This is a genomic window from Enterobacter cloacae complex sp. SYL003 (genome assembly GCF_049236925.1).
GTDB lineage: Bacteria > Pseudomonadota > Gammaproteobacteria > Enterobacterales > Enterobacteriaceae > Enterobacter > Enterobacter intestinihominis.
The window spans coordinates 403,701-459,032 of record NZ_JBMKJK010000001.1; the positions used below are offsets into that span (position 1 = coordinate 403,701).

Genomic DNA, 55,332 nt, shown 5'->3' on the forward strand with positions numbered 1-55,332 from the left:
AAGCCTGCGTATTCCGGTTCAGTATCTGGCCAACCTGCTCACCGCAGGGGATACCCAGCCGGTGCTGCTGGCGCTGAAACGTATGCTGGCGATGCGTCACTTCAAACGTGCGGAAACCGTTGACGGCGTTAACGATACCCGCGCGCTGGAAGAGGTCGGCCTGACCGAAGCGCAGGCGCAGGAGATGTACCGCTATCTGGCAATCGCTAACTACGAAGATCGTTTCGTGGTGCCGAGCAGTCACCGCGAGCTGGCTCGCGAGGCCTTCCCGGAGAAAAGTGGGTGTGGCTTTACCTTTGGCGACGGTTGCCACGGGTCAGACAGCAAATTCAACCTGTTCAACAGCCGCCGCATCGACGCGATGGATGTGACCAGCAAAACGGAGCCGCACCAATGATTGAACTCGTCATTGTTTCGCGTCTGCTCGAGTACCCTGATGCTGCGCTTGTGCAGCATCAACAGGAACTCTTTGATGCACTCGCGTCATCTGAAAACCTGGATAAAGAGGATGCCCAGACGCTGGGCATTTTCCTCCGCGACCTGCTGGCGCGCGATCTTCTTGATGCGCAGGCGGACTACAGCCAGCTGTTTGACCGTGGTCGTGCCACGTCTCTATTGCTGTTCGAACACGTTCACGGTGAATCCCGCGACCGTGGTCAGGCGATGGTGGATCTGATGGCCCAGTACGAGCAGCACGGTTTGCAACTCGACAGCCGCGAGCTGCCGGATCACCTGCCTCTGTACCTGGAATATCTGGCGCAGCTGCCGAAAGAGGAAGCGCTGGGCGGGTTGCAGGACATCGCTCCCATTCTGGCGTTGCTCGGCGCACGTCTCCAGCAACGTGAGAGCAATTATGCAGTCCTGTTCGATTTGCTGGTGAAACTGGCTAACGCCTCGGTTGACAGTCAAAAAGTGGCGGAAAAAATTGCGGATGAAGCCCGTGACGACACCCCACAAGCACTGGATGCCGTCTGGGAAGAAGAACAGGTGAAATTCTTTGCTGACCAGAGCTGTGGCGAATCTGAAATCTCCGCGCATCAGCGTCGTTTTGCCGGAGCGGTGGCTCCGCAATATTTGAATATCTCTAACGGAGGACAGCACTAATGCACTTCCTGAATATGTTCTTCTTTGACATTTACCCGTATATCGCGGGCACCGTGTTCCTGGTGGGAAGCTGGCTGCGTTATGACTATGGCCAGTACACCTGGCGTGCTGCCTCCAGCCAGATGCTGGATCGTAAAGGGATGAACCTGGCGTCAAACCTGTTCCACATCGGGATTTTGGGTATTTTCGCCGGTCATTTCCTGGGGATGCTGACGCCGCACTGGATGTACGAAGCGTGGCTGCCGATTGAAGTGAAGCAGAAGATGGCGATGCTCGCCGGTGGTGCCTGCGGCGTGATGACCCTGGTGGGTGGGCTGCTGCTGCTGAAACGCCGTCTGTTCAGCCCACGCGTGCGGGCTACCACGACCGGAGCGGACATCCTGATCCTCTCCCTGCTGATGGTGCAGTGTGCGCTGGGTCTGCTGACCATTCCATTCTCTGCGCAGCATATGGACGGCAGCGAGATGATGAAGCTGGTGGGATGGGCGCAGTCTGTCGTGACCTTCCGCGGTGGTGCCTCTGAGCATCTGGACGGCGTGGCGTTCATCTTCCGCGTTCACCTGGTGCTGGGTATGACCCTGTTTGTGCTGTTCCCGTTCTCTCGCCTGGTGCACATCTGGAGTGCGCCGGTGGAGTACCTGACGCGCAAATATCAGATCGTGCGTGCTCGTCGCTGATTCGCTGTATTGATACAACCCCGCATTTGCGGGGTTTTTTTTGTCCTGGAACCAGGGTTTCGTGCGGATGCCGGGTGGCGGCTGCGCCTTACCCGGCCTACGGAATTCACTATGCTCGGATCGAACCCTGGTCGAAGCTTCTCATCTTTCCCCGCATGGGAGAACCATGGAGCATTGTGCTTTTGGAGAGTGCTAAAGAATCTGGAAGTGATGGTGGTGGGGGAAGGATTCGAACCTTCGAAGTCGATGACGGCAGATTTACAGTCTGCTCCCTTTGGCCGCTCGGGAACCCCACCAGGGGTAATTCATATTTTGAAGTAAAGCTGGAGATGGTGGTGGGGGAAGGATTCGAACCTTCGAAGTCGATGACGGCAGATTTACAGTCTGCTCCCTTTGGCCGCTCGGGAACCCCACCACGGGGTAATGCTTTTAACTGGCCTGCTTCCTGCTGGAAGCGGGGCGCATCATATCAAATGAGACGCCCCTGTAAAGCATTCCTTTAGGAAAATGAAGCTGTTTGCCTGCTTTTTATCCGTAAAGGCGTAAAGCTAATCAATTCATTTTCCGAAGGATTAAAGAATAATCGTTCTGTTGCCGTACACAAAGACGCGCTGAGCAAGTACCTGATAAAGCGCACGGCTCAGTACGTTCTTCTCAACGTCACGGCCAGCTCGCATCATATCTTCTGCCGTGTAGGTGTGATCCACGTGGATCACGTCCTGCATGATGATTGGGCCTTCGTCCAGATTATCATTCACGTAGTGCGCGGTTGCGCCAATAATCTTCACCCCACGCTCGTATGCCTGGTGATACGGACGCGCGCCAATAAAGGCTGGCAGGAAGGAGTGGTGGATGTTGATAATTTTGTTCGGGAAGCGCGCCACGAAGGATGGCGTCAGCACGCGCATGTATTTTGCCAGCACCACGTAGTCCGGGTTATGCGCTTCAATCGCAGCAGCCATCAGGTTGTCATGCTCTTCGCGGGTATGACCTTCATGGCTGACCAGTTCAAACGGAATGTCGAAACGTTCAACCAGCGTACGCAGCGTCTCGTGGTTGCCAATGACGGCGGCAATTTCGACGTCCAGGCCACCGTAGTTGGCTTTCATCAGCAGATCGCCCAGGCAGTGCGCCTCTTTGGTGACCAGAATGACAATGCGGCGACGACCCGCCGGGTTTAGCTCGCGCACCGAGCCTTCCGGCAGGGCGCTGTCCAGATCGGCAAGCAGGGTTGTGTCGTTGAAAATACCTTCCAGCTCGGTACGCATAAAGAAGCGACCGGTACGGTGGTCAACGAACTCGTTGTTCTGCACGATATTCAGTTCATGCTTGTAGCAAATGTTGGTAATTCGTGCGATCAGTCCTTTTTGATCGGGACAGATAGTGCGCAGAACTTTACGTTGTAATGATTGCATCGCCGGGAAATCCTGTTTATGTATTTGCGAAGTCTGAGTTGTCAGGCATTACTGCCGCAACACTTTTTAAATTTTTTTCCTGAACCACAGGGGCAGGGATCGTTACGACCGAATTGCGGACGTGTGCCGTCAATATAATACCATTGCCCGCTGTCCTTTAAGAACCGTGAGCGTTCAATGATGGCGCCGGGTTTGTTTTGTTCGCTAAAGCGGGCGACAAAACTGACATAGCCCTCGTTGGCATCGCGGCCGGGAGCGGCATCAAAGACGGTAAGGCCCAGCCAGACGGTGTTGGCAAATCCGGCTTCAATCTCTTGCCGAAAATCGGCAGCATCACAGGACGGATGCCAGGTTTTAATCAGGTAGTCTGCGTTTTTGATCACAAAAGCAGTATACCGCGAGCGCATAAGGTGTGACGGGTCTGGTGCAACCTGCTCGCCAGAAAGATATCGCTGGCAACATAGGCTATACTCCAGAGCGCTACCACAGGGGCAGAGTTGAGACACGATTCTCTTCCTGGAACAAAAAATAAGGCGTTAAACGCTTAAGGTAGCAATATGTTAACTGAGCAGGTGCGTTGACGCTATGTCGGGAATCCAGGGGAAGTAAAACAGGGCTAATGAGAAAGGTAAAAATTGGACTGGCGTTGGGCTCAGGTGCAGCCCGGGGTTGGTCACATATTGGCGTTATCAATACCTTAAACCAGATGGGGATTGACGTTGATATTGTCGCAGGATGTTCTATCGGGTCGCTGGTCGGATCCGCGTACGCCTGCGGTAAGCTCCCGCAGCTTGAAAGCTGGGTGCGCTCCTTTAGTTACTGGGATGTACTGCGCCTGATGGATCTCTCCTGGCAGCGTGGCGGCCTGCTGCGCGGCGAACGCGTATTCAATCAGTTTCGTAAGATAATGCCCCTCGCTGACTTCAGCCACTGCCAAATGCCTTTCGGTGCCGTTGCAACCAACCTCAGTACGGGCAGGGAGTTATGGCTCACCGAAGGGGATATTCATCTCGCCGTTCGCGCATCCTGTAGCATGCCTGGGTTAATGGCCCCTGTGCCTCATAATGGCTACTGGCTCGTTGATGGTGGCGTGGTGAATCCTGTCCCCATCTCTCTGACGCGCGCCATGGGGGCAGATATCGTCATTGCAGTGGATTTACAGCACGACGCTCACCTTATGCAGCAGGATTTGATGCCGGTTAATCTTCAGAGCGATGATGCGGAAGAAGAGAAACTTGCCTGGCATGCGCGTTTACGCGGCAGAATAGGGCGCCTGACTGCCCGTCGCACGGTGACCGCGCCGAACGCCATTGAAATCATGACGACCTCCATTCAAATTCTTGAGAATCGCCTGAAGCGAAACCGTATGGCTGGCGATCCTCCGGATATTCTTATTCAGCCCTATTGTCCACAAATCTCTACCCTTGATTTCCACCGGGCTGAGGCCGCCATAGCAGCGGGCTCGTTAGCCGTCGAAAAGAAAATAGATGAACTGTTGCCTTTTGTGCGTACAGCACGTTAAGCACTTTTTTGATTACTTCAGCAAAATCTGACAGGCGATAGTACCAATAGCATGCCACTATTGAGTAACTGTCAGCCAGGGGAGGAACCATGACACAGCCATTGGCCGGAAAACATATTTTGATAGTAGAAGACGAGCCCGTTTTCCGATCGCTACTGGATTCGTGGTTATCCTCACTGGGTGCAACCACGTCCCTTGCCGAAGATGGCGTCGAGGCACTGGAAAAAATGGCCAGCATGGCGCCTGATCTGATGATCTGCGATCTCGAGATGCCGCGCATGGACGGATTAATGCTGGTGGAAAACCTGCGTAACGAAGGTTATCAGACACCGATACTGGTGATCTCGGCAACCGAAAATATGGCGGATATTGCTAAGGCGTTGCGTTTGGGTGTGCAGGATATCCTGCTCAAACCGGTTAAAGATTTAAACCGACTGCGTGAAACGGTGTTGGCCTGCCTGTATCCCAATATGTTTAATTCCCGGGTGGAAGAAGAAGAACGTCTTTTCCAGGACTGGGATGCTTTAGTCAGTAATCCGCTCGCGGCAGCGAAGCTGCTTCAGGAACTTCAGCCGCCGGTGCAGCAAAATATCTCTCATTGCAGAGTAAATTATCGCCAGCTGGTAGCGGCTGACCAGCCTGGACTGGTGCTGGATATTGCGCCGCTATCAGATTCCGACCTCGCTTTTTATTGCCTGGATGTTACCCGAGCGGGAGATAACGGCGTTCTGGCGGCCTTATTACTCCGTGCGCTGTTTAATGGATTGCTACAGGAACAATTATCCCATCAGGGGCAACGACTTCCTGAGTTAGGCAGTTTACTAAAACAGGTCAACCAACTTTTTCGCCAGGCCAATTTGCCGGGGCAGTTCCCGCTTCTGGTTGGCTATTATCACAGCGGGTTGAATAACCTTATTCTGGTCTCTGCTGGATTAAATGCCACGCTGAATACCGGCGAACACCATATACAGGTGAGTAACGGTGTGCCGTTGGGAACGTTGGGTAATACTTACCTTAATCAAATTAGCCATCGCTGCACCTCCTGGCAGTGCCAAATTTGGGGTGCCGGTGGGCGGTTACGCTTAATGTTGTCCACGGAGTAAGCAGTCAGATTTTATTTTTCAGATTGCTTTACCTGTGTTTTTGCTGGCAGTGCTACTATCGCTGCAAGTTTCATGCGTATTTGTCTTAATTGATCGGCAACGCGTTCTTTTCAGACCCGTATTAGTGGCTGAGACTGTATACTCAACGCGTTATTCAATGCATAAAAGTTCAAAACTTGAACAGTTCAGGAGAATTTCAATGGCTGCCCTAAATTCGAAAGTCAGAAAGGCCGTTATCCCGGTGGCGGGATTGGGTACCAGGATGTTGCCAGCGACGAAGGCAATCCCAAAAGAGATGCTGCCTCTGGTTGATAAGCCATTAATCCAGTATGTCGTGAATGAGTGTATTGCGGCAGGTATCACCGAAATTGTGCTGGTGACGCATTCATCTAAAAACTCTATCGAAAACCATTTCGATACCAGTTTCGAACTCGAAGCAATGCTGGAAAAACGCGTAAAGCGCCAGCTGCTGGAGGAAGTGCAGTCTATTTGCCCTCCACACGTTACCATTATGCAGGTTCGTCAGGGCCTGGCGAAGGGCCTGGGACACGCAGTATTGTGTGCACATCCGGTAGTGGGTGATGAGCCGGTCGCGGTTATTCTGCCAGACGTGATCCTTGATGAGTATGAGTCCGATCTTTCCCAGGAAAACCTGGCGGAAATGATTAAACGCTTCGACGAAACCGGCAGCAGCCAGATTATGGTTGAGCCAGTCGACGATGTGACTGCTTACGGTGTGGTTGACTGCAAAGGTGTTGCCCTGCAACCTGGTGAAAGCGTACCAATGGTTGGCGTTGTTGAAAAACCTAAAGCGGACGTCGCGCCGTCTAACCTTGCTGTCGTTGGCCGTTACGTACTGAGTGCTGAAATCTGGGCGCTGCTGGCCAAAACGCCTCCGGGTGCGGGCGATGAAATCCAGCTGACGGATGCTATCGATATGCTGATCGAGAAAGAGACCGTGGAAGCCTACCACATGAAAGGTAAGAGCCATGACTGCGGTAATAAGCTCGGTTATATGCAGGCATTCGTCGAATATGGCATTCGCCATAACAGCCTGGGTGAAGAATTTAAAGCCTGGCTCAAAGGTAGCGTCGGTATTAAGTAATAAACTCACGGACCAGTGAACAAGACCGGTGTGGCGATGCCCACCGGTTTTTTTATGCCTGTCGATCCGTAATTGGCTGGAGATTGTCAAGGACGTTAAATAGTGAGCCTGGCAATATGACAGAATGTAAGGAGATGTTCGGGGTATATTATGGGCATAAAAAATCCCGCATTAAGCGGGATTTTTCAGAATCTTTCCAGATTAATCCTTGATCAGGAAGTCATCCAGTTGTTTACCTTGTTCGTCCATAGCTTTCTTGATTACAGCAGGAGTACGACCCTGGCCGGTCCAGGTTTTCTCTTCGCCGTTCTCGTCGATGTAGCTATATTTCGCAGGACGTGCTGCGCGTTTTGCTTTGGTACCGGTTTTAGCCGCAGCCATGCTGTTCAGCAATTCGTTTGGATCGATACCATCGGCAATCAGCATTTCGCGATACTGTTGCAGTTTACGTGTACGTTCTTCGATTTCAGCCGCTGCTGCGCTTTCTTCTTCACGACGTTCGTTAACGACAACTTCTAATTTTTCGAGCATCTCTTCAAGCGTTTCAAGGGTACATTCTCTTGCCTGCGCACGAAGAGTACGGATGTTGTTCAGAATTTTAAGTGCTTCGCTCATTGTAGTAATCTCAAACTTATAATGGGGGTGGGTTTGTTGTCCTAATAATAGAGCGTTAATTTCACTTGTGCAATAGGTTGGAATGTAAGGAATTCAAAAAATACAAAATTAATGACGCTATTATTAATTACGCTAACTTAAATTTCATTGTTTGCTGGGGCGATGAGATATCGTTTCAAACGGCAAAAGCGCGTCATTTGCATGTTTGTTTTGTGACTTTTACCTCAGGAATTATAGTTGCGGTTGATAAATATCAGCCTTTCGTATTACTCCGGCTAAGCGCAGCGAACAGAAGAATAGTTAATAAATAGTGAATTTTAAAGATTGCAGAAGCCACTATAAAAAGAAGTGTTATCTCCGGTGTCGAGCTCGCCTTATTGTCCGTGCTAAAAGCCTTTACTGTCTGTTTTAACGCATTATTTTGCGCTATCAACGAAGAGTTTATTGGTGCAGAACAGCCTGGAGCACGCAGCCCGCCGCTGATGACAATACAAAATATGGTACAATGATCCATCGGGAATATTACACATTGATTAGGGTTCTTCGGCCAATGGCACAACTTTATTTCTACTATTCGGCAATGAATGCAGGGAAATCGACGGCGTTACTGCAATCCTCATACAATTATCAGGAGCGGGGGATGCGTACCGTTGTTTATACCGCCGAAATCGACGATCGCTTTGGGGCAGGGAAGGTAAGCTCAAGAATAGGGCTCTCGTCGCCTGCAAGGCTGTTTAACCCTGAAACGGACCTGCTTGAGGACATTCGTGCCCAGCATGCCTCTAAGCCTGTCCATTGCGTGCTGGTAGATGAAAGCCAGTTCCTGACCCGCGAGCAGGTCCATGCGCTTTCAGAGGTCGTTGATGAGCTGGATATTCCCGTTCTTTGCTATGGATTACGCACTGACTTTCGCGGTGAGTTATTTGCCGGTAGCCAGTATCTGCTCGCCTGGTCGGATAAGCTGGTTGAGCTGAAAACTATCTGCTTTTGTGGCCGCAAGGCAAGTATGGTTCTTCGCCTGGACCAGTCGGGCAAGCCTTATGCTGATGGCGAGCAGGTGGTGATAGGGGGCAATGAACGTTATGTCTCGGTCTGCCGCAAGCATTATAAAGAGGCGCTGGCTGTAGGCTCGCTGACGGCGTTACAGGGCGACAATCGCAAATAAAAAAAATGTCTTACGGATCCTCAGATATAAAAAAACCCGCCAGCGGCGGGTTTTTTTTCACACTGTCAATCAAGCATTTTTCTTCGCTTTCTTGTCAGCCTTTACAACTGCGGGGATGTCAACTTTTACGGCAGCGACATCGCTTTCAGTGAAGTTACGACCGTAATAGGTATCCAGCAGGATCTGTTTCAGTTCGGAAATCAGTGGGTAGCGCGGGTTAGCACCAGTACACTGGTCATCGAATGCATCTTCAGACAGCTTATCTACGTGAGCGAGGAAGTCAGCTTCCTGAACGCCTGCTTCGCGGATAGATTTAGGAATACCCAGTTCAGCCTTCAGGCTTTCCAGCCATGCCAGCAGTTTCTCGATCTTCGCTGCAGTACGGTCGCCCGGTGCGCTCAGACCCAGGTGGTCTGCGATTTCAGCGTAGCGACGACGAGCTTGCGGACGGTCGTACTGGCTGAATGCAGTCTGCTTGGTTGGGTTGTCGTTGGCGTTATAGCGGATAACGTTGCTGATCAACAGGGCGTTCGCCAGACCGTGAGGAATGTGGAACTGTGAACCCAGCTTGTGCGCCATGGAGTGACAGACACCCAGGAAGGCGTTAGCAAATGCAATGCCCGCGATGGTTGCCGCACTGTGTACACGTTCACGAGCTACAGGGTTTTTCGAACCTTCGTTGTAAGAAGCTGGCAGGTTTTCTTTCAGCAGTTTCAGTGCCTGTAAAGCCTGACCGTCAGAGAACTCAGAAGCCAGTACGGAAACGTAAGCTTCCAGGGCGTGAGTTACCGCATCCAGACCACCGAACGCACACAGTGATTTCGGCATTTCCATGACCAGGTTGGCGTCAACGATAGCCATATCTGGCGTCAGTGCGTAGTCAGCCAGCGGATATTTCTGACCCGTTGCGTCATCAGTCACAACAGCAAATGGCGTCACTTCTGAACCGGTACCGGAAGTGGTGGTGACGGCGATCATTTTCGCTTTCACGCCCATTTTCGGGAACTTGTAGATACGTTTACGGATATCCATAAAGCGCAGCGCCAGTTCTTCGAAGTGGGTTTCCGGATGCTCGTACATGACCCACATAATTTTCGCGGCGTCCATTGGGGAACCGCCACCCAGTGCGATGATCACATCAGGTTTGAAGGAGTTAGCCAGTTCAGCGCCTTTACGTACAACGCTCAGGGTTGGGTCAGCTTCAACTTCAAAGAAGACTTCAGTTTCGACGCCAGAAGCTTTCAGAACAGAGGTGATCTGGTCTGCATAGCCATTGTTGAACAGGAAACGGTCAGTCACGATGAGCGCACGTTTGTGGCCATCAGTAATCACTTCGTCCAGCGCGATTGGCAGAGAGCCGCGGCGGAAGTAGATAGATTTCGGAAGTTTGTGCCACAACATGTTTTCAGCTCGCTTAGCAACGGTTTTCTTGTTGATCAGGTGTTTTGGACCAACGTTTTCAGAGATGGAGTTACCACCCCAGGAACCACAACCCAGAGTCAGGGAAGGTGCGAGTTTGAAGTTATACAGGTCACCGATACCACCCTGAGAAGCAGGGGTGTTGATCAGGATACGTGCCGTCTTCATCTTCTGACCGAAGTAAGCAACACGCTCTGGCTGGTTATCCTGGTCGGTGTACAGGCAAGAGGTGTGGCCGATACCGCCCATCGCCACCAGCTTCTCTGCTTTTTCTACCGCGTCATCGAAATCTTTCGCACGGTACATTGCCAGTGTCGGGGACAGTTTTTCGTGAGCAAACGGCTCACTTTCATCAACGACTTTCACTTCACCAATCAGAATCTTGGTGGTAGCAGGGACGCTAAAGCCGGCGAGTTCAGCGATTTTATACGCTGGCTGACCTACGATAGCTGCGTTCAGTGCACCATTTTTCAGAATCACGTCCTGAACGGCTTTCAGTTCTTTACCTTGCAACAGGTAGCCGCCGTGGCTGGCGAAACGTTCACGAACGGCGTCGTATACCGAATCAACCACGACAACAGACTGTTCAGATGCACAGATAACGCCGTTATCGAAGGTTTTTGACATCAGCACAGAGGCAACTGCACGCTTGATATCTGCCGTTTCGTCGATCACAACAGGGGTATTACCTGCGCCTACGCCGATGGCTGGTTTACCGGAGCTGTATGCTGCTTTAACCATACCAGGACCGCCGGTCGCCAGGATTAGGTTAATGTCCGGGTGATGCATCAGGGCATTGGACAGTTCAACAGAAGGCTGGTCGATCCAACCGATCAGATCTTTTGGCGCACCCGCAGCAATGGCAGCCTGAAGCACGATATCCGCTGCTTTGTTGGTGGCGTCTTTCGCACGTGGATGCGGGGAGAAAATGATTGCGTTACGTGTTTTCAGACTGATAAGAGATTTGAAGATGGCGGTAGAGGTTGGGTTAGTGGTTGGAACGATACCGCAAATAATGCCGATGGGTTCAGCGATAGTGATGGTGCCAAAAGTGTCGTCTTCTGACAGCACACCGCAGGTTTTCTCATCTTTATAGGCGTTGTAGATATACTCTGAAGCAAAGTGGTTTTTGATCACTTTATCTTCAACGATACCCATACCGGATTCGGCAACGGCCATTTTAGCGAGAGGGATTCGAGCATCTGCAGCAGCCAGAGCGGCCGCGCGGAAGATTTTATCAACCTGTTCTTGGGTGAAATTGGCATATTCACGCTGGGCTTTTTTCACGCGCTCGACGAGGGCGTTCAGTTCAGCGATATTGGTAACAGCCATAATGCTCTCCTGATAATGTTTAAACTCTTTTAGTAAACCAGCGCTCGATACGTCTGACAGTATAGTCAGAGCCGATCCCACTTGCGTAACACACAGTAAAACAAAGGATTACTCACTGCTTCCGCTCACTAATTTACTAAAAGAGCCTTACCTTAGCATCATACCTTTTTGATAGGTGATCTCCCTGGCGGCGTAACCAAGATTACTCACTTCTGAGTACGAAAATTATGATCAAGATCAATTTTGTCCTAAGCTGATACCTTTCAGCAGGGTTATTTTGTGCTAATTATTCCAGTGTTAAATAATTAAGTAACTATTGGAAGTGGCGCTATCATTGAGTATACAAATGTTTAACATCATGAATTGATAACGTTTTAGAACAGATTTCTGGTGAAGTGTGCGGCTAAAAAGCGTATCTTCAGCGCGGATTTATCATTACACGCTGTCTCTCCCTGACCATGCTCAATTGCGGAGCTTAATGTGATTCAAACGCTCTTTGATTTCCCTACATATTTCAAGTTTTTTATTGGCTTGTTTGCCCTGGTCAACCCGGTAGGGATTATCCCTGTCTTCATCAGTATGACCAGTTATCAGACAGCTGCCGCGCGAAATAAAACCAACCTGACGGCAAACCTGTCGGTGGCGATTATCTTGCTTACGTCTCTTTATCTGGGGGACGCCATTCTTCAGGTCTTCGGCATCTCGATTGATTCGTTCCGAATAGCAGGCGGGATCCTGGTGGTGACGATTGCCATGTCGATGATCAGCGGCAAGCTGGGGGAGGATAAACAGAACAAGCAGGAAAAATCAGAGACAGCTATCCGCGAGAGCATCGGCGTGGTGCCACTGGCACTGCCGCTGATGGCGGGCCCGGGGGCAATCAGCTCTACCATTGTATGGGGAACACGCTATCACAGCCTGATGCACCTGATTGGCTTCTCTGTCGCCATTGCCCTGTTCGCACTTTGCTGCTGGGGCGTATTTCGTATGGCACCATGGCTGGTTCGCTTGCTGGGACAAACGGGCATCAACGTGATTACCCGTATCATGGGTCTGTTGTTAATGGCGTTAGGCATCGAATTTATCGTTACCGGTATAAAAAGTATATTCCCCGGATTAGTACACTGACTTTCGTTTGAAAGAGCGGAGCCAGCGGCTCCGTTTTTTTACGTGAATATCAGCAAATCATATAAATAAAGTTGAAATACGCACCAGCCATAATAAGTTCTACTAATAACCCTCTTTTGTTGATTTTCAAGAGGTTGTTTATTTTCAGTTTGCTTCTCTGCCCATAAATCCTTCAAACGCTCTGTTATTTTACTCACATGATACTCTGGGGCTTGCTGACAGATAACCGAAATGATATTAGTAATTTCGACGCTGACCCAGACGAATGTGCTAAATAATAACCAGATGTTAAATTTTCGTGAAAAATCGTTCGAATTTGTCATGTCATCGCACCAGTCACGAGAGAACTCTACAACTGAATGTATTGTAAGGGTTTTACTTGTTTTTGGCGTGAAAGGTGGTCGGCGGCATAGCTACGCCTGACTCCGTAAAAGAGAAATGCTTAACAAATTTGCAAAATGTATTGGCGAGAGTTGGCACCATTTGGTACTTTCCGGCCTTATATTTTGCGGCATTAAACAAGTTGATGAGAACTATTTTCATATAGACATCACTTAAGCTTTCCAGCACACCTCACTGACAGGGGAGAGGTGTAAAGAATCGACGCAAGATCGCCGTACGAGCGGTCAGTAATAATGAAGTCGATGATAGCAAGAAGTAAAAAAAGAACCTGACAGCAGCAAAAAAAACTCCTGCGCTGTACAGGCCCCAACAGGGGATTACACAACTGGCGAAGGCCAGTCATAATAATGAGTGGAGTATCAACACAATGTCCATCATCACAAAAAAAAGTCTGGTAGCGGCGGGGATTTTAACTGCGCTAATCGCGGGCAACGCTGCAATGGCTGCGGACGTTCCTGCTGGTGTTCAGCTGGCTGAGAAGCAAACGCTGGTACGTAATAACGGTGCGGAAGTGCAGTCTATTGATCCGCACAAAATTGAAGGTGTTCCAGAGTCTAACGTTAACCGCGATCTGTTTGAAGGTCTGCTGGTGACTGACGTAGACGGCCACCCGGCTCCGGGCGTGGCGGAAAAATGGGACAACAAAGATTTTAAAGTCTGGACCTTCCATCTGCGTAAAGATGCCAAATGGTCTGACGGTACGCCGGTTACCGCCGAAGATTTCGTCTATAGCTGGCAGCGTCTGGCGGATCCGAATACCGCCTCCCCGTACGCGAGTTACCTCCAGTATGGCCATATCGCCAATATTGATGACATCATCACGGGTAAAAAGCCAGTAACCGACCTGGGCGTAAAAGCCATCGATGCCAACACTTTTGAAGTGACGTTGAGCGAACCTGTTCCGTACTTCTATAAGTTGCTGGTTCACCCGTCCGTTTCTCCGGTACCAAAATCCGCGGTAGAAAAATTTGGTGAAAAATGGACGCAGCCTGCGAATATCGTGACCAACGGTGCATATAAGCTGAAGGACTGGGTCGTTAACGAGCGTATGGTGCTGGAGCGCAACCCGCAGTATTGGGATAATGCCAAGACGGTTATCAATCAGGTCACCTACCTGCCAATCTCTTCTGAGGTAACGGACGTAAACCGCTACCGCAGCGGCGAAATCGACATGACCTATAACAACATGCCGATTGAACTGTTCCAGAAGCTGAAAAAAGAGATCCCGAAAGAAGTTCACGTCGATCCGTATCTGTGCACCTACTATTATGAAATTAACAACCAGAAAGCACCGTTCACCGACGTACGTGTTCGTACCGCACTGAAGCTGGCTCTGGATCGCGACATTATCGTGAATAAAGTGAAGAATCAGGGCGACCTGCCGGCTTACAGCTACACCCCGCCTTACACCGACGGTATGAAGCTTGTTGAACCTGAATGGTTCAAATGGTCCCAGGAAAAACGTAATGAAGAAGCGAAAAAGCTGCTGGCTGAAGCGGGCTATACCGCCGACAAGCCGCTGACGTTTAGTCTGCTGTACAACACCTCCGATCTGCATAAAAAACTGGCTATTGCCGTCGCGTCAATCTGGAAGAAAAATCTCGGCGTGAACGTGAAGCTGGAAAATCAGGAATGGAAAACCTTCCTCGATACGCGCCATCAGGGAACCTTTGACGTGGCACGTGCAGGATGGTGTGCGGACTATAACGAACCGACCTCATTCCTGAACACCATGCTCAGCGACAGTTCGAACAATACCGCACACTATAAGAGCCCGGCGTTTGATAAGCTGATTGGCGATACCCTGAAAGTGGCAGATGACGCCCAGCGCGCCGATCTGTACGCGAAATCAGAACAACAGCTCGATAAAGACTCTGCGATCGTTCCGGTTTACTACTACGTTAACGCCCGCCTCGTGAAACCATGGGTAGGGGGTTATACCGGTAAAGACCCGTTAGATAATATTTCCGTTAAGAATCTTTATATTATCAAGCATTAATGGCAATACGTGGGGCGAGCGAGCTTGCCCCACTGTGTCTATTTTGTAACATTCATCAGGCACACGCCAGAAGGTACGGGCAATGTTGAAATTTATCCTGCGTCGCTGTCTTGAAGTGATTCCAACGTTATTTATTCTAATTACAATTTCCTTCTTTATGATGCGTCTTGCGCCGGGCAGTCCTTTTACCGGTGAACGCACGCTTCCGCCAGAAGTTATGGCCAACATCGAAGCGAAATACCATTTAAACGATCCTATCACCACGCAGTACTTCAACTATCTGAAGCAACTTGCACACGGTGATTTTGGTCCGTCATTCAAATATAAAGACTATTCCGTTAACGACCTGGTGGCGTCCAGCTTCCCGGTATCGGCTAAATTAGGGGCTGCTGCATTTATCCTGGCCGTTGTTCTCGGTGTCACTGCGGGCGTTATCGCCGCACTAAAACAAAATACCCGATGGGATTACGCCGTAATGGGGGTCGCAATGACCGGGGTGGTTATCCCCAGCTTCGTTGTCGCGCCGTTGCTGGTCATGATATTCGCGATAACCCTTAAATGGCTGCCCGGGGGCGGCTGGAATGGCGGGGCGCTGAAGTTCATGATATTGCCGATGGTGGCATTATCTCTGGCCTACATTGCCAGTATCGCCCGTATTACGCGTGGTTCAATGATTGAAGTCCTGCATTCGAACTTTATCCGTACCGCCCGTGCGAAAGGGTTGCCGATGCGCCGGATTATTTTCCGGCACGCTCTCAAGCCTGCACTGTTACCGGTGCTCTCCTATATGGGTCCTGCTTTCGTCGGCATTATTACGGGTTCAATGGTGATTGAAACCATTTATGGCCTGCCGGGCATCGGGCAGCTGTTTGTTAACGGGGCGCTTAACCGTGACTATTCGCTGGTGCTGAGCCTGACGATCCTCGTGGGCGCGCTGACCATTCTGTTTAATGCCGTTGTCGATGTGCTGTATGCCGTTATCGACCCGAAAATCCGTTACTAACTGGAGCACGCCATGATGTTGAGTAAGAAAAACAGCGAGGCGCTGGAAAACTTCAGTGAAAAGCTGGAGGTCGAAGGTCGTAGCCTTTGGCAGGACGCCCGCCGTCGTTTTATGCATAACCGTGCCGCCGTTGCCAGCCTGGTCGTGCTGGTGCTTATCGCGCTGTTCGTAACCCTGGCACCAATGCTCTCTCAGTTCACCTATTTCGATACGGACTGGGGCATGATGTCCAGCGCGCCGGATATGGAATCCGGGCACTATTTCGGTACCGACTCCTCCGGGCGTGATTTGCTGGTGCGTGTGGCGATTGGCGGCCGTATCTCCCTGATGGTTGGCATCGCGGCGGCGCTGGTGGCGGTGATCGTCGGCACGCTTTACGGTTCGCTTTCCGGTTACCTCGGCGGGAAAGTGGACTCCGTGATGATGCGTCTGCTAGAAATCCTGAACTCCTTCCCGTTCATGTTCTTCGTCATTCTGCTGGTGACCTTCTTTGGTCAAAATATCCTGCTGATCTTCGTGGCGATCGGGATGGTGTCCTGGCTGGATATGGCGCGTATTGTGCGCGGCCAGACGCTGAGCCTCAAACGTAAGGAGTTTATCGAAGCCGCACAGGTTGGCGGCGTTTCTACCGCCAATATTGTGGTGCGTCATATCGTTCCTAACGTGCTGGGCGTGGTGGTGGTGTACGCCTCCCTGCTGGTGCCAAGTATGATCCTGTTTGAATCTTTCCTGAGCTTCCTGGGATTAGGTACGCAAGAGCCGTTGAGTAGCTGGGGCGCTCTGTTAAGTGATGGCGCAAACTCCATGGAAGTGTCACCGTGGTTACTGCTGTATCCGGCGGGCTTCCTGGTCGTCACCCTGTTCTGTTTCAACTTTATCGGCGATGGCCTGCGTGATGCCCTCGACCCGAAAGACCGTTAAGGAGCGCCGTCATGACCATTATTGAAACGGCAACCGCGCCACAGGCGCAACAGCGGACCAGCGCACTGCTGGACGTTAAAGACCTCCGCGTGACGTTTAAAACCCCCGACGGTGATGTGACTGCCGTTAACGATCTCAACTTCGACCTGCGTGCCGGTGAAACGCTGGGCATTGTGGGCGAATCCGGTTCCGGTAAATCCCAGACCGCATTCGCGCTGATGGGCCTGCTGGCATCAAACGGCGTGATCGGCGGTTCGGCGACGTTTAACGGGAAAGAGATCCTGAACTTGCCGGAACATGAGCTGAACAAGCTGCGCGCCGAGCAGATTTCAATGATTTTCCAGGATCCGATGACCTCCCTGAACCCCTATATGCGGGTGGGTGAACAGCTGATGGAAGTGCTGATGCTCCACAAGGGGCTGGGCAAAGCCGAAGCGTTTGAAGAGTCCGTCAAAATGCTGGATGCGGTGAAAATGCCTGAGGCACGCAAGCGCATGCGCATGTATCCGCACGAATTCTCCGGCGGTATGCGCCAGCGCGTCATGATCGCGATGGCATTGCTTTGCCGGCCAAAACTGCTGATCGCTGATGAACCAACCACCGCTCTCGACGTGACCGTCCAGGCGCAGATCATGACGCTGCTGAACGAGCTGAAGCGTGAGTTCAACACCGCCATCATCATGATCACCCACGATTTAGGCGTCGTTGCCGGGATCTGCGACAAAGTGTTAGTCATGTATGCAGGCCGCACGATGGAATACGGTAATGCCCGCGATGTGTTCTACCAGCCAGCCCACCCGTACTCTATCGGGCTGCTGAATGCCGTACCGCGCCTCGATGCGGAAGGGGAGTCGCTGCTGACTATCCCGGGCAACCCGCCAAACCTGCTGCGTTTGCCAAAAGGCTGCCCGTTCCAGCCACGCTGTCCGCATGCGATGGAAATCTGTAACAGCGCACCGCCGCTGGAAGCGTTTGCCCCAGGCCGTCTACGCGCCTGCTTTAAGCCGCTGGAGGAGCTGGTATGAACGCAATCGACGAAAAAAGAAATGTGCTGCTCGAAATCGCTGACCTGAAGGTCCATTTCGATATCAAAGACGGTAAACAGTGGTTCTGGCAGCCAGCCAAAACCCTGAAAGCGGTGGATGGCGTCACGCTACGCCTGTACGAAGGGGAGACCCTGGGCGTGGTGGGCGAATCCGGCTGCGGCAAGTCGACGTTTGCGCGTGCGATCATCGGCCTGGTGAAAGCCACCGACGGGAAAGTGGCCTGGCTTGGCAAAGATCTGCTGGGGATGAAGCCGGATGAATGGCGCAATGTGCGCAGTGATATCCAGATGATTTTCCAGGATCCTCTGGCGTCCCTGAACCCGCGTATGACCATTGGCGAAATCATTGCCGAGCCGCTGCGCACCTATCATCCGAAGATGCCGCGCCAGGAAGTTCGCGATCGGGTGAAAGCGATGATGCTGAAGGTGGGTCTGTTGCCTAACCTCATCAACCGCTACCCTCACGAGTTTTCCGGCGGTCAGTGCCAGCGTATCGGTATCGCACGCGCGTTGATCCTTGAACCGAAACTGATTATCTGTGATGAGCCGGTTTCGGCGCTGGACGTTTCCATCCAGGCCCAGGTGGTTAACCTGCTACAGAAATTGCAACGGGAAATGGGGCTGTCGCTGATCTTCATCGCCCACGATCTGGCGGTGGTAAAACACATTTCAGACCGTGTGCTGGTCATGTATCTGGGCCACGCCGTGGAACTGGGCACGTATGATGAGGTGTACCATAATCCGCTGCACCCTTATACCAAAGCGCTGATGTCTGCGGTTCCCGTTCCGGATCCCGATCTGGAAAAAAATAAAACCATTCAGCTTCTGGAAGGTGAACTGCCTTCGCCAATCAACCCGCCTTCAGGCTGCGTATTCCGTACGCGATGCCCAATAGCCGGGCCGGAATGTGCAAAAACACGGCCGGTTCTGGAGGGCAGTTTCCGACATGCGGTTTCCTGCCTGAAAGTAGACCCGTTATAATCGCAAGGGCTGACATGATGTCAGCCCTTATTTTTTAGAGGTTAATGTGTCGCGATTATTCACGTCGGCCCGTCAGCGGCTTTATCACCTTTTATTTGATCCAGAAACGGTTTCCGGTCGCCGTTTCGAGGGTCTGTGTGGCTTATTTGCGCTGATTAGCGTCATTATTATCTTTATCGAATCCGGTGCCGGAACGCAGTACCACATGACGTATGAGGAGTGGCACGTATTTGTCTGGCTGGAATTGATCGTCACGCTGGTGTTTACCGCAGAGTATGTGCTGAGGGTCATTAGCTGGCCAAATCCGGCGAAATACGTTTTCAGCTTCTGGGGATTTATTGATTTAGCCACTATCCTGCCGCTGTATGTCATGTGGCTGTGGCCTGAGATCAGCCTGAATTATGTGTTTGCCTGGCGCGCAATGCGGGCGATTCGTGTGTTACGAATTCTGAAGCTGCTGCGCTTTATGCCGTCGCTGAGGGTTTTTTGGGTCGCCATTGTCAGCGCCCGCCACCAGCTTATTCTCTTCTATTCGTTTATTGCTATCGTGATGATCGTTTTTGGCTCCCTGATGTATTTAATCGAAGGGCCAAAATACGGGTTTACCACGCTTAATGCGTCGGTTTACTGGGCTATCGTCACGGTGACCACCGTGGGCTATGGCGATATTACACCGCATACGCCGCTCGGACGTATTGTGGCATCGATTCTTATTCTGATCGGTTATTCGGTAATAGCGATACCGACGGGGCTAATTACCACCCATATGAGCAGCGCCTTCCAGAACAGCAAGCAGCAACGCAAATGTCCGAATTGTCAGCAGGGAAATCATGAACCCGGGGCGCGGTTTTGTCACCGCTGTGGAAATGCCTTGCCGGATTAAATAAAAAAGGCTGCGCGGGCAGCCTTTTTTATTATTCACGCCAGAGAATATGGCACAGCTTGTGGTCTTTCTCGCGGCACAGCAGGACGCGGGCAAAGATGTCGTTAATTTCTCCGCCGTCTTCATCTGCCAGGCCAATTACCACCTCAGCGAAGAAGTCCGGGTTGAGATCAAAATCGACGTGTTCGGCCCAGTCTTCAGACGGATCGAACAGCTCAGCACCGCCACGCTCTTCAAATTGCAGGTTGAAAAGAATGACGTCAGCAGGGTCGAGATTATCGACCGCCAGCTCGAGAAAAATATCGTAGGCCTGTTCGAGCGTTTCGTCTTCGGTCAGGCGATTGTTCAGATCCATTTCCATGATGACTACCTGTTAAACATCGTTGGGCACGTTTTACAGCAACGGACTAAAGAAGTAAAACAGTCGTTCGGCAATTCGCTGCCACAGCGGACGTTTCGCCCACAGTCTGGCGTCCAGCAGGCGTGAGCGGGAGATATAATCATCCTGAACCGCCGCCAGATCGCCGCCGAAACCGGCGTCATCAATGACCAGCGTAATTTCAAAATTCAGCCACAGACTGCGCATATCGAGGTTGACGGTACCCACCAGGCTCAGCTCTCCGTCTACCAGCACGCTCTTGGTGTGTAACAGACCGCCTTCGAACTGATAGATTTTAACGCCCGCGGCCAGCAGCTCACTAAAGAACGCGCGACTTGCCCACCCGACCAGCAGCGAATCGTTCTTGCGCGGCATAATAATGCTCACATCCACTCCGCGCTGTGCCGCTGTACAGATGGCGTGCAGAAGGTCGTCGCTGGGGACGAAATAGGGCGTGGTCATGATCAGATATTCCCGCGCTGAGTACGCGGCGGTAAGCAGTGCCTGATGGATCAGATCTTCCGGGAAGCCTGGACCGGAGGCGATAGTGTGGATAGTGTGCCCGCTGGCTTCCTCAAACGGCATGATATTGCCATCCGGCGGCGGGGGAAGAATGCGTTTACCGGTTTCAATTTCCCAGTCGCACGAATAGACGATGCCCATAGAGGTTGCCACCGGGCCTTCCATGCGAGCCATCAAATCGATCCATTGCCCCACGCCGGAATCCTGTTTAAAGAAGCGGGGGTCGACCATGTTCATGCTGCCGGTGTAGGCGATATAGTTATCGATCAGAACCATTTTCCGGTGCTGACGAAGATCCATGCGGCGCAGAAAGACGCGCATAAGATTCACTTTCAGCGCCTCGACCACCTCGATACCGGCGTTGCGCATCATGCCTGCCCACGGGCTACGGAAAAAGGCCACGCTGCCGGCGGAGTCCAGCATCAGGCGGCAGTGGATACCGCGACGTGCAGCGGCCATCAGCGATTCGGCGACCTGGTCCGCCATGCCGCCCGGCTGCCAGATATAAAACACCATCTCGATATTATGCCGGGCGAGCTGGATATCACGGATCAGCGCCTGCATCACGTCATCGGAAGAGGTCATCAGTTGCAGCTGATTGCCTTTTACCCCAGCAATGCCCTGGCGGCGTTCGCACAGCTTGAACAAAGATGCGGCCACGCTGCTGTTCTCTTCGGCGAAGATATGCTTGCAGGCTTTAAGGTCGGCAAGCCATTTTGCCGTGGAGGGCCACATGGCACGGGCGCGTTCGGCCCGGCGTTTACCCAGATGAAGTTCACCGAAAGAGAGATAGGCGATGATGCCCACCAGCGGCAGAATGTAGATAATCAGAAGCCAGGCCATGGCGGAAGGTACCGCTCTGCGTTTCATCAGAATGCGCAACGTCACCCCGGCAATTAACAGCCAGTATCCTAAAATGACCAGCCAACTCACCACGGTGTAGAAGGTTGTCATAAATAAAAAATCCTTTTGAAAGCGTATTGTTATGAGTTTACGCATCAGGATTCATCTGGCAAATAAAAACGGCAGATAAAAGCGCTGGTTTGCCGCCTGCTTAGGCATATAATGGCATCTCTGTTAGAGAAAGAGTTGTAGACATGAAGCGCAGTAGAACTGAAGTAGGGCGCTGGCGCATGTTGCGACAGGTGAGTCGTCGTAAGGCTCGTTGGCTGGAAGCACAATCCCGCCGCAATATGCGTATCCACGCCATCAGAAAATGTGGCCTGAACAGACACCGTAACGCGCTGCTGTTCGCGGTCCAGGATATCTGAAAAGCATGAGGGGCACCGTAAAGGTGCCCATTAAACATCCAGACTATCAATCTTTGCAGTCTCCTCCCGTCTGCTTTCCACGATATACTACGTCCCCATAACGTCATGATATTAAAAGATGAATCCTTATCTCTGGATTTTTATTGCACTTTTGGCGCTGGATGCGCTCAGGGAAGGTTTAGGACTTTCGTCATTTTCCTCATTGGCAGATTATGTTTTTGCGTGGGGAATACATTGGCTTTATTAAAGCAAAAAAGGATGAACGTAAAAGTGATGGCAGCACTCTTCGGGATTGCAGTATTAAGCGGTTGTGCCAGTAGCAAAACCTCACCCGAACGGCACGCGTTTTATTTCGTGTCGCATCAGTCCAGCTTTACTGGCGGCAATTACACCTCCAGCGTGCAGAAAAATTATCACCTGAACGTAGCGCAGTTCCGCGAGCTTTATGCCCGGGGCAAAGCTGACCGTGCGGAAGGGCGGACTCAGGCTGAAGCCAGTGAATACGCGCAAAGCATTCGCGATCAGCTGAAAGAAAATGCGAAGTCGCAGGAATTGTACGCAGGCAACGCGAAGGATAAATGGTCTTCGGACATGGACAGTAAAGACGCCATATTATTTGGTAACGAACTGGCCGCGACTTATCTTGATGGTTATAACGGCGTACAATAGCGCAACTGATTCAGGGGATACCGTAATTGCCGGTATCCCCGCTGTTTTTGAGCAAAAGGAGTGAGACGTGTTTGCGGAGTTTGGTGTACTGAATTTCTGGACCTATGTTGTCGGCGCATTTTTTATCGTGCTGGTTCCAGGACCGAACACCTTGTTTGTGCTGAAAACAGGGATTGGCCACGGCGTTAAGAAAGGCTATCTGGCAGCCACCGGTGTGTTTATTGGTGATGCCGTGCTGATGTTTCTGGCCTGGGCGGGCGTCGCCGCGTTGATCCAGACCACTCCGGTATTATTTAATATTGTCCGCTATCTTGGGGCGTTTTATCTGCTGTGGCTCGGCGGAAAAATGCTCTGGTCCGTTATGACACGTCAAAAAAATGCGCACGAAAGTAGCGCCGAACCGGCAAGCGCGATCCTTAAGCGTTCGCTGGTGCTGAGCCTGACGAACCCGAAAGCGATTCTCTTTTACGTATCGTTCTTCGTGCAGTTCATTGATGTCAATGCGAAGAATACCGGCACGTCGTTCCTGATCCTCGCCACAACGCTTGAGCTGATCAGCTTCATGTACATGAGCTTCCTGATTTTCTCAGGCGCGTTTGTCACGCGTTATCTGAAAACCAAAAAGAAACTGGCGAAGCTGGGGAATGGGTTGATAGGCCTGCTGTTTGTTGGATTTGCGGCGAGGCTGGCGTCGCTGCACTGAATGAAGAAAAGGCTCCCGAGGGAGCCTTTTTAATGTCTGACGTAACTGGAAAGCCGCGCCAGACAAGGCTTCACGTTTTACTACTAGCAGTCAAAAGCCATAAAAAGCGGCTAGGGTGTGGACACATTGTGGACACTCTGACCACCATTAGCACCCTTCAGCGGGTTAAGCGAAATCGCGTCCTGCAGGTACTGAGGAGCGAAGTGCGCATAGACCATTGTCTGCGCAATTTTCGTATGACCTAAGATCCTCTGCAGTGTGATGATATTGCCCCCGTTAATCATAAAGTGCGTGGCGAAAGAGTGTCGTAGCGCATGTGTTGCTTGCCCCGCCGGTAAGTCGGGCTTAACTTCTTTGAGGATTCGCCTGAATTCAGCATAACTGGCCTCAGGAAACAGAAAGCCTCGTGCTTTGCCGACTACGTAAGCCGCAACGTCATCAGAGATCGGGACCGTGCGCGGTGTGTTGGTTTTCGTCTTAACGAAAGACACCCGGTTATGAATCACATTCTCCGCCTTCAATCGCGCAGCTTCTCCCCATCTTGCCCCGGTACTCAAACACAAAACCGCAATTTTACGATTATCACCTGAGAGCGCAGCTAGTAAGGCGTCAATTTCCTCAAGAGTGAGATAGCCCGTTTCGGCTGTCTGCTCTTTCAGTTTTTTGAATCCCCTGAATGGATGTTCACCGTTATACAGTTCTGACTCAATCAGGGTTGTGAACATCCCACCTAGCGTGATCAGGTCGCGGTTGATGGTAGTTGGCTTAATACCTTCACCCCGGCGTTGAGCACAATATTGCGTTATCAGGCTCTTGGTGATTTGGAAAGCGCATGGGTTACCGGTCATCGTTTCGAAACGCTCAATTTTCCTGAGATACGATTGACCGTGTTCCTCGTGTTTACCTTTCAGCTTCCACCATAACTCTTTCAGTTCTGACAGTTGGCGTTTGTCCGTGGGTTTTGAAAGCCATTCCTTTGAGTGATGGTTATATTGAGTATGCTTTTCAAAAGCCATCGCCTCGCTTTTCTTGTCGAACTTCCGACGGATGCGTTTTCCGTTACGCCCAGCCGGTCTAATGTCCACTTCATATCGACCATCATCGAGCTTTTTAACAGACATAAAGCCTCCCGATGATGTTACTTCGTACTTCAATTTCCTGATTTAAATAGCAAAAACTCACTGTGCATTTACTGCACAAATAAGCACCATAAATAGTTAGCCAGTTTTCTGGTCTGAGTGGGCTGACGTTGTTGTTTGCTGCCCAAAGTGCGCGAGAGCCGGTGCAATCTGCCCAGCTTCAGGTGATATCGTCTCTGTCATGAACCACATCGTATATTTTTTGAACTGAGGATGATTCAAAATCTTCATCACCGCCTGTATGCCCATATCTTTTACACCCTTCTCGTAACTCGAAAGAGAGCTGTATGGAACGCCTGTTAAGTCACTGAATTCTTTCCTATTCATACGTTCCGACTCACGCATGATCGCTAGCTTTTCATTTACGGGTATCATCGTAATTAACACTCCACTATTGATAGAAAAACGATAACGGAGTAATCTTCAATTCGTTATCGCAAACTAATGGCTCCAATATGGCAATTAATAGCCATTAGGAGCAATTAAAACACTAACGAGGAATACTCACAAATGAATAGGGTCATTGATAGTGTGAGCGACGCCGTTCCATACCAGGAATTCGCGCGCCTTATTGGTAAAACACCTGCGGCCGTTAAAGGCATGATTGAGAAGGGCAAGCTGCCTGTAGTCGAGATGACTGATCCGCAGTCAACAAGTGGGCGCGCTGGGGAATATTGGGTTTATCTGCCAGCGTGGAACAAGGGCATGAAGATGGCCTATGACAGCCGTCCGAAGGAAATTAGAGACGGTTGGCTGATGTGGCTCGGATTAGGGGGGCCAGTATGAAGAATGAACCTCGTTGCATTGCACAGTTGCTTAGAAGAGAAAGCCCTAATCCGTTCAACTTCACTATCACACACGGTCGCGGACGCAAGGGCATCATCATCCGAACCCGTAAGACGGGTGTTATCGAGAAGCTTCGTCGCTTGGTCAAAAAGAGAGGACTGTGGTTATGACGGTAATGACACTTGATGTGATCCAGAAACAACCAACGGCGCTTCGTGGTCTGGTCTGCAAGTATCTGGCTCAGCCTCGCTGGCAGGACACTTGTGATTTTTACAATCAGATGATGGAGCGGGAGCGTCTTACGGTTTGTTTCCATGCTCAATTAAAACAGCGTCACTCTGTGATGCGCTTAGAGGAAATGGCTGAAGCTGATCGTGAGCGTCTTGTTTGTGCGCTTGATGAATTGAGAAATGCATTCACCCGGTATCGTCAACTTGGCGCGTCAAAATCAACTTTCATCAGCCGCCTGACCGTCAGCCAAAGGCGTTCATTGTTTCTTCATGCTGGACTGACAGAGCAGGAATTTATGATGCCGCACTGGCGTTTGAATGAAGAGGACTGTTACTGGCGTGACAAACTTTTCCGCGCTCTGCGAGAGCTGTTCAGCCTTTTTGAATACGCACCAACTATTTTAACCTCGGTAAAACCTGAGCAGTATTTACATTAATTAATCTGGATTCGACTAATTACGCGCCTTACAGCGTGGGGACTCCTTTTGCCCGGAGATAGGCAAATGCAAGAACAAAATACAGCGCAGCGGGGGATGTATTCGGCACATCTGGCGCAGGCAGTAAGTGAGGCACAGCGCGATACGGCGACCCGTTTCTCTTCTCAGTTTGACGGGCTTATCGCGCACATCAGTAAGTCAGAACTTAATCGTACCGAGATTATCGAGTTATTAGGTCAGGAGTCGGAAAAGTTACACAACTCAATTTTTGGTAAGGCTGGCTAACCACTTTTAACAGGAAGCAAAAATGAGCATACGCATCGAGATTAATAACCAGTACGTCATCACCAGTGACCGCTATCAATTCATATTGCAGGAAAAAAAGACCGCTACATCCGGGAAGAATGAAGGTAAGGAATGGTTGGACGTTGTGGGTTACTACCCGACCATTTCTAAGCTCGTTTCGGGTCTGTTACTGCATAAAATTTTAACAGGTGAGTCCCGTCAGTTTTCGGATTTAGAAAAGCAGGTTGAGCGGCTGGCAGAAAAATGTCAGCAAGCTTTCAGTTCAAAGGCTAAGAGCTAGGCTGTGCTAATGATGACGGATTCGATTATCCATTATCACGGCACGCCAGTATGGGGAGACGCCGGTAACGTTCATCGTGTTGCAGTGAATGGTGCTGGCGCTTTTGTTTCTTTTGCCAGACCTGACCAGCTCGCCGCCTCGATTAAATATGCTTGCGCCATTGCTATTGATAATGGGGCTTTTTCCGCGTGGAAACGTGGTCTTGTTATCAATTGGCAGGAGTTTTATCGGTGGTTATTGCCCCACTATCATCACCCAAAGGTGTCTTTCTTTGTTATTCCTGATGTGGTTGAGGGTGGAGAAGCTGACAATGATGCCCTTATCGATTCAATGCCTCGCTGTTTCCGGGATAAAGCCGCGCCTGTCTGGCATCTTCATGAGTCATTAGACCGACTGGTTGAGCTTTGTAATGAATGGCCTCGGGTGTGCTTTGGCTCATCTGGTGAATATGCCAGCATCAGGACTGAGCGCTGGCATCGCAGGATGCGTGAAGCATTCGATGCAATTTATCTGAAACATAGCTTTAAAACTAAAATTCATGGCCTTCGTATGCTGGATGGCCGTGTCCTTGGAAACTATCCGCTTGCTACTGCAGATAGCACAAATCTCGCCTGTAATATTCCAAAATTTACAAGCAAATACCCTGAGATAACTCGATTCATTCAGGAGGCGGATTACAACCAGAAACTGAGTGAGCGTGAACTTAAAGCCGCCATTCTTATTGGTCGCTGCGCTATTCTGAAAAACGCGATCGAGAGTGTCACGCCTCCTGCAATTCAATGCTGGTCTGAAATGCCAAAGCATCCGCAACAGTTGGAGCTTTTGGTGGCATGACTGATTTCACATACCCTTGGAATAAATCCCGCGAGGCCATTGGCCGCGACAGACCCCTTACACGTGCCGAACTCCGTCAGGTGCAAGGTGTTTTAAACCGTATTGACCGTCTGCCATTTTTCCTGCAAACCCTGTTTACATCGCGTTATAACTTCATCCGCCGTCAAAAGAGCCCTTTGGGTGGGCTGTATTTCCTTAAAAACACATTTGAGCGCAAGCTGCTGCCGCGTCTTGAGCGTGTTAATGAGCTGTGCGGGATGAATGAATCCGCCTCGATTGGTTTTCTGTCCGAGCGCGACCAGTATGCGCGCTTACCAGATATGAATGACAAAGAACTCAGGAAATTTGCGGCCAGAATTGCCTCTCAGCTCTGGAGCAAATACGAGGAGTTAAGCGACGCCTGGGCGGAGGCGCACGGCGGGAAAGAGACACTTTTCACCGATGAAGCTCAGTCGCACCTATACGGGCAAGTGGCCGGTGTTGCTCGCGTATTTAACATCACCCCGATGTACTGGAAAAAATACCATAAGGGTCAGATGACGATCCGCATGGCATTTTCCGCTATTTCACGACTGATTAAAGACGAGTGGTGGGTCAACCAGCTCAAGGCGCAGAGGATGCGCTGGCGCGAGGCGCTGCTCATCGCAGCAGGTGAGGTCAACAAAGACCGTTCACCTTACGCAAGCAAAATAGCGATCCGCGATGTTCACGCGCGCCGCTTGGCTAATCTCGAATACCTGAAATCCTGCGAACTGGAAAACAAAATCACTGGCGAACGTATTGACCTCATAAGCAAGGTCATGGGGAGTATTTCGAACCCTGAAATACGTCGTATGGAGCTGATGAATACTATCGCCGGGATTGAACGCTACGCGACCAGCGTTGGTGACGTGGGGATGTTTATCACGCTGACCACGCCATCGAAGTATCACCCGACCCGTCAGGTTGGCAAAGGTGAAAGCAAAACGGTGCAGCTTAATCACGGCTGGAACGAAACAGCATTCACACCCAAAGACGGCCAGCGCTATCTATGCCGAATCTGGAGCCTGATGCGTACAGCTTTCAAAGATAACGATTTAGATGTTTATGGGATGCGCGTTGTCGAACCGCACCACGACGGCACGCCACACTGGCACATGATGCTTTTTTGCAAACCCGGTCAGCGTAAAGCCATTAACGAAATTATGCGTCGTTATGCCCTCAAAGAGGACGGACACGAAAAGGGCGCGTCAAAACAGCGCTTTGAGTCACGCCACCTTAATCAGGGCGGAGCGGCGGGTTATATCGCTAAATACATTGCAAAAAATATCGACGGTTACGCGCTCGACGGCCAGCTCGATCACGACACCGGCAAGCCTCTGAAAGATACGGCCGAAGCCGTCACCGCATGGGCGTCAACATGGCGTATCCCTCAGTTTAAACCGATTGGACTCCCGACGATGGGCGCTTACCGTGAACTGCGCAAACTGCCGCGTGGGGTGAGTATTGCCTGCGAGTTTGACGACAGGGTCGAGGCCGCGCGAGCTGCTGCAGATGAGGGGGACTTTGAGCGGTACATCATCGCGCAGGGTGGGGCAAACATGCCGCGTGATGCTCAGGCCGTCAGGGTCGCCCGTAAGGTGACTGATGAGGTCAACGAATACGAGGAAGATATCGAGAGGGTTGTCGGGATTTATGCCCCTCATCTCGGGGCTCATCGTGTCCATGTAACCCGTAAAGCCGAATGGCGCATAGTTCCAAAGGTTTTGGCCGTTGAGCCTTTGACCTTAAAAAGCGGCTCTGCCGCGCCTCGGAGTCCTGTCAATAACTGTGGAAAGTACACCGGCGGCGGCAATCCGGTTATGACACCCACACCGTCTGAGCAAGCTGCAGCGGTGTTAAATCTGATTGAGCGAGGGGTTATCGGTTGGAATGAGCCAGACGTCGTGAAGATACTTAACGGCGCGTTAAAAGCTGGTGCCACGCGCAATAATCGCCAGCAAAGAAGCGCTGCGCCGCTCAAACCTAGCGAGCAAGCGCCATCAGCTAGGATGACGAAGCTAGAAAGGAATCGCGTCGCAAAAATTCGTTTCGATTTGGCTCAGGAAGGGATTACCCCGGAACGGTGGGAACTCGACGCGCTGGCGCGTGGGGCAACGGTGATTTATGGCGATAAAAAATTCAAGTATGCGGCTGCTCATGAGTGGCCGGGATTTGCGGCCTATCGAGAGTAACCAATTAAAATAGTTATTAAATTGCAGCGACTCACTTAATGCTTGACCCAACATGATTTGTCCCGTGGAGATGGTTCATTAACTCACCTGTCAGCTTGCCTAAGTTTTGCATTTAAATACTAAAATTACTCACCTGTTGGATATGTTACTGGCGATTCATAATCATTTATTGTGTTTATGAGTTTTGCTAGATCACTGTATACATAACCATGTGGTTGTGTTAGGGTTGCATCAGTGAAATCGCATCACACATTTAACCCAGATGGAGTGGCAATGGAAGAATTACAGCCGGTCATCAAAGAGCTTTTAGAGAAATCCAAGGATATAGAAAAGCTTAGGCAGGAAGAAGATCTTCATCTTTTGAAGAAAGTTTTGGAGATTTATGATCAGAAAGTTGTGGCTGAAGTATTGCGGGCAGTCAGTGGCAGCGACTGGTCAAGGGAGGCTATTAATCGTTGGGTAAATGGTAAGCTAATCGGCAAAAGACTAGTTGAAGTTGAAGTGCAGATGCTACGAAGCATGCTGCCTAGTGCTCCCGCCCATTATGAGCAAAGTAAATTTCGTTTCATTGACCTCTTTGCCGGTATTGGAGGCATCCGCAGTGGCTTCGAAGCCATTGGCGGGAAATGTGTATTTACCAGCGAGTGGAATGAATTTGCAGTTAAAACATACAAAGCCAATTGGTACTGCGACGAGAATGAGCATGTTTTCAATTCAGATATACGTGATATTACTTTAAGCAATAATGATGATATTACTGAGGAAGAAGCCTACGCCAGCATTGATAAACATATCCCGGACCATGATGTTCTGCTGGCTGGTTTTCCCTGCCAGCCTTTTAGCTTGGCGGGTGTAAGCAAAAAAAACTCGCTCGGGCGAAAGCATGGTTTTGAGTGTGACACTCAAGGAACGCTCTTCTTCGACGTTGCACGTATTATCATGGCAAAAAAACCATCCGTTTTTGTTCTGGAAAATGTGAAGAATCTAAAAAGTCACGATAAAGGAAAAACTTTTCGCATCATCATGCAGACTTTAGACGAATTGGGATATGACGTAGCTGATGCTGATACAATGGGCTCTGATGACCCAAAAATAATAGATGGTAAAAATTTCCTTCCTCAACACCGTGAACGTATTGTGTTAGTCGGATTCAGACGAGACTTAAACCTTTCGGAAGGATTTACGTTAAGAGACATAGTTAAGGAGTATCCGCCACGTCTGCCAGCAGTTAAAGACTTGCTGGACAAGAGTGTCGATGAAAAGTATACACTTACTCCAAAGCTTTGGGATTATCTCTATAAGTATGCAAAAAAACATAAAGAAAAAGGTAACGGTTTTGGGTATGGTCTTGTAAATCCAGACAATAAATCGGCGGTTTGCCGTACCTTAAGTGCTCGATACCACAAAGATGGATCAGAAATTTTGATTGATCGTGGCTGGGATCATAAAAAAGGCGAAGATGATTTTTTTGATGCTGAAAACATGGCTCGGCGACCACGTCGCCTGACTCCAAGAGAATGTGCTCGTATCATGGGATTTGAACAACCCGGTAAAGTCACTTTCCGTATACCTGTCTCAGACACCCAAGCTTATCGTCAGTTCGGGAATTCAGTTGTAGTACCTGTTTTTGCTGCTGTTGCCAGACTGCTTAAATCTAGAATAGAAAGAGCTGTATTGCAGCGTGAAACCGACTCATTTAATGAAGCGGTATGAAAACTGAAAAATGAAGCGCCGATCGGCGCTTTTTTTATTCCACATTACAACCTATCTATGTAAATTACAGTTGTCAAACTTCAACAGGACTAAGATATGGATATCAGACTCAAAGAACATTTTGAATTTGCTGCAGCCAAGACATTACGTGCGGTAGATGCTCTGCCAACTCGGTCTAACCAGCACGAGATAGGCGGATTAGTTGAAGCCGGTTTGGGGAGGGCTTTAGGTCCGTTAGCTGAACAGAAAAAGACAGAATTACAATGCAAAATGTTTCGACTCACAGATAGTGAGGAAACCCCCATCTGCGTTGATACCCAAGTTACTTGGTACAATACCCGTGCCGGAAATGAGAAACGGGGCCCTGAGTATCGTCTTTACTATCGCGATAACGCAGTCACTGAATGCTTAAATGAAGGTGACTTCATGCTTGTTGCGCTTAGACCAAATAAAGATTTGGTGATATGTTTTTGTCCGCAGGGAAGCCCGGTTGAATGGCAACTACGTGATTTGTTTGGCCTGAATAAAACCGGAGATTCAAAGTTTCACTCGTCTGAGCTTAACTCTCGCACACTGTTGGTAACGGTACAGATGTGTCTTGAGGAAATGGGCATCATCTTTGCTCAGGAAGGTGATGAAGATCAGTTGATACTTGAGCAACTCCTTGAAATATCACCTAATGGATTCCCAGCTTCCCGTGTGTTTTCGAATTTGGCGAGGGAGAGAGTTGCTAGATCTTCATTAGATAATTCTGACCAAGTGTTGATGGAGTGGTTAGCGCAAGAGGAAATGCTATTTCGCGTGCTAGAGCGGCATATTGTAAGAAAGCGGCTTAAGGAAGGATTTGGCCTGAATTTCGATGATGTTGATGAATTTATCAGTTACTCTCTCAGTGTTCATAACCGACGAAAGAGTCGGGTCGGATATGCTTTTGAAAATCATCTTGAGGTTACATTTGTTGAAAATGGACTCCATTATGAAAAAGGTGGAAAGTTTAACGTCACCGAAAATAACTCCAAACCCGATTTTTTATTTCCCCACTTTCGGGCCTATCATGACCCGTCATACCCGGTAAACTCGCTGTTTATGCTTGCAGCAAAAACCACCTGCAAGGATCGCTGGAGGCAGGTTTTGGCAGAAGCTGAACGTCTGAAAGAAAAATACCTTGTCACCTTGCAGCCCGGTGTCAGCGTTAATCAGATAAAAGAAATGAAGTACCACAATCTACAATTAGTAGTACCAGAGCCACTTATCAATGTTTATCCCCCAGAAGTGAGGGGAGATTTGATAACTCTTCAATCGTTTATCAATCATGTGAGACGTTCCCAAGTATAAAACTGACTTTTTCTGTCTCTTGCCAAAAGCGGTATGTCAGTGTTGCAGTATCTAATTGTCGGGTACCTCGAATTTTAAATTGAAGGCTCCAGAAACTATGGTTGTGTTGAAAAGAGAAGGATTTGGCACTATTTTCCTTTTTTTGTAATGCATGCATCCAGTGCATGAGTTTGCATTTAATCCTTAACACATTTTCTCTCTACCCGTGCCACTGCGGGAACGGCTTGGGGCTGCTGATGCACCTGCATTAAAAGCGACCCATTAAGCGCGCAGGCGAGGCGGGGATAGCACTGCGCGCCAGACGGAGTGACAGGATTTATTTTGCGCGTCTGTGCGCGTGGTGGCGGCGCGCTGAGCGATGAGGTCGAATCTCAGGCGGTGGCGGGGTTGCGTCGCGTGTGCGGCGTCTGACTTGCTCTGAGGGTGTGCCGCCCGGAGGCGGCATTTTGGGCGGGTTTAGTCGGTCTCGATGCTGTAATCCTTAAAGCGGATCACCTCCATTCCTAACCAATCATTAATCTCTTTAAACCGCTCCTGCAGCGGCGTCAGCTCGTTACGCACAAACACCCGCGCCACCTTCTCAATATCGCCCATTGAGCCGATATTCTCGGGCTTGCCGCCCATGAGCTGGAACGGTACGCGGTGCGCATCGAGCAGGTCGGCGGCGCTCACCTTCTTGATGTTAAAAAAATCATCCTTTGTTGCGACTTCACTCAGCGGCACGATCTTGATGCCATCCGGTTTCCCATTCGGGGCATAGAAAAACAGGTTTTTGAAATTCCCGAGCCCTTTCGAATCCCTCATCGCGGAGCGCAGCGACTCAACGTCAGTGCTGCTCTGCGCCGCGTCGGTGACGTACATGATGTAACCCGCGTGCGCGCCGTTCTGGTAATACTTGCGACGAAACAGCGTGGCGGATTCATTCAGCCAGGCTGAATTTAGCGCGCTAAGGTATTCCGGCATCCCGTAGAGCTCCTGATTGATGTCAGGCTCCAGCAAATGGCACACCGAGCCGGGCGCGAACTGGTGCGGGTGAGTGAAGTCCGACACGTACCAGTAAACGCCATCCTCGACGCCACGGCGGGTATATTTGGCCGGGGAGGTTTCCAGTTTAAAAAGCTGGCCGGTGACGCTCATGCGCTTTTCAAGATAGCCGTTTGCAAAGACCAGATAATCGAGCACAAGGCGGCTGAAATCCTGACGTGACAGCAACGGGTGCGGGATGTAGGTACTCGTCAGGATGTTGCGCTTTACGTAAATCGGAGAGCTGTGGTGCACGGCGGCGCGCAGGCTTTTCGCCAGCCCGGAGAAGTTGACCGGCGGCTCGTACCATTTGCCGTTATTAATGCATTCGACATAGTCGAGGATATCGCGGCGATCCAGAACGGGTGACGGTTCGCCAAAGGTGAACGCCTCGATTTTCTGCGGTTCGATGGCGGTCATGTTGGTCTGCTTTGTCTGTTTCTTTTGACGTTTTTTCATCTTAGTTAATGTCCAGAATTGAGCTTGATTGCATACCGCTACCGGCTGAAAGCGGCTCGTTTAACAGGGCGTGCATGGTCGCCCACGCGATATCCGCGTGGCTGGCTTCCTCACTGCGGCTGGCTTCATAGGTGGCGCTGCGGCCACTGCTGGTCATGGTTTTGCGGATAGCCATAAATGACTGAGTGATGTCGGTCGCACCGGCGTCATATTCCAGACATCCGCGCCTGATGGTGTCTTTTGCTTTCAGCACCATCGCGGTTTTCATTTCCGGCGTGTAGCGGATGGCGCGTGCCGCCGGGAAGAATGAGCGCACGAGCTGGTAAACACCCTGGCCGATGCCGGTCGCATCGATGCCGATATAGTCGACGGTGTATTTTTCGGTCAGCGCCCGGATGGCCTCGGCCTGCGCGGCAAAGTCCATGCCTTTCCACTGGTGACGCTCAAGAATGCGGAACTTGCCACCGGCAACCAGCGGAGGAGCCAGCACCGCACAGCCTGCGCTGTCGCCGGTGTGTGACGGGTCATAACCAATCCACACAGGACGCCAGTTAAACGGACGGTCGGCGAATGGCTCGAAGTCTTCCCATTCCTCCATCGCATCGACCATGCAACGCTGCAGCTCCTCGAACGGGAATACCGATGCCTTATCGTCGACGAACTCGCACATAAACAGGTTACGGAAGTCATCCGCGCTGTTTTCCTGCTTAAGCTGGTCAAGGTTAAACAGGGTACAGCCACCGGCAAGCGCGTCCTCAATGGTGACAATCTGCCGCCACTGTCCGTCACCGCACAGCACGCCACCGGCGAGCGCCTGATGACTGATATCGATGTCGACACGTTCGTCGCGGTTGCTGCGGCCACGGTTAAACAGCTCGCCTGACCAGAACGGATAAGCGCCGTGCGCCAGCGTCGACGGGGTCGAAAAATAGGTAGTGCGCAGGTGTGACTGCGAGGCCATGCCCGAGGCGACTTTGCGCAGCTTCTGGAAATTGGGTATCCAGAAAATTTCGTCGACGTACAGGTCGCCGTTGTGGCTCTGCGCGGTGTTGGAATTAGTCCCGAGAAAAATCAGCTCAGCGCCATTGTTGCCGATGACGATCGGGTCGCCTGACAGGTCGACGTCAACCAGACGGGCAAAGGCGATGATGTACTTACGGAACACGTAAGCCTGCGTTTTACTGGCCGACAAAAATATCTGGTTCTGCCCGGTCTTAAGCGCGCGCAGGAGGGACTCGCGCGCAAAGTAGAACGTCGCGCCAATCTGTCGCGATTTCAGGATATGACGGATGCGGTGCTCTAATCCCGCTTTATGCCAGCGGAGCTGATAGTCAAACGACTGGTCGAAGAAAATCTCTTCCAGCTTCTCAATTGCCTCCTCGCTGAAATAGTTTCGTTTCGGCTTTTTGCGATCCCCTTTGTTGCGGCTGGCGATCTTGGGATTTAAATCCACCTCGTTTCCGGTCTGGCCGTAGCGGTTCACGCGAGCAAGGCGCTCCATCTGGCGCGACAGAAAATCAGCGACCTTGAAGTCATGCGCCGTCAGGTCGGGCTTAGCGTATATCTGAATGAGTCGCGCCTCTAACGTCGATTCCACGCGGTTAATCGGCGCGGTGTCCTCCCATCCATCACGCTGTTTCCAGCTTTGCACGGTAGGGCGCTTGAGCTGCAGTATGTCGCAGATTTGCGGCACGGCGAAGCCCTGCCAGTACAGCAATCGCGCCTGTCGTCGCGGGTCATTTAACAGTGAAAGGTCCGTTGAAATGGTCATGCTTACCTCGTTTTTTTCTCACGAGGCAAGGCTAATTAAATGGCCGGGTATTATCGCTAAACCCTTGTTGTGTAGGATCTAATCGGATCGCAATCGGTGGCTGATACGGGTCAGAGTCGGGAAACTAACCCCGACCCGAAAACCCAACATCAGGACACCTGAACAATGGCAAAGAAAGTTTCTAAATGGTTTCGCATCGGCGTCGAGGGTGACACCTGCGACGGCCGCGTCATCAGCGTCGATGATATTCAGGATATGGCCGACACGTTCGACCCGCGCGTCTACGGCTGCCGCATTAACCTCGAACATATCCGGGGGTTGATGCCTGACAGCCAGTTTAAACGTTATGGCGATGTGACCGAGCTTAAGGCGGAGATTATCAGCGATGGCTCTGCGCTCGATGGCAAAAAAGCGCTGTTTGGCAAAATTCAGCCGCTCGACGAGCTGGTCAGCATGGTGAAAGCCGGTCAGAAGGTTTACACCTCGATGGAGATCCGCCCGAACTTTGCCAACAGCGGCAAATGTTACCTCGTTGGCCTTGCCGTTACCGATGACCCAGCAAGCCTCGGCACGGAATACCTCGAATTCTGCAGCCGCGCCACGCAGAACCCGCTCGCCGGTAAAAAAGACCAGCCGGACGACGTTTTTTCTGTCGCCTCACTGGCTGAACTGGAATTTGAGGACGTTCCCGACACCATGCTCAACAGCCTGACCGACAAGGTTAAGGCCATCTTCAGCCGCAAACAGGCCAACGATGATGCACGTCTCGCCGATGTGCATGAGGCTGTCACCACTGTCACCGAGCTGGTGCAAACCAACCTCACCGCCACCGACCAGCGCATCACCGAGCTGGAGACCGCTTTTGCGCAGCTTAAGCAGGACGTGACCAGCAAAGTCGATGAAAACGCGCAGGCGTTTACCTCACTGAAAAGCTCCCTCGACTGCACCGAAAGCCAGTGCCAGCCGCGCCGCGAGCTTTCAAAAGGCGGTACCGGCGACGAGCTGCTGACCAACTGCTGATAACCCGCCGGGCGTGCAGCCCGGCCTGATACCTATTACCCGAACAGGAATAACCATGCGTAAAGATACCCGCTTCAAATTCAATGCCTACCTGTCCCGCGTTGCGGAGCTGAACGGCGTTTCCACCGATGACGTGGCGAAGAAATTCACCGTCGAGCCGTCGGTCACGCAAACTCTAATGACCACGCTGCAGATGTCATCCGCGTTTCTGACCAAAATCAACATCGTGCCGGTCGATGAGCTGAAAGGCGAAAAGGTCGGGGTGGGCGTTAACGGTACGATTGCCAGCACTGCCGACACTGCCGGTGATGATGAACGTAAGACCGCTGATTTCACCGCGCTGGAATCCAATAAATACGAGTGCGCGCAGATTAACTTTGACTTCCATATCCGCTACAAACAGCTCGACCTGTGGGCGCGATTCCAGGACTTCCAGACCCGTATTCGTGACGCGATTATCAAGCGCCAGTCGCTCGATTTCATCATGGCCGGTTTCAACGGCATCGAGCGTGCGGCGACGTCCGACCGTAAAAAAAATCCACTGCTTCAGGATGTAGCCGTTGGTTGGCTGCAGAAGTACCGCAATGAAGCGCCAGCGCGCGTGATGTCAAAAATCACCGACGAGGAAGGGGCAGTGATTTCTGAAGTGATCCGCGTAGGTAAAAACGGCGACTATGCGAACCTTGACGCGCTGGTTATGGATGCCACCGGCAATCTGATTGACGAGATTTATCAGGATGACCCGGAGCTGGTTGTCATCACCGGGCGTAAGCTGATGGCGGATAAATATTTCCCTATCGTTAATCAGGAGCAGGCAAACACCGAGTCACTGGCCGCTGACATCATCATCAGCCAGAAGCGCATCGGCAACCTGCCAGCCGTGCGCGTGCCGTACTTCCCGGCAAATGCCCTGATGGTGACGCGTCTCGACAACCTGTCGATTTACTTCATGGATGACGCACACCGCCGCGCCATCATCGAAGAACCGAAGAAAGACCGCGTCGAAAACTACGAGTCAATGAATATCGACTACGTGGTCGAGGCTTACGCCGCCGGGTGCCTGATTGAAAACATCACGCTCGGTGACTTCACCGCACCTGCAGCACCGGAAAGCGGAGAGTAAGCCATGACGAGTCCCGCAGCGCGTCACATGATGCGGGTCTCGGCCTCTGAAACTGCGCAGCGGGCTGCTGTCCCGCTGCGCAATGCAACTGCCTATGAGCAGATGCTCGTTAAGCTGGCCGCAGACAACCGCACGCTAAAACAAATCAGTTCAAAAGAGCGAAAAGCCGCGAAAAAACGCGAGCTGCTGCCGTTCTATCTGCCGTGGGTAGCTGGCGTTCTCGAAAGTGGTAGAGGGGCGCAGGATGACATCGTCATGACGGTCATGCTGTGGCGTCTCGATGCTGACGATATCGCCGGGGCGCTGGATATTGCCCGTTACGCCATGACCTACGGCCTCACCATGCCGGTCGGCCGCCGTCCGACGCCGTGCCTGCTGGCCGAAGAGGTTACGCTCGCCGCGCAGCGCCTGCTCGCTGCAAAACAGCCGGTCGAACTGGCGAACCTGCTCGACACCATTGCGCTGACGGAGCGCGCGGATATGCCCGATATCGTGCGTGCGAAGCTGCACAAAATCACCGGCTACGTGCTGCGTGATGCGAAGCAACTGCCCGAGGCGCTGGCGCACCTGCAGCGTGCGATCCAGTTAGAAAGCACTATCGGGGTGAAAAAGGATATCGAGCAGTTAGAGCGTCAGCTCAGGCCAAAAGCCGAACCCGCCCCGAAAACCCAAAAGACTCAACCGCGCACGCGCAAACCTGCCGCTAAACCGGCGGCACGGCGCGGGCGTCCACCAAAGGCGGCAAAAGCCGCAGGTTAACCGAGCGCTCCCCGAGCCGGGCGGCACGCCGTTCAATGCGGGTATTCCTTACCCTGACAGCGAACGGCGTCCACCGCCCACCCATTACCCGAGGTTGTCATGACGACGCTGATTATTGAGCCAAAACAAGAGCCGCAGGATGTGCCGGGCGTGGTGATACCGCCACCAGGCGTGAGCGAGCCGGTAATCAAAAACACCCCGTTTTTTCCTGACGTGGATCCGAAGCGCGTGCGGGAGGAAATGCGGTTAGAACAGACCGTTTCCCCCGTGCGCCTGCGCCGGGCGATTAAGACCGCCATCGCGGAGACGAATGCGGAGCTGGGCGAATGGCGCGAGCATCAGCTCGAAGCCGGTCACGCCACGCTGGCGGATGTCCCGACCGACCAGCTCGACGGCGAGAGCGTGCGCGTTTTCCACTATTTCAACGCCGTGTGTGCCATGACGACCGCCACGCTCTATGAGCGCTTTCGCGGCGTGGATGCGACCGCCAAAGGTGACAAAAAGGCCGACAGTATCGACAGCACTATCGATGAGATGTGGCGGGATATGCGCTGGTCAGTGGCGCGTATCCAGGATAAAGCGCGCTGTATTGTGGGGCAAATCTGATGAAAGCGTATGCGCTGCAGGGCGACACCCTCGACGCGATTTGTGCCCGGTATTACGGGCGCACCGAGGGGATAGTCGAAACCGTCTTAGAAGCGAATCCCGGTCTGTCCGAGCTCGGCGTCATTCTGCCGCACGGCACGGCAATAGAGCTGCCCGAGACCGAGAGCGCGGCCAGAACCGAAACGGTGAATCTATGGGACTGAGCATGGAAAAAATCACCACGTTTATAGCCTACTGGCTGGCCGTTGCGCTGGCGTATCTCGGGGCAATTTCACCCGAAAAGATGGCGCTTTACGTGGGCGGCGGATGCGCCATTTTTACCGCGCTGACGAACTACTGGTTTAAGCGCAAAACCTATCTCTATCTGACGTCACTCGGACTCGATAAGGGGGCTATTCGTGAAATCAATCGTTAAAAAATGCAGTGTGGCCGCCGTGCTGGCGCTGGCAGCACTGGTGCCTGACTTTCGTCTGCTTAACACCTCGCCCGAGGGGCTGGCGCTGATTGCCGACCTCGAAGGTTGTCGCCTGACGCCTTACCAGTGCAGCGCGGGAGTGTGGACGTCGGGCATCGGCCACACTGCAGGCGTCGTCCCGAAAGGGGACATCACCGAGCGTCAGGCGGCGGCGAACCTTGTCGCGGATGTGATGAACGTCGAGAAACGTCTGGCCGTATGCGCGCCGGTGGAAATGCCGCAACAGGTTTACGATGCGCTGGTCAGCTTCTCATTCAACGTGGGAACCGGCGCGGCCTGCCGCTCAACGCTGGTCTCGTACATCAAGCGTCATCAATGGTGGCAGGCGTGCGACCAGCTCACCCGCTGGGTTTACGTGAATGGCGAAGTTAACAAAGGGCTGGAAAACCGCCGCGCGCGTGAGCGTGCCTACTGCATCAGGGGTATTCAATGAAAGTGATGTTGTTTTTACTGGCCGCGCTGATGGCGGTTGTGCTCTGGCAGCGCCATGAAAACGGCAACCTGATGCGCTCCTTTGAACGGGCAAACAAGGTGGCAGTTGAACAGAAATATGTGATCGGGATGCTGAAAAATCAGCTTTCCGTTTCGCAGGGAATTGCCAGGAAAAACGAAACCGCGCAGGTCACTTTACGCGGTGAGTTAATCGCCGCCGGTGCAATGGCCGTGCGACGGGAAGAAACCATTACAAGGCTGATAAATGAGAATGAAACGTTACGCCGCTGGTATAGCGACAAGCTGCCTGATGTTGTGCGCAGGCTGCACACCCGCGCCGGTTGCGCCTCCGCCGGTCATTGTTTACAGCGCCTGCCCGAAGGTGAGTTATTGCCCGATGCCGGAAAGCGATCCGGCCACTAATGGCGACCTGAGCGCCGACATTCGCAGGCTTGAGCACGCGCTCGCCGCCTGCGCGCTGCAGGTTGAAACCGTCAAAGACTGTCAGGATAAACTCGATGAAGAAAGCAATCAGCCTGCGCAAGGCGTTAACTGACGCCGTCCCGCAACTTAAAACCAATCCCGAGATGATGCGCATTTTTGCCGACGAGGGAAATATCGATGCGCGACTCGCGGCCTCGCTGTCACACGAAAAAAAATACACACTCAATGTGATCGTGTGTGATTTTGTTGGCGACCCTGATTTGATATTCGTGCCGGTGGCCGCATGGCTCAGGGAAAACCAGCCGGATATCTGCACGCTCGATGAGGGACGCAAAAAGGGCTACTGTTTCCTGATGGATTTGAACGACGAGGATAGTGTCGATATCAGCATCAGCCTGCAGCTCATCGAGCGCACCATCATTAAGGAGGAAAACGGCGCGCTGCATGTCAGTTATGCCCCGGAGCCGCCACTGCCTGAGCCCGTCACGCGCCCGAAAGAGCTCTATATCAACGGCGAACTGGTGAGCAAGTGGGATGAGTAACTTTAAGCCTTTTGATAACCAACTCGCCGGACTGCTTGCTGCCCTGTCACCCGCTGGGCGTCGAAAGCTTGCCGGTGAGATAGCAAAGCAACTCAGAACGGCACAACAGCAGCGTATCAAACAGCAAAAAGCCCCAGACGGGTCGCCCTATAAGGCAAGAAAACGCCAGCCACTTAGGGCAAAGACCGGGCGAATCAAAAGGGCGATGTTTCAGACATTGCGCACAAGCCGGTACATGAAAGCCAGTGGCCGTGAAAATAGCGCGGTGGTGGAATTTACCCGCAAGGTGCAGCGCATCGCGCGAGTTCATCAGTTCGGGCTAAAGGATCGGCCAAACGCTAGCGCGGAGGAGGTACAGTATTCAGAGCGACAGTTGTTGGGTTTTGGCAGACATGATGAAAAACTTGTTGAGAGGCTTTTACTCAAATGGATAGAATGAAAGCCTATCAATTCATAATGTTATAAACAAAATATCCCCTTTCCAAAGTCTTTGGTGCTGCTTTTTCAGTAGGGGGTTATTATATAGTGAACTTGAAATTTTTATTTGCGTGATTAAATTTCAGTGCCTGAGATAACCCGGATATCGAAGGGTATATTTTTGATGTGACAAACCCAAGCTGAATTAATTCTGTTTTTATTGCGTAGGGGTTTGATATTAAAATCTTCTTAAGGTTTTGAGAGTGTTTTGGTGTGAATGGTTTTAATATATTATTTTGGAAGGTAAACATGCATTCCTGACCATCCATTCTTCTATCGAATTTAAAGTGTGTAATAGATATTGGAGTCTGAGGTACGAAGCCTATCATCTCTACCGCTAGTTTTCTGAATTTATAGGATGATATTTTGCCGGAACTCAAAAAGTTAAACGTCCCACTTTGAAGGTCTGGCAGTGAATCTAATGCTTTTTTGTCATAAGCATTGTAACCACATTGAAATCCTTCATAAAATTCTTCACCTGTGAGTGTTTCTTCACCTGTGTAGCTATAGACTGCAGCATTGTTTTGTGTTTTTGGCTCTGAAAACTCAACAGCAAAAAATAGAGCCACGAGTGGATTTAAACTCCAGTCAATAAAGCGAGTAGGAAATCCATAATGTTGGGCGAGTAGTAAAAGTGATAGGTCAGAGTTAAGGATGAACTCCTTATTTTCTATTTCATTAAGGAATGGAGGTAAAAGGTTTTTGAAGTTAACATACCCGTGAAATATGGTATTTAACTTTTCATTTAATTGCTTGTTATATTTTTCAGTTTTAAATAGATCGTCAAACCTCTGGGAGTTTATAGTGATCTTGCCGTATTTGCTTTCTATATCCTCAATTGAAGGTATTACGCTTCGTGTAAGGGATGACAATATAGGCCATTTGGCGTCATGCTGCCCTCTAAATAAATTTCCGTAAAGCCATTCACCGTTTGAACTTTTTACAAGTTTAAGAAAGTCTGCGACGTTTGAAATTGTTCCTACGCAATTTGTAGTATCATCTAAATACAATTCTTTCATAATTCACCTAGGTGTTGGGGTTGTCATATATATTGTAACTTGATGTTTTACCAATATAAACTTAATTGTTGTGAATGCAACCTAATTTATTGAGATTTGGAAGGGGACGCGATTCGCTAATTTAACATAGGGATGTATTGGGCGATGAAGAGTACGTTTGAATTGACTTCATTTCGTCCTCTTTTTAAATACTGAATAAGTGCGAGGTTGTGCTATATCTCACAAAACTTGGCTTCATTGCCGCTGGCCTCGCCCGGCGGCATCCTTTCCCTATGAATAATTTAAATTCTCTGCAGGAAATCGCACGCGCGATCCGCAACCTTATCCGCACCGGCATTGTGACCGACGTTAACCTCGACGAGGGGCTGTGTCGTGTCCAGACCGGCGGCATGCAAACCACCTGGCTTAACTGGCTCACCTGTCGCGCCGGTCGTTCTCGCGTGTGGTGGGCTCCCTCGGTCGGTGAGCAGGTGTTATTGCTGGCCATCGGTGGCGAGCTCGATACGGCCTTTGTGCTGCCGGGCATTTTCTCGGATGAACATCCCGCGCCGTCTACCTCGCCCGATGCGATTCACGTCGCCTTTCCTGACGGGGCGGTTATCGAGTACGAGCCCGAAAGCGGCGCGCTCACCGTGACAGGTATTAAGACCGCCGACGTCACCGCGTCGGATTCTATTACGGCGACTGTGCCGCTGGTACTGGTGAAAGCCGAAACCCGCATCACGCTCGATACGCCCGAGGTGGTGTGCACCAACAAGCTGACGACCGGCACGCTCGAAGTAAAGAAAGGCGGGAAGATGTCAGGGAACATCGAGCATACCGGCGGGACATTTACCTCAAACGGCGTGCAGGTGGATGACCACGACCACGGCGGCGTCGAACGGGGCGGAAGCTGGACGGAGGGTACTAAATGACGGTGCGTTATCTGGGCATGAACAGCCAGACCGGCCTCAGTATCTCGGAGGTCGAGCACATCAGGCAAAGCGTGCGCGACATTCTGATTACGCCGATTGGCTCGCGCGTCATGCGCCGTGAATACGGCTCGCTCCTGTCGGCGCTGATTGACCAGCCGCAGACCAGGGCGCTGCGCCTGCAGATTATGGCCGCGTGTTATTCCGCGATCCAGAAATGGGAGCCTCGCGTCAGCCTGACAAGCATCACCTTTGAGCGGTCGGAGGATGACGGCGGGCTGTATGTCGACATCACCGGCACGCGCGCGGCCAGCGGCCAGCCCTTTTCCCTCACCATTCCACTGAGTTAAACGCTATGGCAATTGTTGACCTGAACCAGCTCGCCGCGCCCGATGTCGTGGAAGTGCTGGATTATGAGAGCATCCTGAGCGAGCGCAAGGCAACGCTCGTCTCGTTATACCCCGAAGAACAACAGGAGGCCGTCGCGCGCACCCTGACGCTCGAATCAGAGCCGATTGTTAAGCTGCTGCAGGAAAACGCCTACCGGGAAGTTATCTGGCGACAGCGCGTCAACGAGGCCGCGCGTGCGGTCATGCTGGCGTATGCAGAAGATGCCGACCTTGACCAGATAGGCGGAAATTATAACGTCGAGCGCCTCGTCATCACGCCTCCAGATGACACGACGTTTCCGCCCACGCCAGCCGTGATGGAATCGGACACTGACTACCGCCTGCGCATTCAGCAGGCTTTTGAGGGACTGAGTACCGCAGGCTCAACCGGCGCATACCAGTTTCATGGCCGCAGCGCTGACGGGCGTGTCGCGGATATTTCCGTCATCAGTCCCGAGCCTGCGTGTGTGACCGTGTCGGTGCTGTCGCGTGAAAATAACGGCGTGGCCTCTGACGAGCTGCTCGCCATTGTGCGCACTGCGCTTAACGACGAGGACGTCCGGCCGGTTGCAGACCGCGTGACCGTGCAGTCAGCAAAAATTGTCGACTATAAAATCACCGCGTCGCTTTACCTTTACCCCGGTCCCGAAAGCGAGCCGGTGCTCAGTGCGGCAAAAGCAAAGCTGCAGGCGTATATCACCGCGCAGCACCGCCTCGGGCGTGACATCCGTAAATCTGCCATCTATGCGGCGCTCCACGTCGAGGGCGTGCAGCGCGTTGAGCTGGCCGCGCCGGTGGCTGACATCGTGCTCGACGAGACTCAGGCGTCATGGTGCACCGAGTACAGCGTGACCATCGGGGGCAACGATGAGTAATACCCGACTGCTGCCGGTGGGCTCCTCGCCGCTGGAGGTCGCCGCCGCGCGCGCCTGCGCTGAAATCGAAAACACGCCCGTACCCCTGCGCCGTCTCTGGAGTCCCGACGACTGCCCGGCAAACCTGCTGCCGTGGCTGGCGTGGGCGTTTTCCGTCGACCGGTGGGATGAGAGCTGGCCGGAGGACACAAAACGGGAAGTGATCCGCGCGGCGTGGTTTATCCATGCGCACAAGGGAACGATTGGCGCAGTGCGCCGCGTGGTGGAGCCGCTCGGCTATCTGATTAACGTCTCTGAATGGTGGGAGACAAACGACCCGCCCGGCACGTTTCGCCTCGATATCGGCGTGCTGGAGACCGGCATCACCGAGGAAATGTATTACGAAATGGAGCGGCTTATCGCCGATGCAAAGCCAGCCAGCCGCCATTTAATTGGCCTCAATATTATTCAGGATATCCCCGGCTACCTCTACACCGGCGCTCTGTCCTATGACGGCGACATCATCACGGTTTACCCCGGATAAGTGAGAGCACAATGACAGTGAAATACAAAACGGTCATCACCAAAGCCGGTGCAATCAAGCTGGCTGCAGCGACCCTCCCGAACGGGAAAAAGGTGAACCTGACGGCGATGGCCGTGGGTGACGGTGGCGGCACGCTGCCGGTGCCTGACCCGAACCAGACAAAACTCGTCAAAGAGGTCTGGCGTCACGCGCTGAACAAAATCAGCCAGGATAAAAAGAATAAAAACTACGTCGTGGCGGAGTTGCTTATCCCGCCGGAGACCGGCGGTTTCTGGATGCGCGAGCTCGGGCTCTATGATGACACCGGCACGCTGATTGCGGTCGGCAATATGGCCGAAAGCTACAAGCCAGCGCTGGCGGAGGGGTCAGGCCGCGCGCAGACCGTGCGTATGGTTATCATGGTAAGCGACATCGAGTCAGTCGAGCTGACGATTGATGCCTCAACGGTGATGGCAACGCAGGACTACGTCGACGACAAGATTGCGGAGCATGAGCAGTCCCGCCGCCATCCTGACGCCACGCTCACCGCAAAGGGCTTTACTCAGCTAAGTAATGCGACCGACAGTGCGTCTGAGAGCGTCGCAGCGACGCCGAAAGCGGTTAAAGCGGCATATGACCTTGCGAAAGGTAAATACACGGCTCAGGACGCCACCACGGCGCAAAAGGGTATCGTCCAGCTCAGCAGCGCGCCCGACAGCACGTCTGAGAGCGTCGCAGCGACGCCGAAAGCGGTTAAAGCGGCATATGACCTTGCGAAAGGTAAATACACGGCTCAGGACGCCACCACGGCGCAAAAGGGTATCGTCCAGCTCAGCAGCGCGCCCGACAGCACGTCTGAGAGCGTCGCAGCGACGCCGAAAGCGGTTAAGGCAGCGTATGACCTTGCGAAAGGTAAATATTCGGCTCAGGACGCCACCACGGCGCAAAAGGGTATTGTCCAGCTCAGCAGCGCGACCGACAGTACGTCGGAGGCGCTGGCGGCGACACCGAAAGCAGTTAAGGCTGCGTTTGATGCCGCTAAGTCTGCGAATCAAAATGCTGAAGGTCGCGTGCCAAAGGGTGCTGGCCTGAATACCTATGCTGAATCATTTGCCGATGTTGCAGTTGATTTAAGAACGCGAAGCGGTTTTTTTAACGGCTCCTCTGTAAAAAATGGCATGCCCGGCGGCCATGCGTGGAAGCAATACATCAACTCCGCACACTCTAATACTCAGGGCTATAACACCGTCATTGGGATTGATTTTGATGGCAATGTCATTGGTTTTGCCGCTGTTACGGCAGGCGTTTTTAAGGGCTGGAAACTTATTCATCATGACGGATATAACAATTACCCGGTAGGTGCGCCTATTCCGTGGCCGTCTGATACGGTGCCAGCCGGTTACGCCATTATGGCCGGTCAAACGTTTGATAAATCAGCATATCCACTTCTGGCGGCGGCATATCCTTCAGGCGTCATCCCGGATATGCGCAGCTGGACGATTAAGGGGAAACCCGCAAGCGGACGCGCAGTGCTGTCACAGGAGCTGGACGGCATTAAGTCGCACGCCCACGGTGCATCGGCTTCATCAACCGATCTCGGCACTAAAACGACCAGCGCATTCGATTACGGGACGAAAACGACCAGCGCCTTTGACTACGGAACAAAGTCATCAAACAGCACGGGCGCACACACGCACAGTATTTCCGGTACAGCAGCAAGCGCGGGGGCTCATAACCACTCCGTTCCTGTTTGGGTTGGCAGCGGGGGAGCCGGTGCTGGCCGATATGTGGATCGTAATGAGTTTAATAACGCACAAAATAACAACCCAAATGGTCCGCCTACAACGAGTGCGGGTGCGCATACTCATACCGTTTCAGGCACGGCGGCCAGCGCTGGAGCGCATGCGCATACGGTAGCCGTAGGGGCTCACACGCATACGGTGGCCGTAGGCTCGCACACTCACTCGGTTGTTATGGGGTCACACACCCACACCATCACCGTTGCCGCCACCGGTAACGCAGAGAACACTGTCAAAAACATTGCTTATAACTACATTGTGAGGCTCGCATAATGGCTTTTAAATTTTCTGGTAAAGACCGCACTATCCGAATTTATAACCTCCGCGCAGACACCCGGGAGTTTATTGGCGCGGGTGATGCCTATATACCGGCTAATACGGGTCTACCGGCAGACTGCACCAGTATTGCGCCGCCTGACGTGCCGGAGGGCAAGGTCGCTGTATTCAACGGAACAACGTGGGCGCTGGTCGAGGACTACCGAAACCAAACGCTCTACAGCAAAGAGACAGGCGAGCGCGTTTATATCGCCGCGCCCGGTGCTTTACCTGCCGATGTGACGACCATTGCCCCTGACGGAAACTATATGCGCTGGGGTGGCGAAAGCTGGGAGAAAGACACAGAGGCAGAACGCGCCGCAGAGGTGTCATTTGCTGAAGGTGAAAAAAAACGGCTGATGCAGGAAGCTACGCTCACGATTGAAACATTACAGGATGCTGTCGATTTGGGGGAGGCGAGCGAGAACGAGGTCAGCATGTTGACGGTGTGGAAAAAGTACCGTGTTTATCTTAGCCGGGTTTCCCCTGATGCCGCGCCGGATATTGAATGGCCTGCACTCCCGGTGTGAAAGGTTTCTGACAGATATAAAAAACCCGCGTTAAGCGGGTTTAGTCATAGGGGCATTCTTCATAGTCATTTTCTGTTTCATCACCGGCAAACAGTCTGAGCCAGCAAAAGCCAAAGAGACACCATGCAGTCAGACCACCAACAATCCAGAGTAAAATCGTCATTCTCGCTCCCTCGTTAATGGCGCAACGATAGCGACAATATCCCTTCATTGATAATGGTTATCGGCGATCAATTCCTCCTGATTGATCGCTGAAAACGATCAATCATCTTTCCCGCACGCCCCGACCGCTCGCTGCCCGTTGTGCTGTCACTCCTCCAACGGCATTACGTTTCGCACACGTCATGCACAACAGAAAATAGTTGCACCCCTTAACCACGGAGTTAAACGGATGAGCGACTATCATCACGGCGTCGAGGTCATCGAGATTAATGATGGCACGCGCACCATTTCCACCGTCTCGACGGCCATCATCGGCATGGTCTGCACGGCCAGCGATGCTGACGAAAAGACATTTCCACTCAATGAGCCGGTGCTGATTACCAGCGTGCAAAACGCCATCGGTAAAGCCGGTAAACTTGGTACCCTGTCAAAATCCCTGCAGGCCATTGCCGACCAGTGCAAGCCGGTCGTTGTGGTTGTGCGCGTTGCCGAAGGTACCGAAGACCCGGAAAACCCGGAAGCGGCGCAGAAAGAGACCATTTCCAACATCATCGGCACGACTGACGAAAACGGCAAATACACCGGGCTTAAGGCGCTGCTGGCTGCAAAAACCGTCACCGGCGTTAAGCCGCGCATTCTCGGCGTGCCGGGGCTGGATTCTCAGGAAGTGGCGACCGCGCTCGCGGCAACCTGTCAGAGCCTGCGCGCGTTTGGCTATATCAGCGCATGGGGCTGCAAGACCATTTCTGAAGCCATTGCCTACCGCGAGAATTTCAGCCAGCGCGAGCTGATGGTCATTCACCCTGATTTTCTGGCATGGGACACCACGGCCAACGATACCGATATTGCATGGGCGACCGCCCGCGCGCTCGGTCTGCGTGCCAAAATCGACCAGGAGACCGGCTGGCACAAAACGCTCTCTAACGTCGGCGTGAATGGCGTCACCGGCGTCAGCGCCTCGGTCTCGTGGGATTTGCAGGAGAAAGCCACCGACGCAAACCTGCTTAATCAGGCCGGTGTCACCACGCTTATTCGTAACGACGGCTTTAAATTCTGGGGCAATCGTACCTGCTCAGATGACCCGCTTTTCCTGTTTGAAAACTACACCCGCACGGCGCAGGTGCTGGCCGACACGATGGCGGAGGCGCACGCTTGGGCGATTGATAAACCCGTCACCGCAACGCTCATCCGCGACATTGTCGCCGGTATCAATGCCAAATTCCGCGAGCTGAAAAACAACGGTTATATCGTTGACGGCACCTGCTGGTACGACCCGGAGTCAAACAGCGTGGAAACGCTCAAGGCGGGGAAACTGTATATCGATTACGACTACACCCCCGTCCCGCCGCTGGAAAACCTGACCCTGCGCCAGCGCATCACCGATACCTATCTGGCGAACCTGTCAGACTCGGTCAACAGCTAAGGAGCTCAGAGCATGGCGTTACCACGCAAACTGAAATACCTGAACATGTTTAACGACGGTCTCAGCTACATGGGCGTCGTTGAATCCGTCACCCTGCCAAAGCTGACCCGCAAACTTGAGAAATATCGTGGCGGCGGGATGCCGGGCTCGGTGTCGATTGACCTCGGCCTCGATGATGACGCGCTGTCGCTTGAGTGGACGCTCGGCGGTCTGCCTGACGTCGAACTGTGGGCGCAGTACGCGTCACCGGGTGCGGATAGCGTGCCACTGCGTTTTACCGGCTCATACCAGCGCGATGACACCGGCGCAATTTCTGCCGTTGAGGTGGTCATGCGTGGCCGTCACAAAGAGTACGACGGCGGCGAAAACAAACAGGGCGAAAGCGGCACGACCAAAATGTCGACCGAGTGCGCGTACTACCAGCTCACGATTGACGGCAAAGAGGTCATCGAGATTGACGTCATCAACATGGTGATGAAAGTCGACGGCGTCGACCGTCTGGCGGAACACCGTAAGGCCATCGGCCTGTAACCCCTTAACCGGTCAGTCAGGCTGGCCGGTCACTTAACTTTGACGAGACCAACATCATGGAAAACATCAACGAAACCGAAAACTCAAACATTGTGCTCCTCGATAACCCCATCATGCGCGGTGAGCAGAAAATCGAGCAGGTGACCGTCACAAAACCCAACGCGGGAACCCTGCGCGGTGTGAGTCTGGCCTCGCTGGCAAACTCTGACGTCGATGCGCTGATTAAGGTGCTGCCGCGCATGACGTACCCGGCACTCACCGAGCATGAGGTCATGCGTCTGGAAGCGTCAGACCTGATTTTGTTCGCCGGTAAGGTGGTCGGTTTTTTGTCGCCATCTTCGGCTCGCTGACGTTCCCCGATAACGTTTCGGTCGATGACCTGATGGCGGATATCGCGGTGATTTTTCACTGGCCGCCATCAGAGCTGAATTCCCTGAGTGTGACCGAGCTCCTCACATGGCGCGATAAGGCGCTGCAGCGAAGCGGAAACCACCATGAGCAATAACGTCAGACTTGAGGTGCTGCTTAACGCAGTAGACCGGGCAAGCCGACCGCTCAAAGCTATCCAGAACGCCAGTAAATCCCTTGCTGGCGATATCCGCACTTCTCAAAACACCCTGCGCGATCTGAATGCGCAGGCGTCCCGAATTGACGGATTCAGGAAAGCGAGCGCACAGCTTGCCGTGACCGGTCAGTCGCTTAACAAAGCGAAACAGGAGGCCGCAGCGCTGGCCGTCCAGTTTAAAAACACCGAAAACCCCACTAACGCGCAGGTGCGCGCGATGGAGGCGGCAAAGAAATCCGCCGCTGACCTGCAGCTCAAATATAACGGGCTCAGGCAGTCGGTGCAGCGCCAGCGCACGGAGCTCGCGCAGGCCGGGATAAATACCCGCACGCTGTCGGCAGACGAGCGCCGTCTGAAATCCAGCATCAGTGAGACAACCGCGCAGCTTAACCGGCAACGTGATGCACTGGCGCGCGTCAGTCAGCAACAGGCCAGACTCAGCGCGGTAAAAAGCCGCTATGAATCCGGGCAACAGCTCGCCGCCGGTGCGCGTAATGCCGGGATGGTGGGCGTCGGGGTGGCGACCGCCGGGCTTTATGGTGCGTCACGCTTTATTGCGCCGGGTATAGGTTTTGATAAGCAGATGTCAGGCACGCAGGCGATCCTCGGGCTCGATAAGGGCGACGATAAGCTCGCGGCCATTCGTCAACAGGCGCGTGATATAGGTGCGACAACCGCCTTTTCGCCGGGTGATGTAGCGCGCACGCAGACCACGCTCGCACGCTCGGGCTATAACGCCGATGACGTGCTGGCCGCGACCGGTTCGACCGTAAACCTCAGCCTCGCGGCCGATGTGGATATCGCAGAAGCCGCCGACATTATCACTAACATGCAGTCGGCATTTAACCTGCCGACCACCGAGATTGAGCGCGTCGCGGATGTGATGACGAAAGGCTTTACGTCATCTAACACCGGTCTCGTCGAGTTGGGCGAGGCGATGAAATATGTCGCGCCAATTGCTGAGGCTGCAGGTGCGAGCATCGAAGACACGACCGCCATGCTCGGCATTCTGGCGGATAACGGGATTAAAGGCTCGATGGCCGGGACGGGCGCGAGTGCCATTTTCAACCGTCTGCAGGCTCCTATGGGTAAGGCCGTTGAGGCCATTTCAGAATTAGGCGTGATAACCCGCGACGGCAAAGGGAACATGCTGCCGGTCGAGAAAATCCTCAAAGATATTCACAAGTCCTTTGCGAAAAACAAGCTCGGCACCGCAGAGCAGGGCGAATATCTGAAAGTCATTTTCGGTGAAGAGGCCATGAAGGGGGCGATTAAACTCGTCGCCGCTGCCGGTGATGGCTCGCTCGACAATAAGCGTCAGCAAATCCGCGACTCAAAAGGCACGACCGAGCGCATTGCGAAAATACAAACGGATAACCTCGACGGCGATCTGAAAAACCTGCAGTCAGCATGGGAAGACCTGCAGATTGAGGTTTTCGAAAAAGAAGACTCAGCACTGCGTCGCCTGACGGTTTCCGCGACAGACTGGCTCGGCAAGGTGGCCGCGTGGGCGAAAGCTAACCCTGAACTGACGCAAACCCTGTTTAACCTTGTCGCCGGTGGTCTGGCGCTGGTTGGGGTGCTCGGCGGGATTGGTCTGATTGCATGGCCTGTCATCGCAGGAATAAACGCGATTATCGCTGCTGCTGGCATGCTGAGCGTTGTTTTCACTACTGCCGGAAGTGCCATTGTCGCGGCATTAGGGGCAATCAGTCTGCCGGTGGTCGCGGTGGTCGCTGCCGTGGTGGCCGGTGCGCTGCTTATCCGTAAATACTGGGAGCCAATAAGCGCATTCTTTTCGGGTGTGGTGGAGGGGCTTAAAGCGGCCTTTGCGCCGGTGGCTGAAATTTTCTCGCCGCTCGCGCCGGTGTTTGATTCCATCATCGAAAAACTGCGCGGGGTCTGGCAGTGGTTCACTGACCTGATAGCGCCGGTTAAGGCAACGCAGGAGACGCTCGATAGCTGCAAAAATGCGGGGGTGTTGTTCGGTAAGGCACTGGCCGACGCGCTGATGTTACCGCTCAATAGTTTTAACAAACTGCGCGGCGGCGTTAACTGGTTACTGGAGAAACTCGGGGTTATCAATAAAGAGTCGAGCGACCTTGACCAGAAAGCCGCAAAAGCCAATGCCGCAACGGGTTCAGTTAAAGAGTCCAGTATCAGATCAACCCCGTTGTTTGGCGATTCTCAGTGGTATCACCCGGTGCCGGCTCCTGCCGGAAAGACCTATGTTGACCAGAGCAAACCTGAATATCACATCACTTTACAGGGGGGCGTCGCCCCGGGCAGTGACCTCGACCGCCAGCTCAGGGAGGCCGTCGATAAACTCGACCGGGAAAATCGTGCGCGCCAGCGCTCAAGTATGCGCCATGACTGATGAGGGCTAAAGCATGTTAATGGTACTGGGTTTATTTGTATTTGAGCGCCGAACGCTGCCGCATCAGTCGATGCAGTATTCGAAGGACTACCGCTGGGCGTCTAACGATCGCATCGGCAAACCACCGGCCTATCAGTTTCTTGGGGAGGGGGAAACCTCGCGCACGCTCTCGGGCGTGCTCTACCCCGAAATCACCGGCGGTCGCCTCTCACTGACCGCCATCGAGCTGATGGCCGACGAAGGCAGGGCGTGGCCGCTGATTGACGGAACGGGCATGATCCACGGCATGTATGTCATCGATAAAGTGACCCACACGCACAGCGAATTATTCAGCGACGGCGCGGCCAGAAAAATCGAGTTTAGCCTCTCGCTGAAACGGGTCGATGAGTCGCTCGCGGCAATTTACGGCGACCTGAAAACGCAGGCCGACAATCTGGTGACGTCTGCCGGTAACTGGCTGGGAGGGCTGGCGGGATGATTACGGGTATGAATATTCAGGCCGGGGCGCAGATTGCCCCGGCGTTTATGCTGACGCTCGATGGCGATGATATCACGCAGAATTTCAGCGACCGGCTAATCAGCCTGACCATGACGGACAACCGCGGATTCGAAGCCGACCAGCTCGACATCGAGCTCGATGACAGCGACGGGCTTGTCGAGTTGCCTCCGCGCGGTGCAAAGCTGACGCTGTGGTTAGGCTGGCAGGGATCCGCCTTGCTGAATAAAGGGAGTTTCACGGTCGATGAAATCGAGCACCGGGGCGCGCCTGATACGCTCACCATCAGGGGGCGCAGCGCTGATTTTCGCGGGTCGCTTAATTCACGCCGGGAACAGTCATGGCATGACACCACGCTCGGGGTCATTGTGGAGACCATTGCGGCACGCAACAAGCTGACGGCCAGCGTGGCGGAAACGCTGAAAGCGATCCCCGTGCCTCACATTGACCAGACGCAGGAATCTGACGCGGCATTTCTGGCGAGGCTGGCGGAGCGCAACGGCGCATCTGTCGCGGTGAAGTTTGGGAAACTGTTATTCCTGAAAGCCGGTAGCGCACAGACGGCCAGTGGCAAGCCTATCCCGCAAATGACCGTCGAGCGCGGCGATGGCGACCGGCATCAGTTCGCCATCGCTGACCGGGAAGCCTACACCGGGGTAACGGCAAAATGGCTGCACACCAAAGACCCGAAGCCGCAAAAGCAAAAGGTGAAGCTCAGACGCAAACCAAAGGCGCAGCACCTGCGCGCGCTGCAGCATCCGAAAGCGACCAAAACCACTGCAAAGGCAAAAGCCCAAAAAGAGCAGGAAGCGCGTGAGGGTGAGTATATGGTCGGTGAGTCTGACAACGTGCTGGAGCTGGTGACCATCTACGCGACAAAGGCGCAGGCCATGCGCGCCGCTCAGGCAAAATGGGACAAGCTGCAGCGAGGTGTCGCGGAGTTTTCAATCTCGCTGGCGCTCGGCCGCGCAGATTTATTTCCTGAAACGCCGGTGGCGGTGAAAGGCTTTAAGCGCGTTATAGACGAGCAGGCATGGATAATCAGCCGGGTGGTGCATAACCTCAACGGGAACGGCTACACAACGGGCTTAGAGCTTGAGGTTAAGGTTTCGGATGTGGAGTACGAAAGCGAAGAATTAACGCAGTGATTTGATTTTAACTATTTGTTATATAAAAATAAAGTGAGTAAAATTAACGCATCGGAAATTTTATGAGGTGCTCGCCATGTTTCACTGTCCAAAATGCCATTTCGCCGCTCACGCCCGCACAAGTCGCTATTTTACTGACACGACCAAGGAGCGTTACCACCAGTGCACAAACATCAACTGCAGCGCAACGTTTGTGACCACCGAAACGGTCGAGCGCTTTATCGTATCACCGGGGGTTGTAGTGCCAGCGGCACCGCATCCGACAACGTCGGGCCAGCAACAGATCCACTGGATGTGACCAAAAGATAGCCCCGTGTATACGGGGATATCTATTTTTTGTAGTTGATAAAACATCATTAATTGCTAATAATCTCATTGCGAATAACTTATTGATACAAATATTGCTTTATTGAAATGAGTATGAATAATATGTAAATATCTTTTCACTATTGCCTTCCTGTATTCAAAAAGGTTTTTCACTGAAATTATTTGCTCGATTCCGATTGGAAAATTTATTGCCACA

The 55,332-nt window shown here is 52.4% G+C and carries 62 protein-coding genes, 2 tRNA genes and 1 pseudogene (1 of these 65 cut by a window edge); 51 read left to right on the plus strand and 14 right to left on the minus strand.

Annotation, left to right across the window (positions count from 1 at the left end; all coding sequences use genetic code 11):
- The 3 genes in view from narH to narI are tightly spaced (each overlapping or abutting the next) and all read left to right on the plus strand, a layout consistent with a single transcriptional unit that may run on beyond the window.
- Positions 1–397, plus strand: partial view of a nitrate reductase subunit beta gene (gene narH, locus ACOT1A_RS01880; protein ID WP_032624103.1) — the end only. 1,139 nt of this gene lie to the left of the window's left edge; the window shows 397 of its 1,536 coding nt (coding positions 1,140–1,536); the start codon falls outside the window, past its left edge; it ends in the stop codon at positions 395–397.
- A complete protein-coding gene (gene narJ, locus ACOT1A_RS01885) occupies positions 394–1,104 on the plus strand; it encodes a nitrate reductase molybdenum cofactor assembly chaperone (protein ID WP_022648360.1) in 711 nt (236 codons plus the stop codon). Before narH ends, narJ begins: the two co-directional genes overlap by 4 nt.
- Positions 1,104–1,781 (plus strand): respiratory nitrate reductase subunit gamma, encoded by a 678-nt coding sequence (narI, locus tag ACOT1A_RS01890; RefSeq protein WP_022648359.1) that lies wholly within the window; start codon positions 1,104–1,106, stop codon positions 1,779–1,781. Before narJ ends, narI begins: the two co-directional genes overlap by 1 nt.
- A gap of 211 nt (positions 1,782–1,992) precedes the next feature.
- Here the strand turns inward: narI and ACOT1A_RS01895 are convergent.
- The 4 genes from ACOT1A_RS01895 to ACOT1A_RS01910 all read right to left on the minus strand — a co-directional run bounded on the left by ACOT1A_RS01895 (position 1,993) and on the right by ACOT1A_RS01910 (position 3,702).
- A tRNA-Tyr gene (locus tag ACOT1A_RS01895) sits at positions 1,993–2,077 on the minus strand.
- A 34-nt stretch (positions 2,078–2,111) separates the two neighbouring features.
- A tRNA-Tyr gene (locus tag ACOT1A_RS01900) sits at positions 2,112–2,196 on the minus strand.
- 157 nt (positions 2,197–2,353) lie between these two features.
- Entirely contained in the window at positions 2,354–3,196 is an 843-nt protein-coding gene (gene purU, locus ACOT1A_RS01905; protein WP_003856715.1) for a formyltetrahydrofolate deformylase, read from the minus strand.
- Between the two features lie 41 nt (positions 3,197–3,237).
- Positions 3,238–3,702, minus strand: a complete 465-nt coding sequence (locus ACOT1A_RS01910) for a YchJ family protein (RefSeq protein ID WP_022648358.1) — start codon at positions 3,700–3,702, stop codon at positions 3,238–3,240.
- A 113-nt stretch (positions 3,703–3,815) separates the two neighbouring features.
- Between ACOT1A_RS01910 and rssA the strand changes: the two genes are divergently transcribed.
- The 3 genes from rssA (at position 3,816) to galU (ending at position 6,926) form a co-directional block, all read left to right on the plus strand.
- A complete protein-coding gene (rssA, locus tag ACOT1A_RS01915) occupies positions 3,816–4,718 on the plus strand; it encodes a patatin-like phospholipase RssA (RefSeq protein WP_022648357.1) in 903 nt (300 codons plus the stop codon).
- A gap of 89 nt (positions 4,719–4,807) precedes the next feature.
- Positions 4,808–5,821 carry a two-component system response regulator RssB gene (gene rssB, locus ACOT1A_RS01920; RefSeq protein ID WP_003856721.1) on the plus strand — a complete coding sequence of 338 codons (1,014 nt, stop codon included), beginning with the start codon at positions 4,808–4,810 and terminating at the stop codon, positions 5,819–5,821.
- 199 nt (positions 5,822–6,020) lie between these two features.
- Positions 6,021–6,926, plus strand: a complete 906-nt coding sequence (gene galU / locus ACOT1A_RS01925) for a UTP--glucose-1-phosphate uridylyltransferase GalU (RefSeq protein ID WP_022648355.1) — start codon at positions 6,021–6,023, stop codon at positions 6,924–6,926.
- Positions 6,927–7,127: 201 nt separating this feature from the next.
- Here the strand turns inward: galU and hns are convergent, their stop codons facing one another.
- Positions 7,128–7,541, minus strand: a complete 414-nt coding sequence (gene hns / locus ACOT1A_RS01930) for a histone-like nucleoid-structuring protein H-NS (protein ID WP_003856724.1) — start codon at positions 7,539–7,541, stop codon at positions 7,128–7,130.
- A 550-nt stretch (positions 7,542–8,091) separates the two neighbouring features.
- Between hns and tdk the strand changes: the two genes are divergently transcribed.
- Entirely contained in the window at positions 8,092–8,706 is a 615-nt protein-coding gene (gene tdk, locus ACOT1A_RS01935) for a thymidine kinase (RefSeq protein ID WP_032622434.1), read from the plus strand.
- A 69-nt stretch (positions 8,707–8,775) separates the two neighbouring features.
- On the opposite strand, the gene adhE is transcribed toward tdk, so the two are convergent.
- Positions 8,776–11,457, minus strand: a complete 2,682-nt coding sequence (gene adhE / locus ACOT1A_RS01940) for a bifunctional acetaldehyde-CoA/alcohol dehydrogenase (protein WP_032624107.1) — start codon at positions 11,455–11,457, stop codon at positions 8,776–8,778.
- A 480-nt stretch (positions 11,458–11,937) separates the two neighbouring features.
- On the opposite strand from adhE, the gene ACOT1A_RS01945 reads away from it, so the two are divergent.
- From ACOT1A_RS01945 to ACOT1A_RS01975, 7 genes and pseudogenes are all read left to right on the plus strand, one after another.
- Positions 11,938–12,585, plus strand: coding sequence for a YchE family NAAT transporter (locus ACOT1A_RS01945; protein WP_017384236.1), 648 nt, complete (start codon positions 11,938–11,940; stop codon positions 12,583–12,585).
- A 769-nt stretch (positions 12,586–13,354) separates the two neighbouring features.
- Positions 13,355–14,986: an oligopeptide ABC transporter substrate-binding protein OppA gene (gene oppA / locus ACOT1A_RS01950; RefSeq protein WP_368958400.1), complete on the plus strand. Its 1,632-nt coding sequence runs from the start codon at positions 13,355–13,357 to the stop codon at positions 14,984–14,986.
- An 82-nt stretch (positions 14,987–15,068) separates the two neighbouring features.
- Complete coding sequence (oppB, locus tag ACOT1A_RS01955) at positions 15,069–15,989, plus strand: oligopeptide ABC transporter permease OppB (protein ID WP_421625502.1); 921 nt, start codon at positions 15,069–15,071, stop codon at positions 15,987–15,989.
- Positions 15,990–16,001: 12 nt separating this feature from the next.
- Positions 16,002–16,910: an oligopeptide ABC transporter permease OppC gene (gene oppC / locus ACOT1A_RS01960; RefSeq protein ID WP_003856740.1), complete on the plus strand. Its 909-nt coding sequence runs from the start codon at positions 16,002–16,004 to the stop codon at positions 16,908–16,910.
- Positions 16,911–16,921: 11 nt separating this feature from the next.
- Complete coding sequence (locus ACOT1A_RS01965) at positions 16,922–17,935, plus strand: ABC transporter ATP-binding protein (RefSeq protein WP_017384234.1); 1,014 nt, start codon at positions 16,922–16,924, stop codon at positions 17,933–17,935.
- The gene (oppF, locus tag ACOT1A_RS01970; protein ID WP_022648351.1) at positions 17,932–18,936 is read left to right on the plus strand and encodes a murein tripeptide/oligopeptide ABC transporter ATP-binding protein OppF; all 1,005 of its coding nucleotides are present in this window, start codon (positions 17,932–17,934) and stop codon (positions 18,934–18,936) included. Before ACOT1A_RS01965 ends, oppF begins: the two co-directional genes overlap by 4 nt.
- 14 nt (positions 18,937–18,950) lie before the next feature.
- Positions 18,951–19,819: pseudogene (locus ACOT1A_RS01975) on the plus strand (ion transporter).
- Between the two features lie 31 nt (positions 19,820–19,850).
- Here the strand turns inward: ACOT1A_RS01975 and ACOT1A_RS01980 are convergent.
- On the minus strand, positions 19,851–20,180 hold the full coding sequence (locus ACOT1A_RS01980; RefSeq protein WP_006810881.1) for an HI1450 family dsDNA-mimic protein: 330 nt from the start codon (positions 20,178–20,180) through the stop codon (positions 19,851–19,853).
- A 33-nt stretch (positions 20,181–20,213) separates the two neighbouring features.
- On the minus strand, positions 20,214–21,674 hold the full coding sequence (cls, locus tag ACOT1A_RS01985) for a cardiolipin synthase (RefSeq protein WP_022648349.1): 1,461 nt from the start codon (positions 21,672–21,674) through the stop codon (positions 20,214–20,216).
- Between the two features lie 143 nt (positions 21,675–21,817).
- Between cls and ACOT1A_RS01990 the strand changes: the two genes are divergently transcribed.
- The 4 genes from ACOT1A_RS01990 (at position 21,818) to leuE (ending at position 23,363) form a co-directional block, all read left to right on the plus strand.
- Positions 21,818–21,991, plus strand: a complete 174-nt coding sequence (locus tag ACOT1A_RS01990) for a YciY family protein (protein ID WP_017384232.1) — start codon at positions 21,818–21,820, stop codon at positions 21,989–21,991.
- A 118-nt stretch (positions 21,992–22,109) separates the two neighbouring features.
- Complete coding sequence (locus ACOT1A_RS01995; RefSeq protein ID WP_209662595.1) at positions 22,110–22,238, plus strand: KPN_01571 family protein; 129 nt, start codon at positions 22,110–22,112, stop codon at positions 22,236–22,238.
- A gap of 11 nt (positions 22,239–22,249) precedes the next feature.
- Positions 22,250–22,660, plus strand: a complete 411-nt coding sequence (locus ACOT1A_RS02000) for an Exc2 family lipoprotein (RefSeq protein WP_022648348.1) — start codon at positions 22,250–22,252, stop codon at positions 22,658–22,660.
- A 67-nt stretch (positions 22,661–22,727) separates the two neighbouring features.
- Positions 22,728–23,363: a leucine efflux protein LeuE gene (gene leuE, locus ACOT1A_RS02005; protein ID WP_006810877.1), complete on the plus strand. Its 636-nt coding sequence runs from the start codon at positions 22,728–22,730 to the stop codon at positions 23,361–23,363.
- Positions 23,364–23,473: 110 nt separating this feature from the next.
- Here the strand turns inward: leuE and ACOT1A_RS02010 are convergent, their stop codons facing one another.
- Together ACOT1A_RS02010 and ACOT1A_RS02015 are read right to left on the minus strand one after the other, a co-directional pair.
- On the minus strand, positions 23,474–24,484 hold the full coding sequence (locus ACOT1A_RS02010) for a phage integrase (RefSeq protein ID WP_333027887.1): 1,011 nt from the start codon (positions 24,482–24,484) through the stop codon (positions 23,474–23,476).
- Between the two features lie 96 nt (positions 24,485–24,580).
- Positions 24,581–24,877: a helix-turn-helix domain-containing protein gene (locus ACOT1A_RS02015; RefSeq protein ID WP_323344238.1), complete on the minus strand. Its 297-nt coding sequence runs from the start codon at positions 24,875–24,877 to the stop codon at positions 24,581–24,583.
- 135 nt (positions 24,878–25,012) lie between these two features.
- Here ACOT1A_RS02015 and ACOT1A_RS02020 point away from each other — a divergent pair, with 135 nt between their 5' ends.
- The 8 genes from ACOT1A_RS02020 to ACOT1A_RS02055 all read left to right on the plus strand — a co-directional run bounded on the left by ACOT1A_RS02020 (position 25,013) and on the right by ACOT1A_RS02055 (position 32,636).
- Positions 25,013–25,288: a regulatory phage cox family protein gene (locus tag ACOT1A_RS02020; RefSeq protein ID WP_045352347.1), complete on the plus strand. Its 276-nt coding sequence runs from the start codon at positions 25,013–25,015 to the stop codon at positions 25,286–25,288.
- Between the two features lie 166 nt (positions 25,289–25,454).
- On the plus strand, positions 25,455–25,955 hold the full coding sequence (locus tag ACOT1A_RS02025; protein WP_064910464.1) for a hypothetical protein: 501 nt from the start codon (positions 25,455–25,457) through the stop codon (positions 25,953–25,955).
- A 66-nt stretch (positions 25,956–26,021) separates the two neighbouring features.
- Positions 26,022–26,240 (plus strand): DUF2732 family protein, encoded by a 219-nt coding sequence (locus tag ACOT1A_RS02030; RefSeq protein ID WP_368958399.1) that lies wholly within the window; start codon positions 26,022–26,024, stop codon positions 26,238–26,240.
- A 22-nt stretch (positions 26,241–26,262) separates the two neighbouring features.
- Positions 26,263–26,541, plus strand: a complete 279-nt coding sequence (locus ACOT1A_RS02035; protein ID WP_088126646.1) for a DUF5405 family protein — start codon at positions 26,263–26,265, stop codon at positions 26,539–26,541.
- 12 nt (positions 26,542–26,553) lie between these two features.
- The gene (locus tag ACOT1A_RS02040; RefSeq protein WP_368958458.1) at positions 26,554–27,375 is read left to right on the plus strand and encodes a hypothetical protein; all 822 of its coding nucleotides are present in this window, start codon (positions 26,554–26,556) and stop codon (positions 27,373–27,375) included.
- A complete protein-coding gene (locus ACOT1A_RS02045; protein WP_368958398.1) occupies positions 27,372–29,588 on the plus strand; it encodes a replication endonuclease in 2,217 nt (738 codons plus the stop codon). The genes ACOT1A_RS02040 and ACOT1A_RS02045 overlap by 4 nt, the downstream gene beginning before the upstream one ends.
- A gap of 273 nt (positions 29,589–29,861) precedes the next feature.
- Complete coding sequence (locus tag ACOT1A_RS02050; RefSeq protein ID WP_058677171.1) at positions 29,862–31,301, plus strand: DNA cytosine methyltransferase; 1,440 nt, start codon at positions 29,862–29,864, stop codon at positions 31,299–31,301.
- A 96-nt stretch (positions 31,302–31,397) separates the two neighbouring features.
- Complete coding sequence (locus ACOT1A_RS02055) at positions 31,398–32,636, plus strand: type II restriction endonuclease (RefSeq protein ID WP_058677170.1); 1,239 nt, start codon at positions 31,398–31,400, stop codon at positions 32,634–32,636.
- Between the two features lie 456 nt (positions 32,637–33,092).
- On the opposite strand, the gene ACOT1A_RS02060 is transcribed toward ACOT1A_RS02055, so the two are convergent.
- Together ACOT1A_RS02060 and ACOT1A_RS02065 are read right to left on the minus strand one after the other, a co-directional pair.
- Positions 33,093–34,118, minus strand: coding sequence for a phage portal protein (locus ACOT1A_RS02060; protein WP_368958397.1), 1,026 nt, complete (start codon positions 34,116–34,118; stop codon positions 33,093–33,095).
- Between the two features lies 1 nt (position 34,119).
- Complete coding sequence (locus tag ACOT1A_RS02065; RefSeq protein ID WP_368958396.1) at positions 34,120–35,889, minus strand: terminase ATPase subunit family protein; 1,770 nt, start codon at positions 35,887–35,889, stop codon at positions 34,120–34,122.
- A 165-nt stretch (positions 35,890–36,054) separates the two neighbouring features.
- Here ACOT1A_RS02065 and ACOT1A_RS02070 point away from each other — a divergent pair, with 165 nt between their 5' ends.
- From ACOT1A_RS02070 to ACOT1A_RS02120, 11 genes are all read left to right on the plus strand, one after another.
- Positions 36,055–36,909 (plus strand): GPO family capsid scaffolding protein, encoded by an 855-nt coding sequence (locus ACOT1A_RS02070; RefSeq protein WP_368958395.1) that lies wholly within the window; start codon positions 36,055–36,057, stop codon positions 36,907–36,909.
- A gap of 55 nt (positions 36,910–36,964) precedes the next feature.
- Entirely contained in the window at positions 36,965–38,032 is a 1,068-nt protein-coding gene (locus ACOT1A_RS02075) for a phage major capsid protein, P2 family (RefSeq protein ID WP_368958394.1), read from the plus strand.
- A gap of 3 nt (positions 38,033–38,035) precedes the next feature.
- Entirely contained in the window at positions 38,036–38,791 is a 756-nt protein-coding gene (locus tag ACOT1A_RS02080) for a terminase endonuclease subunit (RefSeq protein ID WP_250128949.1), read from the plus strand.
- Positions 38,792–38,890: 99 nt separating this feature from the next.
- Positions 38,891–39,397 carry a head completion/stabilization protein gene (locus ACOT1A_RS02085; protein ID WP_368958393.1) on the plus strand — a complete coding sequence of 169 codons (507 nt, stop codon included), beginning with the start codon at positions 38,891–38,893 and terminating at the stop codon, positions 39,395–39,397.
- On the plus strand, positions 39,397–39,600 hold the full coding sequence (locus tag ACOT1A_RS02090) for a tail protein X (protein ID WP_332945456.1): 204 nt from the start codon (positions 39,397–39,399) through the stop codon (positions 39,598–39,600). The genes ACOT1A_RS02085 and ACOT1A_RS02090 overlap by 1 nt, the downstream gene beginning before the upstream one ends.
- A complete protein-coding gene (locus ACOT1A_RS02095) occupies positions 39,591–39,812 on the plus strand; it encodes a hypothetical protein (protein ID WP_014170137.1) in 222 nt (73 codons plus the stop codon). The genes ACOT1A_RS02090 and ACOT1A_RS02095 overlap by 10 nt, the downstream gene beginning before the upstream one ends.
- On the plus strand, positions 39,796–40,305 hold the full coding sequence (locus tag ACOT1A_RS02100; protein WP_250128948.1) for a lysozyme: 510 nt from the start codon (positions 39,796–39,798) through the stop codon (positions 40,303–40,305). Before ACOT1A_RS02095 ends, ACOT1A_RS02100 begins: the two co-directional genes overlap by 17 nt.
- Positions 40,302–40,727 (plus strand): Rz-like lysis system protein LysB, encoded by a 426-nt coding sequence (gene lysB, locus ACOT1A_RS02105; RefSeq protein ID WP_250128947.1) that lies wholly within the window; start codon positions 40,302–40,304, stop codon positions 40,725–40,727. The genes ACOT1A_RS02100 and lysB overlap by 4 nt, the downstream gene beginning before the upstream one ends.
- Positions 40,615–40,860 carry an Rz1-like lysis system protein LysC gene (gene lysC, locus ACOT1A_RS02110; RefSeq protein ID WP_250128946.1) on the plus strand — a complete coding sequence of 82 codons (246 nt, stop codon included), beginning with the start codon at positions 40,615–40,617 and terminating at the stop codon, positions 40,858–40,860. Before lysB ends, lysC begins: the two co-directional genes overlap by 113 nt.
- On the plus strand, positions 40,823–41,290 hold the full coding sequence (locus ACOT1A_RS02115; protein ID WP_250128945.1) for a phage tail protein: 468 nt from the start codon (positions 40,823–40,825) through the stop codon (positions 41,288–41,290). Before lysC ends, ACOT1A_RS02115 begins: the two co-directional genes overlap by 38 nt.
- Positions 41,283–41,729, plus strand: coding sequence for a phage virion morphogenesis protein (locus ACOT1A_RS02120; RefSeq protein WP_250128944.1), 447 nt, complete (start codon positions 41,283–41,285; stop codon positions 41,727–41,729). The genes ACOT1A_RS02115 and ACOT1A_RS02120 overlap by 8 nt, the downstream gene beginning before the upstream one ends.
- A 79-nt stretch (positions 41,730–41,808) precedes the next feature.
- Here the strand turns inward: ACOT1A_RS02120 and ACOT1A_RS02125 are convergent, their stop codons facing one another.
- Positions 41,809–42,786, minus strand: a complete 978-nt coding sequence (locus ACOT1A_RS02125) for an FRG domain-containing protein (RefSeq protein WP_368958392.1) — start codon at positions 42,784–42,786, stop codon at positions 41,809–41,811.
- A gap of 272 nt (positions 42,787–43,058) precedes the next feature.
- Between ACOT1A_RS02125 and ACOT1A_RS02130 the strand changes: the two genes are divergently transcribed.
- The 6 genes from ACOT1A_RS02130 to ACOT1A_RS02155 are packed head-to-tail and all read left to right on the plus strand — an operon-like array spanning position 43,059 to position 48,107.
- On the plus strand, positions 43,059–43,700 hold the full coding sequence (locus ACOT1A_RS02130) for a phage baseplate assembly protein V (RefSeq protein WP_250128942.1): 642 nt from the start codon (positions 43,059–43,061) through the stop codon (positions 43,698–43,700).
- On the plus strand, positions 43,697–44,047 hold the full coding sequence (locus tag ACOT1A_RS02135; protein ID WP_368958391.1) for a GPW/gp25 family protein: 351 nt from the start codon (positions 43,697–43,699) through the stop codon (positions 44,045–44,047). Before ACOT1A_RS02130 ends, ACOT1A_RS02135 begins: the two co-directional genes overlap by 4 nt.
- Before the next feature lie 5 nt (positions 44,048–44,052).
- On the plus strand, positions 44,053–44,961 hold the full coding sequence (locus tag ACOT1A_RS02140; RefSeq protein ID WP_368958390.1) for a baseplate assembly protein: 909 nt from the start codon (positions 44,053–44,055) through the stop codon (positions 44,959–44,961).
- Positions 44,954–45,484 (plus strand): phage tail protein I, encoded by a 531-nt coding sequence (locus ACOT1A_RS02145; protein ID WP_063848539.1) that lies wholly within the window; start codon positions 44,954–44,956, stop codon positions 45,482–45,484. Before ACOT1A_RS02140 ends, ACOT1A_RS02145 begins: the two co-directional genes overlap by 8 nt.
- Before the next feature lie 11 nt (positions 45,485–45,495).
- The gene (locus tag ACOT1A_RS02150) at positions 45,496–47,535 is read left to right on the plus strand and encodes a tail fiber protein (RefSeq protein WP_421625503.1); all 2,040 of its coding nucleotides are present in this window, start codon (positions 45,496–45,498) and stop codon (positions 47,533–47,535) included.
- Complete coding sequence (locus ACOT1A_RS02155; protein ID WP_368958388.1) at positions 47,535–48,107, plus strand: tail fiber assembly protein; 573 nt, start codon at positions 47,535–47,537, stop codon at positions 48,105–48,107. Before ACOT1A_RS02150 ends, ACOT1A_RS02155 begins: the two co-directional genes overlap by 1 nt.
- A 40-nt stretch (positions 48,108–48,147) precedes the next feature.
- On the opposite strand, the gene ACOT1A_RS02160 is transcribed toward ACOT1A_RS02155, so the two are convergent.
- Positions 48,148–48,270, minus strand: a complete 123-nt coding sequence (locus ACOT1A_RS02160) for a hypothetical protein (protein ID WP_255303433.1) — start codon at positions 48,268–48,270, stop codon at positions 48,148–48,150.
- A gap of 228 nt (positions 48,271–48,498) precedes the next feature.
- Between ACOT1A_RS02160 and ACOT1A_RS02165 the strand changes: the two genes are divergently transcribed.
- From ACOT1A_RS02165 to ACOT1A_RS02200, 8 genes are all read left to right on the plus strand, one after another.
- Complete coding sequence (locus ACOT1A_RS02165) at positions 48,499–49,692, plus strand: phage tail sheath protein (protein ID WP_368958387.1); 1,194 nt, start codon at positions 48,499–48,501, stop codon at positions 49,690–49,692.
- Positions 49,693–49,704: 12 nt separating this feature from the next.
- On the plus strand, positions 49,705–50,223 hold the full coding sequence (locus tag ACOT1A_RS02170; RefSeq protein WP_032667473.1) for a phage major tail tube protein: 519 nt from the start codon (positions 49,705–49,707) through the stop codon (positions 50,221–50,223).
- Positions 50,224–50,279: 56 nt separating this feature from the next.
- Positions 50,280–50,573 (plus strand): phage tail assembly protein, encoded by a 294-nt coding sequence (locus ACOT1A_RS02175; RefSeq protein WP_368958386.1) that lies wholly within the window; start codon positions 50,280–50,282, stop codon positions 50,571–50,573.
- A gap of 32 nt (positions 50,574–50,605) precedes the next feature.
- Positions 50,606–50,728, plus strand: coding sequence for a GpE family phage tail protein (locus ACOT1A_RS02180; protein WP_074165254.1), 123 nt, complete (start codon positions 50,606–50,608; stop codon positions 50,726–50,728).
- Entirely contained in the window at positions 50,718–53,165 is a 2,448-nt protein-coding gene (locus ACOT1A_RS02185) for a phage tail tape measure protein (protein ID WP_368958385.1), read from the plus strand. The genes ACOT1A_RS02180 and ACOT1A_RS02185 overlap by 11 nt, the downstream gene beginning before the upstream one ends.
- A gap of 13 nt (positions 53,166–53,178) precedes the next feature.
- A complete protein-coding gene (locus ACOT1A_RS02190) occupies positions 53,179–53,643 on the plus strand; it encodes a phage tail protein (RefSeq protein WP_032658712.1) in 465 nt (154 codons plus the stop codon).
- Complete coding sequence (locus ACOT1A_RS02195) at positions 53,640–54,809, plus strand: phage late control D family protein (protein WP_368958384.1); 1,170 nt, start codon at positions 53,640–53,642, stop codon at positions 54,807–54,809. Before ACOT1A_RS02190 ends, ACOT1A_RS02195 begins: the two co-directional genes overlap by 4 nt.
- 76 nt (positions 54,810–54,885) lie before the next feature.
- Positions 54,886–55,107: a DNA-binding transcriptional regulator gene (locus tag ACOT1A_RS02200; protein WP_048975131.1), complete on the plus strand. Its 222-nt coding sequence runs from the start codon at positions 54,886–54,888 to the stop codon at positions 55,105–55,107.
- Positions 55,108–55,332: the final 225 nt, after the last annotated feature.

Bases quoted from the DNA above. Each gene is read 5' to 3' on its own strand.
- narJ (WP_022648360.1), top strand. From the start codon at position 394: ATGATTGAACTCGTCATTGTTTCGCGTCTGCTCGAGTACCCTGATGCT.
- ACOT1A_RS02060 (WP_368958397.1), bottom strand. From the start codon at position 34,118: ATGAAAAAACGTCAAAAGAAACAGACAAAGCAGACCAACATGACCGCC.
- ACOT1A_RS01995 (WP_209662595.1), top strand. From the start codon at position 22,110: ATGAATCCTTATCTCTGGATTTTTATTGCACTTTTGGCGCTGGATGCG.
- ACOT1A_RS02170 (WP_032667473.1), top strand. From the start codon at position 49,705: ATGGCGTTACCACGCAAACTGAAATACCTGAACATGTTTAACGACGGT.
- ACOT1A_RS02150 (WP_421625503.1), top strand. From the start codon at position 45,496: ATGACAGTGAAATACAAAACGGTCATCACCAAAGCCGGTGCAATCAAG.
- ACOT1A_RS02180 (WP_074165254.1), top strand. From the start codon at position 50,606: ATGGCGGATATCGCGGTGATTTTTCACTGGCCGCCATCAGAGCTGAAT.
- ACOT1A_RS02155 (WP_368958388.1), top strand. From the start codon at position 47,535: ATGGCTTTTAAATTTTCTGGTAAAGACCGCACTATCCGAATTTATAAC.
- hns (WP_003856724.1), bottom strand. From the start codon at position 7,541: ATGAGCGAAGCACTTAAAATTCTGAACAACATCCGTACTCTTCGTGCG.
- ACOT1A_RS02200 (WP_048975131.1), top strand. From the start codon at position 54,886: ATGTTTCACTGTCCAAAATGCCATTTCGCCGCTCACGCCCGCACAAGT.
- ACOT1A_RS02035 (WP_088126646.1), top strand. From the start codon at position 26,263: ATGAGCATACGCATCGAGATTAATAACCAGTACGTCATCACCAGTGAC.
- narI (WP_022648359.1), top strand. From the start codon at position 1,104: ATGCACTTCCTGAATATGTTCTTCTTTGACATTTACCCGTATATCGCG.
- ACOT1A_RS02130 (WP_250128942.1), top strand. From the start codon at position 43,059: ATGAATAATTTAAATTCTCTGCAGGAAATCGCACGCGCGATCCGCAAC.
- ACOT1A_RS02120 (WP_250128944.1), top strand. From the start codon at position 41,283: ATGAGTAACTTTAAGCCTTTTGATAACCAACTCGCCGGACTGCTTGCT.
- lysC (WP_250128946.1), top strand. From the start codon at position 40,615: ATGTTGTGCGCAGGCTGCACACCCGCGCCGGTTGCGCCTCCGCCGGTC.
- ACOT1A_RS02025 (WP_064910464.1), top strand. From the start codon at position 25,455: ATGACGGTAATGACACTTGATGTGATCCAGAAACAACCAACGGCGCTT.
- ACOT1A_RS02190 (WP_032658712.1), top strand. From the start codon at position 53,179: ATGTTAATGGTACTGGGTTTATTTGTATTTGAGCGCCGAACGCTGCCG.
- ACOT1A_RS02000 (WP_022648348.1), top strand. From the start codon at position 22,250: ATGAACGTAAAAGTGATGGCAGCACTCTTCGGGATTGCAGTATTAAGC.
- ACOT1A_RS02045 (WP_368958398.1), top strand. From the start codon at position 27,372: ATGACTGATTTCACATACCCTTGGAATAAATCCCGCGAGGCCATTGGC.
- ACOT1A_RS02085 (WP_368958393.1), top strand. From the start codon at position 38,891: ATGACGACGCTGATTATTGAGCCAAAACAAGAGCCGCAGGATGTGCCG.
- ACOT1A_RS02075 (WP_368958394.1), top strand. From the start codon at position 36,965: ATGCGTAAAGATACCCGCTTCAAATTCAATGCCTACCTGTCCCGCGTT.
- ACOT1A_RS02125 (WP_368958392.1), bottom strand. From the start codon at position 42,786: ATGAAAGAATTGTATTTAGATGATACTACAAATTGCGTAGGAACAATT.
- ACOT1A_RS01965 (WP_017384234.1), top strand. From the start codon at position 16,922: ATGACCATTATTGAAACGGCAACCGCGCCACAGGCGCAACAGCGGACC.
- ACOT1A_RS02135 (WP_368958391.1), top strand. From the start codon at position 43,697: ATGACGGTGCGTTATCTGGGCATGAACAGCCAGACCGGCCTCAGTATC.
- ACOT1A_RS02070 (WP_368958395.1), top strand. From the start codon at position 36,055: ATGGCAAAGAAAGTTTCTAAATGGTTTCGCATCGGCGTCGAGGGTGAC.
- ACOT1A_RS02140 (WP_368958390.1), top strand. From the start codon at position 44,053: ATGGCAATTGTTGACCTGAACCAGCTCGCCGCGCCCGATGTCGTGGAA.
- ACOT1A_RS02095 (WP_014170137.1), top strand. From the start codon at position 39,591: ATGGGACTGAGCATGGAAAAAATCACCACGTTTATAGCCTACTGGCTG.
- ACOT1A_RS01990 (WP_017384232.1), top strand. From the start codon at position 21,818: ATGAAGCGCAGTAGAACTGAAGTAGGGCGCTGGCGCATGTTGCGACAG.
- rssB (WP_003856721.1), top strand. From the start codon at position 4,808: ATGACACAGCCATTGGCCGGAAAACATATTTTGATAGTAGAAGACGAG.
- adhE (WP_032624107.1), bottom strand. From the start codon at position 11,457: ATGGCTGTTACCAATATCGCTGAACTGAACGCCCTCGTCGAGCGCGTG.
- ACOT1A_RS02065 (WP_368958396.1), bottom strand. From the start codon at position 35,889: ATGACCATTTCAACGGACCTTTCACTGTTAAATGACCCGCGACGACAG.
- ACOT1A_RS02015 (WP_323344238.1), bottom strand. From the start codon at position 24,877: ATGATACCCGTAAATGAAAAGCTAGCGATCATGCGTGAGTCGGAACGT.
- ACOT1A_RS02115 (WP_250128945.1), top strand. From the start codon at position 40,823: ATGAAGAAAGCAATCAGCCTGCGCAAGGCGTTAACTGACGCCGTCCCG.
- ACOT1A_RS02195 (WP_368958384.1), top strand. From the start codon at position 53,640: ATGATTACGGGTATGAATATTCAGGCCGGGGCGCAGATTGCCCCGGCG.
- ACOT1A_RS02040 (WP_368958458.1), top strand. From the start codon at position 26,554: ATGACGGATTCGATTATCCATTATCACGGCACGCCAGTATGGGGAGAC.
- cls (WP_022648349.1), bottom strand. From the start codon at position 21,674: ATGACAACCTTCTACACCGTGGTGAGTTGGCTGGTCATTTTAGGATAC.
- ACOT1A_RS02175 (WP_368958386.1), top strand. From the start codon at position 50,280: ATGGAAAACATCAACGAAACCGAAAACTCAAACATTGTGCTCCTCGAT.
- ACOT1A_RS02050 (WP_058677171.1), top strand. From the start codon at position 29,862: ATGGAAGAATTACAGCCGGTCATCAAAGAGCTTTTAGAGAAATCCAAG.
- ACOT1A_RS02160 (WP_255303433.1), bottom strand. From the start codon at position 48,270: ATGACGATTTTACTCTGGATTGTTGGTGGTCTGACTGCATGGTGTCTC.
- tdk (WP_032622434.1), top strand. From the start codon at position 8,092: ATGGCACAACTTTATTTCTACTATTCGGCAATGAATGCAGGGAAATCG.
- ACOT1A_RS02020 (WP_045352347.1), top strand. From the start codon at position 25,013: ATGAATAGGGTCATTGATAGTGTGAGCGACGCCGTTCCATACCAGGAA.
- rssA (WP_022648357.1), top strand. From the start codon at position 3,816: ATGAGAAAGGTAAAAATTGGACTGGCGTTGGGCTCAGGTGCAGCCCGG.
- ACOT1A_RS02055 (WP_058677170.1), top strand. From the start codon at position 31,398: ATGGATATCAGACTCAAAGAACATTTTGAATTTGCTGCAGCCAAGACA.
- ACOT1A_RS02185 (WP_368958385.1), top strand. From the start codon at position 50,718: ATGAGCAATAACGTCAGACTTGAGGTGCTGCTTAACGCAGTAGACCGG.
- galU (WP_022648355.1), top strand. From the start codon at position 6,021: ATGGCTGCCCTAAATTCGAAAGTCAGAAAGGCCGTTATCCCGGTGGCG.
- oppF (WP_022648351.1), top strand. From the start codon at position 17,932: ATGAACGCAATCGACGAAAAAAGAAATGTGCTGCTCGAAATCGCTGAC.
- oppB (WP_421625502.1), top strand. From the start codon at position 15,069: ATGTTGAAATTTATCCTGCGTCGCTGTCTTGAAGTGATTCCAACGTTA.
- ACOT1A_RS02165 (WP_368958387.1), top strand. From the start codon at position 48,499: ATGAGCGACTATCATCACGGCGTCGAGGTCATCGAGATTAATGATGGC.
- ACOT1A_RS02145 (WP_063848539.1), top strand. From the start codon at position 44,954: ATGAGTAATACCCGACTGCTGCCGGTGGGCTCCTCGCCGCTGGAGGTC.
- oppC (WP_003856740.1), top strand. From the start codon at position 16,002: ATGATGTTGAGTAAGAAAAACAGCGAGGCGCTGGAAAACTTCAGTGAA.
- ACOT1A_RS02090 (WP_332945456.1), top strand. From the start codon at position 39,397: ATGAAAGCGTATGCGCTGCAGGGCGACACCCTCGACGCGATTTGTGCC.
- lysB (WP_250128947.1), top strand. From the start codon at position 40,302: ATGAAAGTGATGTTGTTTTTACTGGCCGCGCTGATGGCGGTTGTGCTC.
- ACOT1A_RS02080 (WP_250128949.1), top strand. From the start codon at position 38,036: ATGACGAGTCCCGCAGCGCGTCACATGATGCGGGTCTCGGCCTCTGAA.
- oppA (WP_368958400.1), top strand. From the start codon at position 13,355: ATGTCCATCATCACAAAAAAAAGTCTGGTAGCGGCGGGGATTTTAACT.
- purU (WP_003856715.1), bottom strand. From the start codon at position 3,196: ATGCAATCATTACAACGTAAAGTTCTGCGCACTATCTGTCCCGATCAA.
- ACOT1A_RS02010 (WP_333027887.1), bottom strand. From the start codon at position 24,484: ATGTCTGTTAAAAAGCTCGATGATGGTCGATATGAAGTGGACATTAGA.
- ACOT1A_RS01980 (WP_006810881.1), bottom strand. From the start codon at position 20,180: ATGGAAATGGATCTGAACAATCGCCTGACCGAAGACGAAACGCTCGAA.
- ACOT1A_RS02030 (WP_368958399.1), top strand. From the start codon at position 26,022: ATGCAAGAACAAAATACAGCGCAGCGGGGGATGTATTCGGCACATCTG.